The organism is Streptomyces albus subsp. chlorinus, from assembly GCF_013302895.1.
Classification (GTDB): domain Bacteria; phylum Actinomycetota; class Actinomycetes; order Streptomycetales; family Streptomycetaceae; genus Streptomyces; species Streptomyces chlorinus.
This window is the reverse complement of record NZ_VJOK01000001.1, coordinates 4,114,083-4,171,753: the sequence shown is the minus strand read 5'-3', so window position 1 is coordinate 4,171,753 and position 57,671 is coordinate 4,114,083. Positions and strand designations below refer to the sequence as shown.

The following is a 57,671-nucleotide window of genomic DNA, read 5'->3' as shown; positions in this document are numbered from 1 at the left end:
CCCTTCGGCCGCCTCGCCCGCCAGCAGGGAGGCACGGCTGACGCGGGTGACGGACGGCAGCATCGAGACGGCGGCGAGCCGTGCGGGGGACTGACCGGGCTCCGGGCGCGGCACGATCTCACGCCAGCCGTCGCGTTCCGCCTCCTCACCGAGCTGGGCGGCGACCGCGCTGCTCATGCCGTCGAGGACGAGGAGGAGCGGAGCGGTATGGCCGGCAAGCGGGCGTACGACGGTGTCCAGCACATTCTCGACGACGAGGCAGTCGTCGGGGTGCTGGGCGGTGGCGTGCGCGGCCCAGGCGGCGAGCCTCAGGGCGAACTCCTGATCCAGGCGCTGCCTGCGCTCACGTGCCTGCTCGAACAGGGCGCGCAGGTCCCGTCCGGTCTCCAGGTCGCCGTCGGGGTCGCCCGCCCACAGCATGGTGAGCGCCCGGTCGACCCAGCCCCAGTCGCAGACGTGCGCCCGCACGGCGGCGGCCACGCCGGTGACGGCGGGCTCGGGGCCGCTGAGCCAGCGCGCCACCCGTACGGCCGTCTCGGCGGCCTGGACGTGGTCCGGGCGGAGGCCGGCCAGGGCGTGGCCGAGCAGGTCGGCCAGCGCGGCCTCGCCGGCGGCCGGGGAGCGGCGGGCTTCGGCAACGGTCCGGCGCAGTTGCGCGGTGAAGCTGGAGGGGAGGAACCGGCTCGCGGTGAGGCCAGGGGTGAGGCCAGCCTTGGCGGCCAGCTCGTCGGCCCGGTCCAGTACGGCGACGACGCGCAGGCGGGCGTCGTGGCTGGTGCGGGCGTCGGCGATCCAGCGGGTGAGAGTTCCCTCCACGGCGTCGGTGAACACGGCGAGTTCCGACCGCCGGGGCATGACCTGCCCGAACAGTCCGCCGAGGGCGAGCACCGTGTCGGGCTGGGCGGCGGGGTCCCGCAGTGCGGCGCCGAGCAGTCCGAGCGGCAGGGCGTCGTGGCCGAGTCCGGCCTCGGCGAGGGACAGCAGGACGGGGACGGCCGGTCCGGCCACCTCTGCGAGCCACTTCTTCAGTTCCGCGCGTTCGGTGGCGTCCAGTTCGGCGAACCGCCGGGGACCGGCGGGTGTACGCGACCAGGCGAGCAGCGTGTCGGCGTCGAGGGTTACCTGCCCGTCCTGGCCGGAGGAACCCTGCACCGCGCGCAGGCCGAGCCGTTCGGCGGTCAGGGCGCGCAGGGCCGCGTCCCGGGTCAGCACTCCGCCGACGCGCGGCCAGCCGGCTTCGGCGGGCTCCGCTTCGACGAGGGCTTCCAGGAGCCACCGCTCGCGGTACATGCGCGGGTCCAGGCCGGTGGCGCCGAAGCGCTGGAGGACGACCTCGGCGTTCTCGACGGTGAGGGTCTTGCGCCGTACGGCCCTTCCGCGCACGTCCCAGCCGAGCTGCTCGTCGTCGACGCCCGTCGTCACCACGAGCACGTCGGAGGACGCGGCAGCGCTGCGGTGCTCGTGCAGGGCGGCGACGACGCCGAGGACGGAGGCTTCGTCGCGTACGTGGACGCGCCGCGCCTCGCCGTCCAGGGTGATCGTGAACTGCGGCGGGGCGCCGGGCGCGTACTGGCCGTGGACGAGCACGAGGCTGTGCTCGCCGAGGTCCTTGGCGTTCGCGGCGAGCAGGGCCTCGACGGTACGGCGGCCCACCCGGGGCAGGGCCGGGGCCATCAGCCGGCGGTCCCTTCGCCGCCCGGTTCCGCCTCGGCTCCGGCGGAACCGTCGGTCGCGGACCCGGTGTCGGTGACCGGCTGCCAGGTGACCTGGATGCGAGTGCCGGGGTGGGCGGCGAGGTAGGCGCGGATCTCCGCGTCGATCTCGGCGACCGCGGTGGCCAGCGACACCTCCAGCTGGGTGGGCTCGACGAGGTGGACGGCGCGCCGGCGACCGGCCTGCGCCGGGAACCCGGCCTGGGCGTCGCCCCCGCTGCGGGAGGCGTCGTCCGGCGTGGAGGGATGTTCCGGGGCGGGCGTCGAGGGAACGGGGGGCTTGCCGTGGCCGGTGAGGCTGACGTCCTCGGCGGTCGGCTCCGGCGTGACCGGTGCCGCGGGCGGAGTGGCCGGCTGGGTGGGCTGGGCGAGGCGGGTGGCCTCGCGCATCAGGGCCATGACGGTGTCCGGGAGCCGGTCCAGCACGGGCACGAGTGAGACGGTCTGCTCGTGCTCGCGGGCGGCGCGGTGCACCTCGTCCAGGAACCGGGCCGCCCGCTCGCCGAGGCCGTCCTGGCGTACGGCGAGGTCGCGGCGCACGTCTTCCAGCAGGGACCACTGGGTGCCGCGCAGCGCGGCGGCCACCTCGGGAGCGTGCCGCAGGGCGCCCGCGATCTCCTCGTCGGTCACGTCGTACGCGGCGGCGGCCAGCTCCCGCACGCATGCGGCCGGTTCCATGGTGCGCAGCAGCCGGGCGACGAGGTCGGCGGCGGCCTTGGTGGACTTCAGGCGGGGTGCGTCGGCGCCGGTCAGCCCGAGGTGGCGGGCGTGCTCCGTCAGCAGGGTGCGCACCTCGCCGAGGGCCACGCGGTGTTCCTCCGCGACCTCGCGCACGCCTTCGGCGAGCCGGGCGACGTTGCGGGCGAACAGGACACGCGAGACGGTCCGGCCGAAGATCGTCCCGGCACGGCCGAGCGCGGTGTGGAATTCCTCCTCGGTGGGCAGTTCCACGGCCCTCAGCCCGTATCCGGGGCCGATGCGCTCCAGGTCGGGGGCCTTGGGCAGCGGCGAGGTCTGGTAGACCCAGGTGCGGTCGTCGAGCAGGGCGTACGTGGCGATGATCAGGTTGCTGACATGGCGGTCGAGGCCGGTGTAGCCGAGTTCCTCGATCCAGTCGCGGATGTCCTCCACGGACAGGTCCGGGCCGGCGTCGGAGGTCTCGGCGGCCTTCTTGTTGATGCGCAGGCGCCAGTCGGTGGTGACGTTGAGCGGCCCGTCGTGGACCTCGCCGAGCTGGAGGGCGTGCACGATCCGGCGGACGACGGGCAGCTGGTGGCTGTCGACCACGACACGCCGGGAGCCGTCCTCCATCGCCTTCGTGATCCATTCGAGGGCGGTCTTCAGCTCGCGGGTGGTGACGGCCTTGCGGGTGAGCCGCGGGTCGAAGTCGGGGTGCTTGGGGTGGCGGGCGCTGAGGAGCCCGTCGGCGAGCAGGAAGAGGTTCTCCTCGAAGCCGACCGCCGGTTCAGGCCGGGTGCGGGTGAAGCCCGGCTGGAGCGAGATGAGGTGGTGGCCCTCGTGGACCTCGGCTCCCACGGTGCCCGGCTCGGCCTTGTTGATGCCGTACAGCTGCAGCAGCGCGTCGGTGAGCTGGGCGGTCAGGCTGTCGCGGGACGCCTTGAGCTGGTTGCGGATCTGGATGCGCTCCTCGGCGGGGCGGGTCGCCGTGTGGTCGTCCAGCCGGTCGCGCTCCAGCAGGTAGTTGGTCTTCAATAGGCGTCCGAGGCTGCGGGCCTTCTGCTCGGACAGGAAGTGCGGCAGCCAGACGATCGTCGGCGCTGTCTTCCCGGCACGCTTCAGCCGCTCCACCCGCTGTGCGTCGTCCATCGGCGAGTGGTCGTGGCCGTCGAAGGGGTAGTCGAAGACGAAGCGGATGTTGCCCTCGGTCTGCGGCGCGAACTCGGCGTCGGGCAGGTGGGGGTCGCGCACGTTGCCGAAGACGAACTCGACGGTGCGCTTGGTGCCGCGCCAGACGACGGTCCGCTCGCACACGAACGCCTGGGTGTCGGGGATGCCCAGTGCCGCCCACAGCTGGTCCTTGATCCACTGGCGGCGGTAGCCGTCCTGGTCGGCGACGCCTTGCACCTCCTCCAGCAGCGGCTCGACGTCCAGGTCGGACAGGTGCAGGTGGAAGACGGGGTCGGCGGCGTCGCCCTCGCTGCGCAGCTCGCCGTCGAAGCCCTCGGCCTGAAGCTCTTGCAGGCGCTTGACGGCGACGCCGCCCGCGTCGCCCACCCGGGTCCTGATGGTGCCGTGGTTGAGCGCGGCGAGCCGGCCGCCGGTGAGCCGGGTCAGGGCGGGCACGTTGGGGGCGAGGGAGGCCAGCAGCAGCGTCTTGACGAGCCGGTCGTCGGTCCGGAACCGCTTGTCGTCCTCGGAGCCGTACTTGGTCAGCAGGTGCTCGCGGACGCGGGCGTGGAAGCGGTGCGCGATCTCCGACTCCTTGCGGAGCTTGGCGGTGAACGCCTCACCGGTCCGCGCGGCGATGACGTCCCACAGGTCGCCGATCGGGATGAGCTGGCCGAGCCGCAGGTCGTCGCGGTGGCGCCGCAGCAGCTCCTGCACCAGTTTGAGACCGGTCCGCTCGCGCTGGAGCGCGCCGGAGAGATCCACCAGCACGTTCAGCAGCGCCGGGGACAGCGGGTACAGAGTGCGGAAGTCGTCCCAGCTCGCCTCGGTGCGCCCCTGCGCGTCGAGCAGCACCTGCCGCACCTCGTCCCGCGACGACTCCACGATCTTGAACGCGTCGTCGCGCGTCTGCTCCATGCCCGGACGCGGGGCGAGCACCCGGTGCTTGATGATCTCGACGAGGTTGCTGTCCTCCAGCTCGACGACGTCGATCCGGCCGGCGAGGTAGTCGACCTGCTGTTCCAGGTTCTGCACGTCGGCGCCGGCCACGTCGGAGCCGATGAGCTGGGACAGGTCACGCTGGCGGGAGATGAAGGACACGAGGGGCACGGGCCGGCCGCTGTCGGCGGACTCGATCAGCTTGACCAGCCGTTGCACCTGGTCGCGGACGAAGTCCTGATCGCCCATGTGCGCCTGGAGCCACAGGATCAGTTCGTCGAGGAAGAGGACGACACCGTCGTAGCCCAGCGACTGGGCGTGGCGGGAGATGACCTTCAGGCCGTTCTCCAGCGGGATGAAGGACTGCGCGTCGCCGCGCGCGGCCTGCGTGTACGCCGCCATCGGCCCGGTCAGCAGCGCCGACACGAGCCGCTCCCGCTCCTCGCTGCCGGGCGGCGCGGCGAAGGCCCGGTCCAGCTCGGCACTGCTCCAGCCGCCCGCGCCCGTCAGGTCGGTTCCGCCGTCGATGCCCGGCAGGTCGTCCTCGTCCTCCGCGCCCCCACTGCCGGAGGTGGCCGCCGCCCCGGCGCCGAGCCACTGCCGGAACTTGTCGTCGTCGCCGAGGAACTTCCGCTGCCGGTCCGCGTCGGCGAGCAGCGCGTCCGACCGGTAGACGGCGGGGGTCGCCGCCTCCGGGTGCAGCTCCCGCACGGTGTGGACGTAACCGCCGAGCAGCGCCGAGTCCAGGTCCGTCGACCCGACCAGGTGGTACGGGATCATCAGGAACCGGCTGCCGCCCAGCCAGTCCCGGTGCTCGGTGACGACCTCTTTCAGCCCCGGCTTGTTCCGCGCCCCCTCGTGGCCCTTGAGTACGGCGTGCAGCACGGTGAGGAAGTGGCTCTTACCGGCGCCGAACGAGCCGTGAAGGTACGCGGCGTGCGAGTCGCCCGTGCGGACGGCCTTCCCGACAACGCCGAGCGCCTGCCGGAACGCCCTCTGCAACTGCTCGGTGACGACGTACTCCGCCACCCGCTCGTCGGCCTCGTGGAAGCCCTGGGAGAGGTCGACCTTGAAATCGCCCGCGTGGACGTCCTCCCTGATGTCGATGACATCGCGGAGGAACAGCTCTGTGGTCGACATCAGGCGATCATTTCCTCACTGTGCTGGCGGCCTGCCCGGACAGCGCCCCCCTCTGGCGTTGGCGCGACGTCCATCTTGCCAGGTGGGTCCGACAGCGGGAGAGAGATCGTCACGCCTCCAGGGAGCGAGTATCACCGCGGGTGATCGTCCGGGCCCGGACGGCCGGGCACGCTCACGCGGGGTGTCCGGCGCGGGTTCCCGCCGCGAGGTCCAGCTCCGCCCAGACTGTCTTGCCCGGCCCGGTGCGCTCGCTTACGCCCCAGCGGGAGGCCAGGACGTCGACCAGAAGCAGGCCCCCGCCCCCGTCGGCGTCGGCGGGCGCCGGAGCCAGGCGCACGGGCAGCGCCGGATGCGTGTCGGAGACCTCAACGCGGACGACCGCGGCGGCGGGCCTGTGGACGAGCCGCAGCGCGAAGTCACGCCCCGGTACACGCCCGTGCCGGACGGCGTTGGCGGCCAGCTCGGCGACGATCAGGACGAGGGTGTCGGATGCGGTGGTGCCGTACGGCACGCGCCCCACGCGTCCAGTTGGTGCCCGGCGAGCCTGCGTGCGAGGCGTGCTCCACGGCGGGTCGAGGAGAAGCGCTGGGCGAACGTACGTACAGTGACGGTGACTTGGGTCTGCGGCGTCGGCATGCGGACCAAGGTTCCGCCGCCACGGCCCCGCCAACAGGACCGACGCCGATACAGATCCGACTGTACTGGTTCACTCGCTGGACTGGGTGGGTCACGGCCCGTGGCCATGGGGTGGGTTCGGTGTGCGCCGGTGCACGGGGAGGCTGCTGTATGGCGATGGACAACGGCGGGGCGATCGGCAGCGGGGGCGGTGGCGCCGGGGGCTCGAACGGGGAGCACGACCTGTCCGACAGCCTCAAGACCTTCGGCGCGGTACTGAAGGCGCTGCGGGAGGAGGCCCGGCTCACCCAGGAGGAGTTCGCCCAGCGGGTGCAGTACTCCACCGCCTACGTCGCCAAGATCGAGCAGGGGAAGCGGTTTCCGCCGAGCGACCTGCCGTCGCGGGCGGAACCGGCACTGGGGGCCGCCGCGGCCAAGGTGCTGGGAGCTGCGGCGCGGAGTCTTACGCGGAGGGCGGGGGCTGGCGTCGTGGTTCCGGCAGTGGGCGGGGATCGAGGAGGAGGCGGTGTCGCTTTATGCGTACGAGTGCCGTGCGATTCCTGGGCTGTTGCAGCCTGAGCCGTACATTCGGGCCATCTTCGACCAGAGGTTGCCGCCGCTGACCGAGGAACAGATCGAAACCCAGGTGAGCGCTCGTCTGGAGCGGCAGAGGCTGTTGGACGAGCGCCCGAACACCACGTTCAGCTTCGTGATCGAAGAGGCGCTGCTGGTACGGCGGATGGGGGGGTGCGGAGGTAACGAAGCAACTCATTGACCACCTTCTGGCCCAAGGTGCGCGTCGCAACGTCGAGCTTCAGGTGATGCCCTTACAACAGGAGGATCACGGCGGCATCGACGGCCTGATGTACCTCGCGGAGACACCCGCGCACGAGTGGGTGGGTTACTTGGAGGGCCAGCAGACCAGCATGCTCATCACCACTCCGAAGAACGTGAGCATCATGCTCCAGCGCTATGGCAAGCTGCGCTCGCAGGCACTCGACTGCCGAGGCACTGTACGCCTGCTGGAGAAGATGCGAGGAGCGCTATGAGCACCCCCGAGCTGGACTGGTTCAAGAGCAGCTACAGCGGCAGCTCTGGTGACAACTGCGTCGAGGTGGCCCTGACCCCGCAGGCTGTGCATGTACGCGACTCCAAGGACACCCGGATTTGGCCCCTGCGCATGTCCCCCACCGCCTGGTCGGCGTTCGCCGCGCACGCCTCCGGCACCGCCCGCTGAGTCGCCGGTCGGCAGCTCGGGGGAGAGCGCAGTGACTCTCCCGCTTCGCCACGCTCTACGCGTCGTCCGGCTCCGGCTCCGGCTGTTCGGTCGTCTCCCGGCGCTGTACGGCTTTCCGCCCCCGCGTCTTCCGCACGGGACGCCAGTCCTTCATCTGCGCCTCGCTCACGCCATGCATGCGCAGGTAGCGCTGGAACTCCGCTTCCAGGTCCTCGGCCGGGGAGCCCTCCCACTCGTCGTCGTACGCGCTGTACCACTGGCGTACCCACGGCATGACCTCATGCAGCCCGGCGAGCAGCGGCACGAGCCGTTCGGCGCCCCAGGCGTCGCTCTTGACGCGCGTCTCGATCAGCTGCGTGAGGGCCAGCGCCTGGTCCTTGTGGTCCCAGCCGGCCCAGCCGAGCATCAGTGTGGAGTCGCTGTCCGGGCCCGCCTCCGGGTAGGAGATGAACCGTTCCTTGGGGACGTCGAGCTTGCCACGGTGGGTCCAGTAAGACTGCTTGAGGAAGTCGGAGGACTTGTACTTGGTCGGCGGGTCGATGTCGAGCCGCGTGCCCGTACGGTCCTCCTCTCGCTGCTTCTCCCAGACCTTCTCCCACTCCCGGCGGGCACGCAGACCGGAGTCCTTGTAGCGCATCGCGGCGAGGTAGGGCACGTGCTCGTCGGCAAGGATCTCGTTCAGGACCTGCGCAAGGGGGAGATCCGGCTTCTTCAGGTGGTCGGCGGCGTACAGCGCGGCGACGGACCTGAAGTCGGGGTCGGAACCGAGCCGGTCGGCAAGGTTGTTGACGGTCAGCGTCCGGGGTCGGCGCAGCCCGTCACGCACCTCGAACCACAGGTCCTCGTCCTCGCAGCGGTCCAGCAGCCAATTCCGCAGCGCGGCGCGTTCCTTCTTCTCCCACGGGTCGGTGGCCCAACGACGCTTGCACTCCGGGCGCTCGATGAGGGCGATGTCCTTGCGGCTGGTGATCAGGTCGATACGGGCCTGGACGATCTCGCGGTACCAGTCCGGCCAGTGGGCAGGGATCTCGGTGATGGGGGTGGAGCCGTGGCGCGTGAACCAGGCGGTCTCCACCTCACCAGTCTCGGCCTTCCACGCGAGGACGATCTCGAAGGCGCGCTCGCCGAGCTTGACCTCGGGGATGGTCTCGGGGTCGGCTGAGGGGGTCACGGTCCGGGCGACCTCGCGGTCGCTGAGCAGCCCGTAGAGGCCGTACACCTGCCAGTCCAGCTCCTCCTGCAGGGCGATCATGCGGCGGCGGACCTTGGCGTGCTCGGCTTCCGCGGCATCCAGCGCTTGCCGCGTGGGTACGACAGCCGCGGCCACGGCCGAAGGCTCCAACTCGGCGAGCTTCTGCGCCTGAGCGTCGAGAACGCGGCCGAGGTGGAGCGGGAGCTTGGCCGGGAGGGGGAACTCTTGCAGCTTGGTGCCGGTGAACTCGTAGAAGCGTTCCCACTCCTGGGACTTGAAGCCCTCGTTGACACCCTGGCTGCCCTTGTCATGGCTGACCTGCTTCAGCCAGAAACAGGCCGCCGAAGAATTGAGCACCCCCAACAACTCCAGGTGCTCATCCTCCCCGGCCCCCTCGGGCAGCTTGATCACGGGAGCGGACTGCTTGAACACCTTCCCGCCCCGGTCCAGCACGAAGTGGTTGTGCGTCGCCACGAACGCGAAGGTGATGGACAGCGGGGTCGCATAGGCCGAGGACGTGTACTGCATGTAGTCCCACCACTCAAGGCCCGCGTCCTCCATCGTCCCCTGGAAGGTCCTGCGAGCTGCCAGCGTCGTCCGCCACGGCCACAACTCCTCGCCGAGCCCTTCCTCGTGAACGGCCTTCGAATCGGGGTTCCAGATCGCGACGTCGGGAGCGGCTCGCCAGTCCCGGACGATCTCCCCGACCATCAGTGGTCGCAGCGCACGCTTGGCGGCACGCGGCGTGTAGGTCGAACGCAGCGGACGCAGGTACGCCTCGTCGGCTCCCGCCCGGATGGCGCGGCCGATCGGCTTTGAGATGCGCCTCTCCATAGGAGTTCCATGAGCTGTCAGGAACTCCACAAGTGCCCCGGCCCCACCGCCACTCACAGACCAAGGATGCCCGGAGAACACGGCCGCCGCCGCATCCTCCACCGAAACCCACTCCGACTCGCTCCCCGGCCTGCCCACCTGCTCGACGATCGCCCGCCATACGGCCCCCTGCGACGCGTCCTCCGGCTGCGCAGGCTCCCCGCGCACTCCCAGCACCGCCCGCACCGTCCGCTCAGGACTGGGCACCCGGTTGCGCCCCACCAGAATTACCGTAGGCGTACCATGCCCCGGAATGAAGGCGCCCGAGGTGTCGATCACGTGCGACAGCTCGACCCGGTTCCGGAAGACGACCTCGATCAGCTTCTTGCCGAACTCCCGCTTCATGAACGAGTTCGCGGTGATCTGTCCCACGAACCCGCCCCCGCCCAACCGCCCGCCGGGCCCCTTCACTGCCAGCTCGAACATGCGCTGCGCGAACGGCACCGACAGCGCGTACGTCCCCGCGCACGCATCGTACGCCGCCCGGTAGTTCTCGTTCTCCTGCTTGTCCTTCACCGTGATGTACGGCGGGTTCCCCACCACCACGTGGTACGACCCGCGCCCCAGGAGGTCCACCCGTTTCGCGTACTCCCACACGTCCTCCGTGGCGTACGCGTACGTCTCCCCCTCCTCGCGTCCAACGACCGCCTCCGCGAACAGCGTGTCCAGGTCGGTCTGGATGCCCGCCGCGTCCCGGCCGTGCAAAAGCGAGTCACCCACGGCTACGTTAATGGGGAAGGGCGGCGCGTCCGCCAGCCTCCGCGTGCCCGCCGCGCGCATCGCCGCGACCAGGAGCCGGAAGCGGGCGATGCTCGCGGCGAAGGGGTTCTTGTCGCAGCCGTGGACCGACTCCAGGACCCGGCGGACCAGCGTCCAGTCGTCCGTACCGGGCTCGGCCTGGCGCCACTTGTCCAGCAGGCGGTGGAAGATGCCCAGCAGGAAGTGGCCCGAGCCGCACGCCGGATCGATGGTGCGCAGGCCGCGGCGTTCACGACCGTCGGGGCCGGTCCACACGGGGTTGAGGCCGAAGCCCTGCCCGTCGTCGGCGACCGCCGGTTCCAGGGTCAGGTCGAGGATGAACTCCTCGACGAATTCCGGGGTTTGCAGCAGCGCGTACGTCTTGCGGGCGTGCTCGCTGAGGTCCTGGTAGAGGTCGCCGAGGAATCGGGTGTCCCACTCGGGGTCGGTGAAGTCGTAGCGGATCTCACCGTCCGCGCCCCAGCGGCGCCAGAACATCAGCAGTTCCGTCGCCGTCTCGTAGCCGGGGGTCAGTCCCCACAGCGGGTTGTGCCGCTCGTCGAAGACGCCGGCGGCCGTCTCGTTGGTGCCCGCCAGGTGGCGGAACGCCTCCATCAGCCAGTCGCGGTTGTTGTGGTGCGGGTAGGTGCGGAAGTGGGCCTCGTGCCGGGCCTCCGCCTCGGCGAGGCGTTCGCCGGGGCCGGCGAGGTACGGCTCGTCGATCAGGCCGTTGTCCTCGCAGAAGCGGACGAAGACACAGCCGAGCACCCACGCCACGGCGGCCTGCGTGACGCGCTCGTCCCGCCAGGCCGGGTAGGACAGGGCGGTGCGCCGGGCCTCCTTGGCCTCGCGCCACTCGCGGTCCAGGCGGGTGCGGAACTCCTCCTCGGACTCGCTGCGGGCCCGCAGGTCGTCCTCCAGGTCGACGACCAGCTTCTTCAGGTCCTTGAGCAGGGCCGCCTTGTCCGTGCCCGTAGTCGTCACCGTCACTCTTCGCTTCCTTCTCCCTGCACCGCGTCAGCGCCCCACCGCGTCAGCCGCGGACCGGACCTCCCATCCTGCCGCACCCGTGCCCCCGTACGGCGGCCCAGGGTGGTCGCGATCTGGGAAAAGCCGCCGCGAGCCTCTTGATCGGCTCGCTAAAGTGATCGTCGTGACGGCCTCGACACCCTCCGCGACACAGCCACCCGCGTTCGCGACGGCGAGCAGGAACCACTATCGCGCCGCCGTACTGGCCGCGAAGGAGAACCTGCGGATATCCGCCGACCATCTGGCCGGGCTGGCGGCGGAATGCGGTATCAAAGCCATCCTGGCCGACTTCCTGGGTTCTCAGCTCAACACCCGCAACCGACTGGTGAACGACGAAGTCGCCACCTGGGTGAAGAAGAAAGGCGCCCCAGGCGTGCGGGAGTGGAGACCGCAGGAACACGGGCACCTCCCCGAGCTGTGGGAACACCTCACCGCCGTCGCCCACCGCCGCCGGGGAGGTGGAGCGGGCGCGCTCTTCACGCAGCTCATCTGGAAGAACCCGTTCGCCGGCTGGAACGTCGCGGGCCGCTACTGCGACGGCACCGCGATCACCGACGCGGAGGTCGACCGGCACCTCAAGGCCGCGTACGACCTCATCGCCGCCCATGAACAGGCCGGCATCCTGGGCACGAGGACCCACGCATGAGCCGTTCCCGCGCGCGTTTCGACACCGCCTGGCAAGCCGCCCTCGACCACGCCCGGCAGGCAGCGGCGCAGTTCGGCATGGACGTCGTCGTCACCCGGGACGTGCTCGGCCGGGCCTGTCTGCTCATCGACGACCGGGGGCGCGCCCTCGCTCACGACGCCCCGGACGTCGTCGCCCTCCGTGACGCGTTCGTGGCCGCCACGCGCCCCTTCACGGGCCTCGAACCCCTCCTCTTCGGCGAAAGGCTCTTCGCACCGGAGCTGTACTTCGACGCCGAGGACCGCGCACCGGTCAGCCCACGGCAAGGCTCCACCGGCAGCGTCCACGTGCTGGAGCGGACCGTCATCGGCACCGACTGGGCCCGGAGCGTCCGCACCCCTGCCGACGGGGCCCTCGGGCGCCGGGACCGAAGGGTGGCGCTGTACGGCTTCAAGGGCGGGGTGGGGCGCACCACCGCCACCGCCGTCCTCGCCCGGCACCTGGCCGGAACGGGCCGCTGCGTGCTCGTGGTGGACCTCGACCTGGAGTCCCCGGGCGTCTCCAACCTGCTGGAGGACCCCGCCGGCCTCCCCCGCCACGGCATCGTCGACCACCTGATAGAAGGCGGCGTCGGCAACGCCGACGGGCTGGAACTGGTGGCACGCAGCTCCGCACTGCCCGTCGACGGCAACGGCGAGGTGTGGCTCGCCCCTGCGGGCGGTCGGCCCCTGGAGCGGGGCGGCGAACCGTACGACTACCTCGCCAAGCTGAACCGCATCTACAGCGACCTCGCCGGACTCAACCCCGGTGACGGCGACCGGCCGTTCGCCGCGCGGCTGGAGGAGGCCATCGCCGCCTGCGAGGACCAGGTGACCGAGCTGTCGCGGCGCCCGGACGTCGTCCTGCTGGACAGCAGGGCCGGGATGCACGACATCGCAGCCGTCACGCTGACCCATCTCAGCGGGCTGGCGCTGCTGTTCGCCGTGGACAATCCCTCCACCTGGGAGGGTTACGAGATGCTGTTCAAGCAGTGGCAGCAGCGGCCGGCCCTGGCGCGGGAGCTGCGGGAGCGGCTGCGGATCGTGGCGGCCATGTTCCACTCCGCCGGGGACGCGAAGCGGCTGCCCGCCCTGCGGGACCGCGCCCAGCAGTTGTTCGCCGACACCCTCTACGACCAGCTCGACACGGACGACGAGGGCGACGAGCTGTACCACCCTCCCGTGGAGGACGACGACGCGCCACACGCCCCCATCCCGATCCTCTTCGGCAACGACCTGGTGGGGCTGGACCCCCTGCGCAGCCGGGACTGGCCCGAGCTGCCGTTCGTCGAGGCCGCGTACCGGACGTTCACGACTACGGTGGAGCGTCTGCTGCCGCCACCGCACCTCGCCCCGGAGTCCTCATGACCGCCCCACCGACCACCGACGAGTACCGCACCCTGATCTCCAGGGCCCTCGGTGCCGCACTCGACGCGGACACGGACGGCCCGGACCGGCAACGCCTGTTCACCCCGTCCAGCCACCGCCTCGCGCTCGACCCCGACGTGACCGTGGTCCGGGGCGCCCGCGGCACCGGCAAGACGTACTGGGCGAAGGCGCTGATCGATCCGGAGCTGAGGGAGGTGGCCGCGCGGTCGTACATGATGCCGCGGCTGCGGCGGGTCCGGGTCACCACCGCGTTCAGGACAGGCGGCAACAGTGAGACCCCTTACCCGGGCAAGCGGAAAATCGCCAGGCTGTTGCGGGACGTGATCGATCCCGAGAGCTATGACATCTTCTGGCGCGCGGTCGTGATGATGGCGCTCGAGGTACCGCAGATCGCGAGCATTCCCGACTGGCCCGACCGTATCCGCTGGACCGCGGCGAACGAGGACGCGTACGACGACGCGCTCGGCAAGGCCGACCGGGAGGCCCGGGACAGCGGCGAGACACGTGTGCTGCTCTTCGACGCCCTGGACCACCTCCACGCCGACCGCAGGACCGCCGACCGGCTGGTGTCGGCGCTGTTCCAGGTGGCGCTGGAACTGCGGCTGACCACAGGGGCGCTGCGCGCCAAGATCTTCGTACGCCCGGACATGTACGACAGCGCGCCCAAGACGTTCCCGGACGCCTCGAAACTGGGGGCCAACGCGGCCGATCTGACGTGGAGCCGAGAGAACCTCTACGGGCTGCTTTTCCACCGGCTGGGGAACCACCCGAGCAGCGAAGCGGAGAAGTTCCGGGCGCAGTACGGCACGTGGGAGGTGCAAGGTGAGGGGCGGTTCATCGCGCCGGTCGACCTGATCGCCGACGAGAAGTGCCAGGAGCAGGCTTTCATCACCTTGGCCGGGCCCTACATGGGCACCGACCGGCGCAAGGGCCACACCTTCACCTGGGTGCCGAACCACCTCCAGGACGGCAAGGGACGGGTGAGCCCGAGGACCTGGCTGCTCGCCCTGCGCACGGCCGCGGACCTGACGGCGGAGCGATATGCCACACAGCCGTACCCGCTGCACTACGAGGCGCTCCGGGAGAGCCTGCACGAGGCGTCGCGGGTCCGGGTGGACGAGCTGAAGGAGGACATCGGCTGGGCCGCCACCGCCATAGAGCAGCTGGAGGGCGGACAGGTACCCATGGAGCCGTCCCACGTCCGCCAGTACTGGGCGCAGGGCGGACTGGCGGAGATCCTGCGCCGCATGCGGGAGAACGACGACGAGAACAGCGGCCCCCGTGCCACCGACGATCCCTTCGCTCTGATAGAGGAACTGGTGGAACTCGGCGTCCTGACCAAACGCACCAGCGGCGCCCTGGACCTCCCCGACGTGTACCGGCTGGCGTTCAACATCGGCCGCAAGGGCGGGGTGGCCCGCAGGTCCTGAACCGGCGGTCCGGACCCGTCGCGTCAGCCGGCGGCAGTCGGCACCCGCAGCGAGTCCAGGAACTCCGCGTCCAGCTGCGCCCGTTCGCCGTCGCCGCCGATGACCTCCACCGTCCGGCCGTCCAGCTTCGGCTCCTGCGCGCGTGTCTCGACCGTGCACAGCAGCCACAGGCCGTGCGGCGGGTCGGCGGGGCGGCGGGCCGCGTTCTGGAGCCGGACGAGAAAGGCGTGGCCGCCCTCGTCCCAGTAGCGGGCGACCAGGCCGGCGTCGTGGACGAACAGCACGGTGCGCGGCGTGTCGGCGCGGGCGAGGACCGCCTCCTCCACGCGCTGCCAGACCACCCGGACGAAGGACGCCAGCCCCGGCTTGATGCTGCCGGGGGTGGAGAGGCTGTCGGCGCGCAGGACCTTCTGCCAGTCCTGGCCCTTCTCCGCGGCCAGGGCGCGGAAGGCGGTGAGGAACACGTCCGACAGATCGACCGCCTCGACCGGGAAGGCGGCTGCCACGGTCCGAGCCGCTCCTGCGAACGCGTTCGGCTTCACCGTGAGGGCGAGGAAACCGCCCCGCTCCGCCACGGCGGTGAGCCGCTCCCGCAGCGGGCCGTGCGGGTCCTCCCGGTCGGCCCGGGTGACCGGGGTGGGCGGCTGGTAGCTGGTGAGGGCGCCGGTGGAGCTCCAGGTGCCCGTCGACTCCGGCGCCCGGGGGACAAACTTCTCCGCCTCGTCGTCGTACACGAGGTCGAAACGCGCCCCGTCGAGGGCGTCCAGCAGCTCCACGTGGGTGGGTTCACGGGAGCCCGACACCAGCTGCAAGCCCGGGAAGCGGGTGCGCAGGCGGGCCACCAGCTCGGCGACGGTGATCCCCCGGTCGCGGCGGACGCCCGCGCCCGCCTGGGAGATGCGCAGCGCCCGCTCCAGGCTCAGGTCACGCGGGTACAGCTCGAGCCGGGGGGTGGCCGCGACGCCGGGGGCCGTCGCGGCGGCCAGGGACACCAGGCGGGTGTCGGCGAGTGGGGCCAGCCCGTCAGGGGCGGGCACGGCGCGCAGGACACGCAGGACCTCGCCGCTGCCGGGCAGCGGGTCCTGCCGTGCCAGTCGTTCGGCGGCCTGGCCGAGGAGCGCCGCGTAGTCCGCCAGCTCCCGCGGGCTGGGGTCGTCCGAGCCGGGCAGGGACTCGGCGGCGAGCAGGACCGTCTCGCCGCGCCGGTGCACGGCGAACCGGGGCTCGTGCTGCCCGGCGGGGTCGTCGTCGGGGCGTTCGGTGGTCTCCGCGTCGGCGGCGGCGCGGACGACGGCCAGGGACCTGGCGAGTGTCCGCTCGGGCGTGTCCGATCCGGCGCCGTGGCGAGCCCGGAGTTCGGCCGCGGCCTCGTCGGCGGTCATCACCCGGCCGACGGACTGGAGGATCTCGGTCAGCTCGGTGCGGACCGGCTCCAGCCAGTCCGCCTCAGCCCACCTCCTGATCTCGATGCGGTGATGCCGGGAGACGGAGGTCTGCTTGATGCCCAGGTGGTCGGCGATCCGGGCCTGCACGGGCCAGGCGCCGAGCGGGGAGAGTCCGCCGTCGTCCGGTGGCAGGCCGAGGGTGAGGCGTACGACGTCGGCACGGTGGGAGCCCCTGCGGCCAGGCTCGGGGGCGAGGAGCGCGGCCATGTCGTCTATCGACAGGATGCGGGGCTCGCCGTCGCCGGGGGCGGAGTGCTTGCGGTCGGTGTCGTCCGGCGCCTGCCTGCGGGGCGCGTACGGCGCCGCCGGGCGCAGCGCGGTGGCCCACTGCTTGCGGCGCCGGTTGAGTTCCTTGCGGACGAGGGCGCCCGCACCGCGTGCCTTGGAGATGGCGTACGGCTGGATGTCCAGCAGCTCCCCGACGGTCGTCGCGCCGAGTCCGCCGGCCACCGACACGGCACGCGGGGACAGGCCGGCGGCGTCCAGCGGCGTCGTCAGTTCGGCCGCCGCGGCGGCCCGGTCGCGGGCCTCCTCCGGGTCGTCGGACGAGGTGCCCACAGTGGAGGGGGTCGTGGCGGGCGCGGTGGCGTCGGCCGCCCGGAACACCGCCCGCCAGGCGTCCCACATCTGCCGCAGCGTGTCGAAGCGCTGCTCGCTGTCGCGATGCAGCGCGCGCTGGAAGAAAGCGGTGAGTCCATCGCGCAGCGCGGGCTCGAACAGCTCGGTGGCGACGTGGAGTTCGGCCGACTCGTTGGTCAGCGGGTCGAGCTGTCCCTCACCCCACAGCGGGCGCTCGCCGCTCGCCATCTCGTGGAGGGTGACGGCGGCGGCGTACCGCTCCGCGTGGTCGTCGTAGTGGGCGCGGCGCATCGAGCCGAGGAACGGGTCGAGGTAGCCGCGCGTGCCCGCCTTCACGTCCCGGTCGGAGGCGTCCGTCAGGGAGAAGTCGAACAGCTTGAGCTGCCAGGTGCGGTCCTTGCGGCGCTGGATGCCGAAGTTGTCCGGTTTGATGTCGCGGTGGCGCACGCCCTGCGCGGCGAGCTGGTCCAGGGCGTGGAACAGGTCGTCCGCGAAACGCTCCAGCTCGTGGTAGGTGAGCCGCCCCTTGCCGCGCAGTCGCTCGCCGAGCGACTGCTCACCGGCGTACTCCAGCTCCAGGACGGTCCGCCCGCCGAGCTCCCGCAGCCCCTCGCCGCGCAGCTGGACGACGGAGCCGCCGCCGACCTTGCGCAGGGCCCGTTCCTCGGCGCGCAGCCGCCCCGCCTTCTCCTCGTCGAGGGCGACCTTGAAGACGTGCTCGTCGAGCTGGGTGCGGCCGTCCTCGTCCTCGGTGGCCCGCTCCACGAGCAGGGCGCGGGCGGTGGCGCCGGTGCCGAGGACCCGGCGTACCGTCCACTCGGCGTCCAGCGATTGGCCGGGCGCCGCTTCGAGCGGGTCGACGCAGGCCGCCGCCGGTGAGTCGGGGAGGATGCTGGCGCGTTCCGCCTCGTCCAGCAGGTCCAGGAACGCCTCGGCCGAGCCGAGCCGCTCGTTGACGTCGGCGCGGGTGGCCCCGAAGACCAGGTCGTCGAGAACGTCGGGCAGGCCGTCGGTCACCGCGAACAGGCGCAGGCCGCCGTCACTACGGAGCCGTTCGGCCAGGTCGCTGCGCTGGGTGGCCGGCGGGCGGCCGGTGAGGATCAGGTAGGCGACCGCGCCGAGACCGAAGATGTCCAGGTCAGCAGGGTCGGCGTACGGCTGGTCCGACTCGGGGGCGAGATAGACGCGGGCCGCGTCCTCGATCAGGGCGGCGTCGAGGGCGGAGCCGCCGATGGAACGGAAGAAGGTGGCATTGCTGTCGAAGTCCCGCGCCGCGGTCTGCCAGTCGGTGATCCGCAGCTCGGGAGCCGCCCCGTCGGCCCGGAACGACACATAGACGGAGCGGGCCGCGAGCGCCCGGTGGTAGAGGGAGCGGTTGTGCGCGTAGCGGACCGCCTCGGCGAGCTGCCGGACGAGGTCCAGGCGGATCTCGGGCGTGAGCCTGCCGCCGTAGGTGTCCAGGTACTGGTCGAGGCGGAGATCGCCGTGCCGGTGACGGAAGAGGATCGCCGGTCCGCCCTGGTGCTCGCGGAAATCGAGGGCGTCGACGATGCCGCGGTGGGTGATGCCCTGCAGCACTTGGTACTCGCGGCGCGCGGCGCGCTCGGTGGCTCGGCGGGCCGCCTCCGTCGCCTTCTGGCTCACCAGGTAGATGCGGACCCGGCCCTCCTCCTGGACGAGGCCGTCGTCCCGGACGGCCAGCCGGTCCTCCCAGGAGGGTCCGGCATCCAGCGGATGCGGCTCCATCTTCCAGGCGTCACCGAAGCGGAGGTGGGCGGTGGACTGGCGGATCCCGATCGTCTTGAGCAGCTGCGGCAGGGTGTGCCGCGAGAACTCCGGCGTGATACGCCGGTCGGGACGGTCGGGGGGCAGGCCGAGGAAGTCCTGCCAGATCCGCTTCAGACCGCTGCCGCCGTCGTCCCGCCCGTAGACCTTGATCTGCTGGACCTCGTCCAGATGGCTTTCCAGGTCGGGCGACGACAGGAACACGGCGGGCTCGACGCGCGGGACCACCCGCTCGGACAGGCCCAGCTTGCGGGCCGCCCACTGGAGCTGGCTCTTCAGCTCCTTCGACTTCAGGTCGGTCAGGTGCAGCGGGTTGTTGATGGTCCGCATGCGGTCGGATCCCTGGAAGTTCCAGGTCGACCCGGTGTTGCGGAGCTGTCCCGGATGCCCCTTGATCTCGATGAGAAAGAGTCCGGCAGGAACGGCGACCAGCAGATCGCACTCGTTGACGCGGCCGGACATCGCGGTGAAGGAGAACGTGGCCCAGGCGCGGAACGGCTCGGCCTGCGGCATGAGCCCCCGCACATGGTCCAGCGCGTCCTGCTCCCACGGATACGGCGAGGGACGCTCCTGGAACCACTGCCGGGCCGGGCGCGGCGGGCCGGGCTTGGGTACGCCCGGCCTCGGTTCCGACGCACCTGACCGATCTGTCACCGTCCCGCCTCCCCAGGCTTTCCTCACGGACACGATGCAAAAGTGCCTGGTCGAGCCTATCGCGAGAGGGAGCGGCCGAAACCAGTTTGTGGACCGGAGTAGAGCCTTGGGCGGGGAGGGGGGAGCAGAGCCTCGGCCGGGCGAGAATCGGGACATTTTCAGCCACCCGCCGCTAGCAGGCGGACGCGCCGCGTAACCTCGCAGGCATGGAGCCACCCGCATCCGGGGCCGCGCGGGACGCCGTACCGCAGGATCAGGCTGCGCAAAACGCCCATAGCGAGGCGCGCCGCCGGCTGGACGCCTACACCTACCTCAGCACCTCCGAGCGGCTGGAGTACCTGGCGATCATGCGGGTGTTCTGCGGGACCCTGCTGGCGGACTTGGCTGCACCGGATGTCCTGGCGAAGCTGCGCCAGGCCGACGGCCCCGCCGCCGGGCTCGATGCCGACACCCTCACCGACCGACTGGAACGGCTGGTGAAGTGGGGCAACCTGCTGCGCAGCACCCACACGGTGAAGGCGTCCAGTATCAGCGAGTACCAGCGGTCCCGCGCGCGCTACCAGTTGTCGAAGCTGGGCGAACGCATCCAGCGGGACGCCGACGGTGTCCTGGCTGAGGCGGACGCCGCCCGGGAGGTGAGCAACGAGCTGCTCGCCCTGGTCGAGCGCGGGCTCAGGGAGCTGGCCGAACTCGTGACCGCGCCTGGCAGCATCGAACCGCAGGACGGGCTGGAGCGGGTCAGCACGCTGTTCGTGCAGTTCACCGAGTTCGCGGATTCCATCCGGGACTTCTACGCCTACCTTGGCCAGGTTCTGGCCCGGTACGACCTCGACAGCGCCGAGTACCAGGGCTTCAAGGAGCTGCTCCTCGACTACGTCGAGGCGATCACTGAAGACGTGGCGTTCCGCGCACCCCGGATCTCGGCGGCACTGGACACACTGTGGCCACATGTCCCGGGTCTGCTCGCCCGGCTGGACGCCCATGCCCAGGGCCTCACCGGGCTGTCCCCGCAGGGCGACGGCCGGCTGGAGACGCGGGTGCAGCGCAGCCGTGGGCGCGAGTTCGCGGACTGGGAGGGCCTGCGCGGCTGGTTCAGCGACACCGACGGGCAGGGCAGTCAGGTCGATCAGCTGCGGGATGCCACGCTGCGCGCGTTGCAGTCGCTGCTCGCCAATGCCAAGCGGATGCTGCGGTCGGCCACCGGGGAGATGTCCCGGCGCAAGGACCTGCTGCGGCTGGCCCGGTGGTTCGAGGAAGCGGCGCCGCAGGATGCGCACGACATCGCCGTCGCCGCCTTCGGGCTGTACGGCGCCCGTCATCTGGGCATACCCCCGGCCACCGACGAGGTGGTGCCCGCCTACACGAGCTGGTGGACCGGGCCGGTGGTCGAGGTGCCGGTGGCCCTGCGAGAAAGGGGCAGCCGCGCCCAGCGGGGCCGGACGTCCGCGGTGGAGGACCACTCCGCGCAGAAGCGGCGGCTGCGGGATGAAGCCCGTGAGCGGGCGGCGGCCAGGGCAGCGGCGGCGGACGAACTGCGCAGCGCCTCAGGCCGGTTCGCCGAGGTGCGCCTCACCTCGGCTGCGCTCGGTCTGCTTCTGGAGCTGCTGGCCACCGCACTCGGGAACGCGCAGCTGAGGCGTCGCGCCGGCACGGACGGGGCGGGCGCGACGGAATTCGACCTCGACCAGGCACACAGCCAGGACGCCGAGCTGGACATCCGGCTCACCGTGCGACGCACGGCAGGCGCCCGGTGCGTCTTGCACTCGGTCGACGGCGACCTGCTGCTGGACGACCTTGAGCTGGACGTCGGCCGCACCTCCTCCGACGCGGCCGACGGCGATGCGGAGGTGAGCGTGTCATGACCCTCCCTTCGACACACGACGTGGCCCTGGCCGCCGAGCGCCGCAGCGCCGCCCGGCTGCTGCTCGCACATCCGCTGGTCACCTCGGACGGCCCGCACGCAGACCTCTTCCCGCTGATCCGCAGGCACGCCGACTGGCTGGGCAAACGGTTCCAGCAGGTGCTCGGCTACCGCCTGCTGGTCGACAGCTCCTACGCCCGGCTCTTCAAGGCGGGGCTGGGAGCACGCGCGGGACACCGACTGGAACGCTCCACCGGCACCCCCTTCACCCCGCACACCTACGCCTGCCTCGCGCTGGCCCTGTCCGTGCTGGTGACCGCGCCCGAACAACTGCTGCTGTCACAGCTGGTGGCCGACATCAGGGCCGCCGCGGCCGACGCGGAGATCGAGCTGGACGAGACAGGTAGGGCTGCCGGGAAACGGACCTTGGTAGCAGCTCTGCGCCTGCTGGTCGGGTGGGGCGTCCTCATCGAGACCGAGGGCCATGTGGCCGCTCTCGCACAGGATGCGGGCGGAGAAGCTTTGATCACAGTGGACCGCGAGCTGGCCCGTGTCGTCGTCGCCGGCCCGCTCGCCCAGGCCCGTGATGGCGCCGACCTGGTCCGGCGGGCAGCGGACCCGGGGTTCGGCGGTCCTCGCACCTATGTGCGCCGGATGCTCGTCGAGACACCCGTCGTCTACCTGGACGAGCTGACCGACGCCGAACGCGACTGGTTGCGCACCCGGCAGCGCCGCGAAGCGCAGGCGTTCTCCGAACTTCTGGGCCTGGAGATGGAGATCCGCGCCGAGGGAGTGGCGCTGGTGGATCCAGAGGACGAGCTGACGGACCTGCATCTGCCCGGCACCGGGACGGTCGCGCAGGCCGCGCTGCTGCTGGTGGAACGGCTCGTGGAGCGCCTTCGGCCGCAGGAGCCCGGGCACCCGGCGACCGGAGGGACGCTCGTCATCGGCGTGGCTGTTCCGGACGGTCTGGTGGACGAGTTGCTGGCCGAACTGGTTGCCGAGTACGGACAGCGCAGCAACTGGCAGCGTGACTACCTGGAAGACATCCGCGCCCTGCGGGAGGCCGTGCTGGACCTGCTGGCCCGCATGCGGCTCATGGCCCGGACCGGCCGACTGCGTGCCGAGGGCTATGGCCTGCCGGAGGGGTACGCCGATGAAGCACCGGAGGGGCGCACCGTGACCGATGTCCGCGGGGTACGTCCCGGCGGTGACGGCTGGGTGCTGCTGGCCGCGGCGGCACGCTACGCCACCCACGTGACCGTGCGCCCGGCCACCGCAGCCGGCAAGGGCACAAATGTTCAAGAGGAGTTGCCGTTGTGACCACCGATGCGCGTGGCCTCGTCCCGCTGCCGCGTTCCGGCCCCACGACCACCGCCGGCACCCGCTTCCGGCTGCACCGGGCGGGCATCCAGAATGTGTGGCAGTACGACGAGCAGGAGTTCGCCTTCGGTGACGGACGGCTGCTCCTGCGCGGCAAGAACGGCGCGGGCAAGTCCAAGGCCCTGGAAATGCTGCTCCCGTATCTGCTGGACGGCGACTCACGGGCGCTGGACGCGACGGGCACCGGCCGGACCACTCTCGCCTGGCTGATGCTGGACGGGTTCGAGCAGACCAACCGTCTCGGCTACCTGTGGGTGGAGTTCCGGGGCACGCCCGACGGCGGCGACCATCGCCACCTCACCCTCGGCGCCGCCATCCGCGCCTCGAAGTCGACGCAGAAGGCGCTGCCGACGTTCTTCGTCACGCCGCTGCGCGTCGGTGAGGACCTGCACCTGGTCGAGAGCGGAAGGCCCCTGCCGGTCGACCGGCTCAAGGAGATCGTCGGCTCCGACAACGTCACCGACCGCGCGGTCGTTCACCGCTCGCGGGTGGCCCGGGAACTGTTCGGCATCACCGACGCGACCCGCTACCGCAACCTCACCCAGCTCCTCCACCGGCTGCGGCGGCCCACCGTCGGGGACCGCATCGAGCACGGAGGACTCGCCTCCCTGCTGAGCGAGACCCTGCCGGGACTCGACGAGGACGTGGTCGAGAAGGTCGCGCGCAACCTCCACGACCTCGACGCCGTACGCGACGAACTCGGCCGCCTGGAGCGCACCGATACGGCGCTGCGTACCTTCCTCATCAGTTACCGCGGATACCTGTCCGGAGTCCTGCGCACCCGCGCGCAGGCGGTGAGTGGGGAGCTGGAGGTCCTCGCGCAGCGACGCCGGGCGGCCGGAGACGCCGCACAACGGACCAGCGAGCTGAGGACGCAGGAGGAGGAGGCGGAAGCCCGGCTGGAGACCCTGCGCGACGAGGAAGAAGCCGCCCGGACCGACCTCGCCGCCCTGCACGCCAGCCACGCCTACCGCAGCCTGCGCGAACTGTCGGAACGCCGCACCACGGTCGAGGCACTGCACACCGCCGCAGTGGCCGCCTTCACCGCCCTCAGCAACGCACACAGCGCAGAGGACGGCGCGGCTGAGCGGCTGGCCGACGGTGCCGAACACCTCGGCGGCCGACTCGCCGAACTGAGCACCGAACGCAAGGAACTGCTGACGCAGGCGGAGAAGGCCGGGCTTCCCACCGGCCATCTCGGCGAGGCAGTCGCCCTGCCCCGCAGGGTCTGCTCCCAGGCCGACGAGACGGAGCTGACCGCTCCGGACGGGGAGACGCACATCGTGCAGCACCGGTCGGTCGTCCGTGTGGACACGGCGGCGGTGCACGACGGACTGGTCTCCTGGCAGGGGCAGTTGGAAAACGCCGAGACGGTCGTGAAGAACCGGACCCGGATGGTCCAGGAGGTGACGCGCCTCACAGCGCAGTCCGAGAAGGCCCGAAGCCGGGCGGAGCAGGCCGACACCGAGCGGGAACGGCTGGAGAGCGAGGCGGAAGAGGCCGCCGACCGTCTCGACGCCGGCCGCGAGAAGGTCGCCGAGGAGAGCGGTGCCTATGCCCGCCGGGTCGCCGAGTGGGTCACCCGCACGCGGGCCGCCGTCGGGTCCGGCTGCCCGCCGCTGGACGCCGTCCACGCAGTGGTCACCTGCGAGAGCTCCGCCGATGCCCAGTTCGCGGACCGGACGCTCCCGCCCGACATCGACGGCCAGGCGTGGCAGGCCGCCCATGCCGCACTGGAGCCGTACGGCGAGGAACTCACCGGACGCCGCGACGCCCTCGCCCTCACCGTCGGCCAGCTCGACGAGGAACTCGGTCGTCTGGCGAGTCAGAAGCGTGACTGGGAGCGACGTACTGATCCCGAGCCGCCGGTCCCCTACCACCGCGTTGCCGAAAGGACACCGGGCACCGGGGCGCCCTTCTACCGGCTGGTGGACTTCGTGGATGGGCTGAGCCCCGCGTACCGGGCCGGTCTGGAAGCAGCGCTGGAAGCCAGCGGAATCCTGGACGCGTGGGTCGGCGCGGACGGCGCCCTTGTCAATTCCGGCACCCGTGACACTCTGCTGCGTCCCGGTTCCGCGGCGCCGGACGGGCCGACCCTCGCCTCGGCCCTGCGCCCGGCACCACAACCGGGGTGCGGGGTCACGTCCGAGCAGGTGGAACACCTGCTGGCCACCATCGCGCTCGCACCGGCCGAGGAAACGACCGCTCATGACGCGGTGCACTATGACGGAAGCTGGCGTCTGGGCATCCTCAGCGGCCGGCACCACAAGAGCGACGCCGAGTACGTGGGAGCCGCCGTACGCGCCGAGACCCGGCGGCGCATCCTGGCCGAGCTGGAGGAGCAGCTCACGCAGACGGAGCAGCGGCTGACCGACGCCCGTCACGAACTCACCGAGGCCGACGCCCGGCGCCGGGCTCTCAGGTTCGCGGAACAGGACTTCCCCCGGGCACGCGGTCTCGCCGACGCCTGGAGTAGAGCCGAGTCGGACGAGAGGACGCTGCGTGACCTGACCGCCAAGGCCACCAGCGCGGCGCGGCTGGCCGAGGAGGCCCGCGCCCTCGCCGTAGCCGCACGCACCGAGGCGGACGCCACCGCCACCGCTAATGACCTGCCTAGCGTCCCCGCCGAGCTGGAACGCGTACGCACCGCGCTGGCCGCCCTTCTCACCGGCATCGGGCATCTTCGCCGAGCGATCGGCAGCACGGGCGAGCGGCTCGGCACCCATCACACCGATGCCGAGCGATACGAACACGCCCGTGAAGAACGCCTGGCCGCGGAGGAGAACTACCGGCTCCGCCTCACCGGGCTGCGTACCGCACAACAGGACTTGCGCACCCGCGAGGAGGCCATCGGGGCGACCGAAGAAGAGATCCTCGCCCGCGAGCAGGAAACGAGACAGCGCATCGCGCACGCCGCCCAGGCCGTCCCGGCGGCACAACGTATCCGGAACGATCTGCACGACCGGCGCGTACGCGCGGAAGAGGAGGAGAAGCGCCTGCGCGAGGCCCTGACCGCGCAGGAGACGGCGGTCATCGCGACCGGCGGCGCCCTTCGCGGCGCACTCGGCCGGCCGGAGGTGGTGCACGGCGCCGGGCTGGACCGGTCCGCAACGCCCGAGGACGTGGCGGACGACCCCGGCTCGGACGTCCGCAGCCGTCTGCGCGCGCTACAGGCGCTGGCCGACGCGGTACAGCAGGCCCTCGGCCGCCTGAAAGGCGAGGTGTCGGACAGCACCCTGCTCAACCGGCACACCGAACTGCGCGACCAACTGGCCGGCGGTTACGACGCACAACTGGAGGAACGCGACGGCATCAAGGTGTGCCGCCTGATCGACGACCACGGTTCCCACGACGTCGCGGCCGTGGGCGAGCGGATCGCCGTCCAGGCGGCAGAGGCCCGGGGACGGCTCACCGAACGCGAACGCGAGGTGTTCCAGCGATTCCTGACCGGCGAGCTCGGCGACCATCTCTCGGCCCAGGTCATCACCGCGGCGAACCTGGTCGCCGCACTCAACGACACCCTGCGGACCGTGCGCACCTCTCACGGTCTCGGCGTGGAGCTGTTGTGGAAGCTGGACGAGGACGTCGACGCGGACGTGCGGGCGGCCGTGGAGCTGCTGCGCAGTCCGTCGAGCCTACGCACCCGTGAACAGACCGAGCAGCTCCGCGAGGTGCTGCAACGCCGGATCGAGGACGCCCGGCGGGCCGATCCCTCAGCCGGTTACGCCGCCCACCTGCGGACTGCTCTCGACTACCGCGACTGGTTCCGCTTCCACACCTTCGTGGTCGAGGACGCCGCTCCGGGACGGCGGCGGAAACTGACCGGCCGCACCGGGCTCAGCCAGGGCGAGCAGCGAGTGCTCTCCTACCTCGTGCTCTTCGCCGCAGCCGCCGCCCACTTCACCAGCCTCGCCGAGTCGGCACCCCACGCCCCGCGGCTCATCCTGCTCGACGACGCCTTCGCCAAGGTCGACGAACCCACTCACGGAAGGCTGGGACGCATCCTCGTCGATCTCGATCTCGACTTCGTCCTCACCAGCGAACGGCTCATGGGCAACTGGCCGGAGGTGCCGTCCCTCCACATCTACGAGTGCCTCCGCGATCCCCATGTGCGCGGAGTGGCCACCCTGCACTACACCTGGAACGGCCGGCACCGGCGTCTGGTGTCCGTATGAGCAAGCTGCCCGCGGCGACACGGGACTGGCTGGCCGGTCCCGGGCTGACCAGGCTCTGGGAAGCCGTACGCAAGCGCCTGGAAAGCAACGGCGTGCAGGCGACCGGCTCCCTCCGGCTGACCTCGGTGAGCGCCCAGGAACGCAACGACCTGTCGCTCCTGCTGGGCAAACCCGTCACAGGTGCTGCCGTAACTGTGCGCCTCGACACCCTAGACACACGGCTACGCGCCTCGGCGGCCGGACTCGGTCTCAGAGAGGTGCTGGAGGAACTGGGCCCTCCGCTCACCGACCGCCGTGCCGTCCGCGCGGGTATCGCGGCACGGCGCGAGCACGTCTGGTCGTCGCTCGCCTCGGCGCTGGACGCCTCTCCGCTCGCCGGACAGGACTGGACCGGGCAGTGGTACGACCTGCTGCGCCGCACCGGCGTACCGAGGGGAGTGACACCCGAAACGGCGGTACGCACGCTTCAGCAAGCAGTGCAGGTCCTCACCGTACTGCTCGGCCCGGAACGGGGTGGCACCCGAGGCCGAGGAGAACTCGCCGTCCTGGCGACCGGGTCTGCACACGGCCTGGACGACGGCACCTGGCTCGCACGCCTCGTCCAACGCGGCATCGCCCTCGCCCACGGCACCGAGTTCCCCGGCGACGCGGCCGGCCGACGCGCACTGTGGCGTCTGGTTTCCGTCACACCGGACGAAGTCTCCAGCACCGTGCTGACGTACGGGCTGTGGCCCGTCGGTGGGGGCTGGCAGGAGCAGGCCCTGCGGGAGCGGACCGACCACCACGCCGAAGCCCACCTCACGCCGCGCGATCTTCACGACCTCCAGCTGCGACTAACTGCCGGAGAAGTGGTCCACATCTGTGAGAATCCGCGCGTGGTGGAAGCTGCGGCGGACGCTGCCTGCGTCCGGCCCTTGGTGTGTACGTCCGGCAGCGCCGCCACCGTGGTCCTCACTCTCCTCGACGCTCTCGCCACCACCGGCTGCCGCTTCGCGTACCACGGCGATTTCGACTGGCCGGGCATCGCTCTGGCGAACCGGATCATCCGCCGTTACGGAGCCCAGCCATGGCGCATGGGCGCCGAGGACTACGAGCGCCTGGCCGCTCGAAGCCAGGCGGAGGGGATCCCTCAGTTGCCGCTCGACGGCCAGCCCGTCAACGCGGTCTGGGACCCGGGTCTCGCCCCTGCCATGACCGCTCTCGGCGTCGCGCTCCATGAGGAGGTCACGCTCGATCTCTTGGTGGACGACCTGTCGCGCCAGGCATAGAGACGACATCCCCGACCGATCCACCCGGAGAGTTCCTGGGAGTTCTGTCGGGGCAGCGTGTCCGTAACCGCCCACGCTGTCAGTCCCTTTCGGCATGATTGACGTTCACACCTGGTACACCACCGTGCCCGGGTGGGTCCGACCGAAGGTGAGGGCACGGTGTTTGAGAATGGAGCCCGATGGCCTCGGCGGAACCATCTACATCCCTCCCTTTCGATTTCCTGCGTACCGTCGTCGCACAGGCATCCGGCGACTCCCCGCCCACGCGCATGGCTGTCGAGGCGATACGTACGGCCCCGGATGGCCAGGACCGTGACAGCCTGCTCATGGCACTGCTCACGGGACCACTCGCACCATCCGCACCCAAGTGGCTGTTGACCATGGCGGTTGACAGCGATCTGAAGCGCGAACCGCGACCGTATACGACGACCGATCACATGCAGTTGACCCGTGTGGCCCTGTCCCACGCGGCCTGCTCGGACGAGCACCGGGCGCAGTACTTGCAGGAGTGCACTGATGCGCAACTCGCTGTGCTCGGCAGGAGAGCGGGGGGTGCAGCGCTCATCCGCGCCGTAGTTGCCGAGCTCCACCGCCGCTCGCCAACAGGTGTGACCACCGGCCCCGAGCTGCTGACGGCTCCGACGCCCGCCCAGGTCGTTCTCGGTGAGAGCGACCTGCACGAGGACGTGTTCGTCGCAGCCCTCGACTGCCTACCCTGCGGGCCTGCCGTGCATGACGGCGAGGAGGACGTCGAGGTGTGGTTGGAGCGCCACCGTGCCGCATCCGACGCTTGGGACAGCATGTGGACCGGTGTCCTCCGTGCGCAGGCCAGGCATCACCGACGCCTGCTGGCCTGGTCCGCGCAGCGCCCCGCCGCCGATCGCGTGGTGCGAGAGCACCTTCTCGGCTCCTTGCCGTGGCTCGTAGAACCCGCCTTGTTGGAGGAAGTCGCCACGCGCGACCTGGAGTCCTTCGCGCGCGCGGTCCTCGTGACTCGGATTTCCCGGTCCTGCCGGGACGGGCTGACACCTGTGCAGGCGCGGGAGCGCTACGCCGACGACCTGTCGGCTTCGTCGCAGGAGGAACGGGATTACGTAGAGCGATTCCTCGACGAGGAAATGCAGTCGGGGTACCTCCAGTCCATGGCCTGCCGCTCCGCTGTCGCCTGGGTGGAGCGGGCAGGCAAGCAAACCTGGCGGTTTCTCCTCAACCCCGGCGAGGCTCAGCATTTCGGCCGCCCCCGGGAATGGCTGGCGCCCCAAGACCTCCTCGCCGCCCTTAGCACCCGGTTCGCCGCCATCTCCCTCACTGCCCTGCGCCTCTGGGAACCCGACACCGATTCGCGCTACCCGACCGTGCGCGACCTCTGCTGGCTGCAGGCAATGCTCCTGCACCTCCCCGAAATCCCTGATGACGCGCGGCAGAAAGCACGTCTCGTGGTGCAGGAGAGCAGGCGGGCCCTGTCGGCCTGGTCCCGCACGCACGGCTATTCCCCCAGCCATTCCGCATGGGAGCAGAGTCAGCGGACCAAGGAACAGATCAACACCATCATGCCGCTCGTCACCGATCCCGCCCCCGCCCTGCCTGGTCGACGCACGGCTTCCCTCGGCGCCCCGCAAGACCTCGGATTCAAGAAACTCGCAGACGCCGACGAGGACGTTCTCGTCGCCTACCTGGACCGGCACACGGGCAACGACACGCTCGTCGAGGAGGCCATGCTTTCCTTCGCCGCCCGCTCCTATCGAAAGTCCCTCACCTTCGACGACGTACTGACTCGCCACTCCGCCCCGCAGCAGGCACTGCTTGACCTCACGCTGCACCTGCGCAGGCGCCTTGGCGGAGGACCCGACCTGCGCCGAAGCTGGGTCGAGATCATGCTGGCCCGGCCAGAGTGCCCTACGGAGCTGCTCCGGCTGCTGCCCGCCTGGTCGGCACTAAAGGCCCGCGGCCAGCGCTACGACACCACTCATCCCGCAGTCGCCGCCTACGTAACCGAGATGCTCGGAGATAGCGACGCGGCGTGGCAACGGTTCGCAGCGAGCCCCATGTCCCACGCCGGCCCGGGCGCCTGGCATCGGCTCGGCGACCTCCTGGACGCGGCAGTGGAAGGGACCGCATGGCCGACGCCTCCGCCGGTACGATGACGGCGGCCATGTCGATCAGTCTCAGCCTCGTAGAGATGAATCCCGAGCGCCCCACCAAGTGGTGGGCATCAATGGTGGGGTCCGGGTGACTAACTCCTCGGGAGCCATCTGGGAGCCAATCCGCTCCCCAACCCTCTTCGAGGCCACCCGAGACCATCCCACCCCAACGCTCTGACCAGGCCAAACAGCAATCCGGCCGGTGGCAACCCCCACCGAACCTCATTCGGGACGAAGAGGTCGTGGGTTCAAATCCCGCCACCCCGACAGAGAAACACCAGGTCAGGGGCCTGATCCGCGTCGCGGGTCGGGCCCCTGAGTGGTTTCGTGGGTCCTTTGGGAAGGCGAGTTCGGGGCGGCTCCCGGGGGCCCAGTCCGGTGCTCCCACGACTGCCTCCGTCGTTCCCGCGCTCCGCAACAGCCGGGCCAGCCCCCGCTTGATCAGATCGATGCCACCGCCGGGTCCGTGTCCGGCGGCAGTGGGTATCGGTGAGGGGGTCGGTAAGGGTGTGCCGGCCGAGCAGCCGCCGTTGCAGTGTCGCGCCAGTCGGTGCTCCGGTCGAGGGGGAGGCCATTCGCCCATGGCGATGCCTCGTACTGGGTGCCGTCGGTGCCGTTCGCGTGGAGTAGCCCGGAGCGGCGCCCCAGGCACGGGAAGCAGACGCCCTCAGTTCGCAAGGGGAGGACCGCCGCTACGGCGGGCGGGCGGTTTGTCGCGTCAGGTCACGCACATCACACAGACCCCGGTTTTGGGCAGTTGGCCATTCAGGGCTCGGTCATCCGCATATGGGCTGTCCGGGACAGGGGTTGGACGGGGGTGGCGGGGGCGGGTGAGCTGGGTGGACGGGGTGGGGTGTCCGGGACAGGGGACAGGTGTTGCGGGGCGCCGGTGCGTGCCCGGACTCTTGGTGCCGGCCGAGGGGCGCAAGCCGCAGCCCGCTTCCGGTGGTCCCACGTTCGGTGGCCTCGCTCCCGTAGCCGGGCGCGTCACCGGGTGCCGACCTCGGCGGCCTTCCTCACTGCCGGCCCTCTGGGTCGGCCCGCCGGCGCCGAGCACGCGCGTCGGACACCCACTCATCACAGGGGAGACAGCCATCATGCGCATCAGATGTGTGCCCTCGCTCCTGGCCGCGCTCGTCGCGCTCGGAGCGGGCGGGGTGACGGCGCTGCCGGCCGCCGCCGCGTCGTCGGCCGCCGCGTCGCCCACCGCGGAGGCGAAGGCACCGTGCAAGACGGAGCACCTCAAGCGTTACCCCGGGGACTCGACGCCGCCCCGGTGGCGGTACGGCGCGCTGGACTACAGCGTCACCGCCTGCCCGTCCCAGGACCCGGCCGACTGGGCGTCGGGGGCGACATGGGAGACGAACAAGGTCGGTCTGTCCAACGGGATCTTCCTCGACTCCGCCAGGGTGCAGGTGTTGCAGACCGACGAGGACGCGCGGACCAAGTCGGCGACGTACGACGGCAGTTTCGTGGTGAAGTCCTGCATCCCGGTCGTGGAGTGGCCCTGCGGCAGGACGTACCGGGAGCACGTCTTCTTCACGGTGACGGTCGACAAGGCCACCGGTGCGGTGCGGACGGAGCGGGTCTCCCACTCGATGCTGCCGCCCGGGCTGTCCCTGTACACGACGCCGTAGCGCTGTCCCGCTGTTCCCAGCCATCGAAGGAGCACTCGTGAGAATTCTCCGCTTGTCCGCCCTGGGCGCTCTTTTGGGCGCGCTGCTCGCCGCCGGGGTCACCACCGGTCAGGCCTCCGCCGCACCATCGTCGGCTCCGCGCTGTGAGCGCGAGCAGGTCACCTGGTACCCGGGCACGCTCGTGGGGCGTTACCGGTACGGGCAGTGGGACATGAACGTCCTGGTCTGCCCGGACAAGGCGCCGGAGGACTGGAAGACCAGCTCCGACGTCGAACTGAACGCGACCGGGAGTAACCTGGGCATCGTCCTCCAGCAGAACTCGCTGACCACGACGGAGACCGGCGAGAACCAGTGGAACCGCTACGCCCGCTACGAGGGGCGCTTCCAGACCCGCACCTGTGTGCCGAAGGTGGGGTGGCCGTGCCGGGAGCCCAAGAACTGGAAGGCGTGGTTCACCGTCACCGTCGACAAGAGGACGGGTGAGATCAACACCCATGTGCAGGGTGCCCAGCCGCCCGGAGGCACCTGGGCACTCTTCCGCACCCCCTGACCACGCGGCCGCCCCAGTCCGGGAAGGCCGGGGCCGCACCCGGGAGGGCCGGAACCTGACCCGCGGTGGGCCGGGACCGCACCCGGAAAGGCCGGAACCTGGCCCGCCGAGCCCCGGGGCCTCCCCCGGAAAGGCCGGAACCCGGCTCGCGGAGGGCCGGGGCCGCACCGGGGAGAGCCGGGGTCCGGCCCGGGGAGGGCCGGGGCCGCACCAGGGGGGCCGAGGCGTGGGGTGAAAGCGGTGGGCGGGAATCGATCGGTCCCCGGGGCGCTGCTACCCTGCGTCACGGAACGGACAAAAAGGACCAGGTGGGCATTTCCCTTCTCCGGTGCCCTCCGCCGCCCCGGGAGGAAAGATGAAGATCACATGTGTGGGAGGCGGGCCCGCCGGGTTGTACTTCTCCGTCCTGATGAAGCTGCGGGACGCCTCCCACGACATCACCGTCCACGAGCGGAACCCGGAGGGCTCGACCTACGGATGGGGGGTCACCTACTGGGCCGGGCTGCTGGACTCCCTGCGCGGCGCGGACGAGGTCTCGGCGCGCGAGATCCTGCGGCAGTCGGCGCCCTGGAGCGACGGGGTCGCCCATGTGCACGGGCGGACCACCACGCACCGCGGTGACACGGGGTTCGGCATCGGGCGGCGGCAACTGCTGGGGATCCTGGCGGAGCGTGCCCGCTCCCTCGGGGTCCGGGTGGAGTTCGGCCGCGAGGTGGGGGCGGACACGCTGGGCGCGGCGGATCTCGTGGTGGCCGCGGACGGGGCGGGCAGCACACTGCGCACACGCCACGCCCAGCACTTCGGTACCGACGTCGTCCCCGGCCGCAACACGTACGTCTGGCTCGGCACCAGCAAGGTGTTCGACGCGTTCACCTTCGCCTTCGAGGAGACCGAGCACGGCTGGATCTGGTGCTACGGCTACAAGTTCAGCGAGGAGCGCTCCACGTTCGTGGTGGAGTGCTCCCCCCTCACCTGGGCCGGTCTCGGCCTGGACCGGCTGGGCGAGTCCGGGACGCTGGAGCTGCTGGAGCGGCTGTTCGCCAAGCCACTGGACGGGCACCCGCTCATCGGCAGGGCCCAGCCGGACCGTCCCGCCCAGTGGCAGCGCTTCCGCACCGTCACCAACCGGACCTGGCACCGGGGCAACACGGTGCTGCTGGGTGACGCCGCACACACCACCCACTATTCGATCGGCGCGGGCACCACCCTCGCGCTGGAGGACGCGCTCGCCCTGGCCGAGGCGCTGGACGGGACGGCGGGGCGCGCAGCGGAGTTGCCCGCCGCCTTCGCCCGCTACGAGCGCGCCCGCAAGTCGGCCCTCCTCCCCGCGCAGAGCGCGGCACGCTACAGCGCCCAGTGGTACGAGAACCTGTCGCGCTACGTCCAACTCCCCGCCGAGCAGATGTTCGCGCTCCTGGGGCAACGGCACTCGCCGCTGCTCCCCCATGTGCCGCCGCGGCTGTACTACCGCGTGGACCGGGCGATCGAGCGGTCAGGCACCCTGCGCCACCTCAAGCGCCACCTGGGCCCGCACCTGGCCCGCGTCCTCCAGGGGGCGCGGGCCAGAAGGTGAGCCGACGCGGGTCCTCCGGCGGGACCGCGGGCACGAAGGCGCCCGCGGAGCCGGCCGCCGGTCCGCGGGGCCTGCGGGCGGACAGGACTGCGGGCCGACAGGACTGTGGGTCTGCGGGTCTGCGGGCCCGATGGCACCCGCGGGCCGGTGGGACGGCCTCGCGGGCCCGGCTTTCCGGCCCAGTTTCCCGCTCCGGGCTCACCGGCCCAGTTTTCGGGCCCGGCTTTCCGGGCCGGCTCACCGGCCCGGTTTCCCGCTCACTCGTCCCGTTCCAGTTCGCCTTCCGTTTCCAGGTAGATCTCGCGGAGGGCGTCGAGGGCTGCGGGGTCGGGTTTGGACCACATGCCGCGGGACTCGGCTTCCAGGAGGCGTTCCGCGATGCCGTGGAGGGCCCAGGGGTTGGACTCCTGAAGGAAGGTGCGGGTGGTCTCGTCGAGGACGTAGGCCTCGGTGAGCTTGTCGTACATCCAGTCGGCGACGACGCCGGTGGTGGCGTCGTAGCCGAAGAGGTAGTCGACGGTGGCGGCGAGTTCGAAGGCGCCCTTGTAGCCGTGGCGGCGCATCGCCTCGATCCACTTGGGGTTGACGACGCGGGCCCGGAAGACGCGGGAGGTCTCCTCGACCAGGGTGCGGGTGCGGACCGTCTCGGGGCGGGTGGAGTCGCCGATGTACGCCTCGGGCGCGCTGCCGCGCAGGGCGCGGACGGTGGCGACCATGCCGCCGTGGTACTGGAAGTAGTCGTCGGAGTCCGCGATGTCGTGCTCGCGGGTGTCGGTGTTCTTGGCGGCGACGGCGATGCGCTTGTAGGCGGTCTCCATCTCCTCGCGGGCCGGGCGGCCGTCGAGGTCGCGGCCGTAGGCGTAGCCGCCCCAGACGGTGTAGACCTCGGCGAGGTCGGCGTCGGTGCGCCAGTCGCGGGAGTCGATCAGCTGGAGGAGGCCCGCGCCGTAGGTGCCGGGGCGGGAGCCGAAGATGCGGGTGGTGGCGCGGCGTTCGTCACCGTGCTCGGCCAGGTCGGCCCGGGTGTGGGCGCGTACGTGGTTGAGTTCGTCCGGCTCGTCCAGGGACGCGGCCAGCCGGACCGCGTCGTCCAGCAGGGCGACCGCGTGCGGGAAGGCGTCGCGGAAGAAGCCGGAGATACGCAGGGTGACATCGATGCGCGGGCGCTCCAGTTCGGTGAGCGGGACCGGCTCCAGGCCCGTGACGCGGCGCGACGCCTCGTCCCACACCGGGCGGACGCCCAGCAGTGCGAGGGCCTCCGCGATGTCGTCGCCGGCGGTGCGCATGGCACTGGTGCCCCACAGGGAGAGGCCGACCGAGGTGGGCCAGGTGCCGTTGTCGGCGCGGTACCGCTCCAGGAGGGAGTCGGCCAGGGCCTGTCCCGTCTCCCAGGCCAGGCGGGAGGGGACGGCCTTGGGGTCGACGGAGTAGAAGTTCCGGCCCGTCGGGAGGACGTTGACCAGGCCGCGGAGCGGGGACCCGGAGGGCCCGGCCGGGACGAACCCGCCCGCCAGCGCGTGCACGGTGTGGTCGAGTTCGGCGGTGGTGGCCGACAGCCGGGGGACGACCTCGCGGGCGGCGAAGTCGAGAACGCGGGCGACCTCGGACGGGTGGCCGGCCGCGATGCGGGACACCGCCTCCGGGTCCCAGTCCGCCTCCTCCATGGCCTCGACCAGGGCGCGGGCCCGCGCCTCCGCCTCGTCGGAGGCGGTGCGGGTGGCCGCCGACTCGTCCAGCCCCAGCGCTTCGCGGAGCCCGGGCAGGGTGTGGCTGCCGCCCCAGATCTGGCGGGCCCGCAGGATCGCCAGGACCAGGTTGACCCGGTCCTCACCGGCCGGTGCCGTGCCCAGGACGTGCAGTCCGTCGCGGATCTGCGCGTCCTTCACCTCGCACAGCCAGCCGTCCACGTGGAGCAGGAAGTCGTCGAAGCCCTCGTCGTCCGGGCGCTCCTGAAGCCCCAGGTCGTGGTCGAGCTTCGCGGCCTGGATGAGCGTCCAGATCTGGGCGCGGATGGCCGGGAGTTTGGCCGGGTCCATCGAGCTGATCTGCGCGTACTCGTCCAGGAGTTGTTCCAGGCGGGCGATGTCGCCGTAGGAGTCGGCGCGGGCCATCGGCGGCACCAGGTGGTCGACGAGGGTGGCGTGCACCCGGCGCTTGGCCTGGGTGCCCTCGCCCGGGTCGTTGACCAGGAACGGGTAGACCAGGGGCAGGTCCCCCAGCGCCGCGTCGGGCGCGCAGGCCGCCGACAGGCCCGCGTTCTTGCCCGGCAGCCACTCCAGGTTGCCGTGCTTGCCCAGGTGGATCATCGCGTCGGCGCCGAAGCCCCCCTCGTCCCGCGGCGCGGCGATCCAGCGGTAGGCCGCCAGGTAGTGGTGCGAGGGCGGCAGGTCCGGGTCGTGGTAGATGGCGATCGGGTTCTCGCCGAAGCCGCGCGGCGGCTGGATGAGGATCAGCAGGTTGCCGCGGCGCAGCGCCGCCAGGACGATGTCGCCCTCGGGGTTGTGGGTGCGGTCCACGAACATCTCGCCGGGCGGCGGGCCCCAGTGCTCCTCCACCGCGTCGCGGAGCTCCCGCGGGAGGGTGGCGAACCAACGGCGGTAGTCGGCCGCCGGGATGCGGACCGGGTTCTTGGCCAGCTGCTCCTCGGTGAGCCAGTCCTGGTCGTGACCGCCCGCCTCGATGAGCGCCCGGATGAGGGCGTCCCCGTCGTGGGAGTCGGGGGAGTCGGGGGAGTTGTGAGATTCGCGGGAGACCCGCGTTTTGTGGGAGCCGCCCGTCTCGTGGGAGCCGCCCATTTCGTGGGAGCCGTCGAGGGCCTGGGAGCCGCGGGGGGCCTGGGAGCCACCGGTGTCGTGCGAGCCGTGGGAGTCCGCGGCCGGACCGGTGAGGCCGGGGATGTCCGCGGCCGGGCCGAAGTCGTAGCCCTCCGCGACGAGGCGGCGCAGCAGCGCCATCGCGCTGGCCGGGGTGTCGAGGCCGACGGCGTTGCCGATCCGGGAGTGCTTGGTCGGATACGCGGACAGGACGAGGGCGATCCGCTTCTCGGCCGCCGGGATGTGCCGCAGCCGGGCGTGCCGTACGGCGATGCCCGCGACCCGCGCCGCACGCTCCGGGTCGGCGACGTAGGAGGGCAGCCCGTCCGCGTCGATCTCCTTGAAGGAGAAGGGGACGGTGATGAGGCGGCCGTCGAACTCGGGGACCGCGATCTGGCTGGCGGCGTCGAGGGGCGTGACGCCCTCGTCGTTGTTCTCCCACTCCGAGCGCGGCGCGGTCAGGCACAGCGCCTGGATGACCGGGACGTCGAGCCGGGTCAGAGCGCCCGCGTCCCACGCCTCGTCGTCGCCTCCCGCGCCCGCGGCGGCCGGTGCCGTGCCGCCCGCCCCGCCCGCCGCCAGGACGGTGGTCACCAGGACGTCCGCCGCGCGCAGTTCCTCGACGAGTTCCGGTTCGGGGGTGCGGAGGGAGGCCACGTAGAGCGGGAGCGGCCTGCCGCCCGCCGCCTCGATCGCCTCGCACAGCGACGCGGCGAAGGCGGTGTTGCCGCTCATGTGGTGCGCCCGGTAGTAGAGGACCGCGACGGTGGGCGCGTCCGGCGGGAGCGCGTCCGCGTGCGGGCCCGGGGTCCGCTCCAGGTGGCCCCAGGACGGGGCCGGGGCCGGGGGTTCGAAGCCGTGTCCCGTCAGCAGGACCGTGTCGGACAGGAACCGGGCCAGCTCGACGAGGTTGGCGGGGCCGCCGTGCGCGAGGTAGGCGTGCGCCTCGGCGGCCACCCCGATGGGAACCGTCGAGGCCGCCATCAGCTGGGCGTCCGGCGCCTGTTCGCCGGTCAGGACGACGAGCGGGAGGTTCGCGGCGCGCAGCAGGTCGATGCCCTGCTGCCAGGCCCGGATGCCGCCGAGCAGACGGACGACGACCAGGTCGACGCCCTCCAGCAGCGCGTCGAGTTCCTCGGCGAGGGTGTCCTCGGGAAGACGGCTCGGGTTGGCGTAACGGTAGGTGAGGGGCGCGGCTTCCCTGGCCGGGCCTTCCGCCGGCTCGGCCGGCACCGCTGAGGCCGTGGCCGCCGCTGAGCCCGTGGCCGCCGTTGTGGCGGTGGCCGCCGTTGTGGCGGTGGCCGTGGTCGCCGCTGGGGCCGTCAATGCCGCTGGGGCCGTGGACCCCGCTGACGCCGTCGATGCCGTGTTCGCCGCTCGGGCGCTGAGGAGGTCCGTGTCGGAGGTCGAGAGGAGCAGGATCACCCTGGGGGTGTCGTCTCCCGGGACTGCGTCGGCGCGTGACGAGTGCGGCATGCTGCGGTCGGCCCTTCCTCGGGGTGTCCACGCCCCGGGCGGTGTCGGAATGGGTCCCCGTGCCCGGCCGAAACCGGTGCTCGGGGAAGGGAGTTCCTGGCTCACCCGGCTCCGTGGCCGGGCTCACAGTGGCGGGACCGCGCCGGATTCGCACCGGGCTTCCTCCCCTGTCGCCGTCGCCGGCGATACGGGCGGACCGGGTGGTCCGCCCAGAGCATCGTAAGGGTGTACGGGGTGGAAGGGGTACCGCGCCCGGGGCGCCGGGGACGAGGGCGGTCGGGGGTGCGCCGGGCGCAGGGGTGCCCCAGGCGCGGGGTGCCCCGGGCGCGGTCGTCCGTCCGTCGGGGTCCGGGTCCGGGTTCCGCGTCCGGGTTCCGGGTTCCGGGTCCAGGAGGACGCCAGGGGGTCCCGCGGGGGGTGGGTATGCTCGCCGCCATGGTCACGCCCCCTTCCCGTCCGTCCGCGCCGGACGCCGCCACCGTTGCTGACGCAACGGGTTGTGCGGTGCCCCGGGTACGTGACGACGCCTGCCCTGGTGCACTGCGGCTGCACACGGCGGCGGACGGGGCGCTCGCCCGCGTCCGGATACCCGGCGGCGCGCTGGGGGCCGGACAGGCCGAGGTCTTCGCCGAGGCGGCGCTGCGGCTCGGGGACGGCGCTCTGCACCTGACCTCACGGGGAAATCTCCAGCTCCGCGGGCTGCGCGAGGAAAGGGGCGCGGAACTGGCCGGGATGCTCGGGGCCGCGGGCCTGCTGCCGTCCGCCGCGCACGAGCGGGTACGCAACATCGTGGCCTCGCCGCTGTCGGGACTGGACGGGCGCGGCCACCGCGATCTCCGGCTGTGGCGCGTCGAGTTGGACCGGCTGCTGTGCGAAAGCGAAGCAGTGCGGGAGCTGTCGGGACGGTTCCTGTTCGGGCTCGACGACGGGCGCGGGGACGTGGCCGCGCTCGGTGCGGATGTGACCTTGCTCGCGGTACGGGACGGGAACGCGCTCCTGGTGCCCGCGGGTGCGACGGAGGCCGTACGCGTACCGGGCGAGCACGCTCCCCTGGCCGCCCTCACCGCCGCCGAGACGTTTCTGGATCTGGCGCGGGAGCACGGCGTACGGGCGTGGCGGGTCACCGACCTCGCGGGCGCGGGCGGCACGTTGGTGCGCCGCATCGCCGAGCGGGCGCGTGCCGCCTGCGGGGACGGCACCCTCGTTCCCGTACCGGAGCACGGCACCGCTCACGGGCCGGGCCCCGCTCACGGCGCGGGCCCCGCTCACGGGCCGGGTTCCGCTGCCGGTCCCGGCCCAGGTACCGGTCCCGGCCCGGGTACCGGTGCGGCCGGGGGCGGGGGGCCCCTACCCGGCGTGGTCGCGCACCCGGGAACGGCGACCGCCGCGCTGTCCGTGCTGGCGCCCCTCGGGCGGCTGACCGTCGAGCAGTGGCGGCTGCTGATCCGCACCGCGCGCGAGGACGGTGCCGGTGAACTGCGGGTGACGCCGTGGCGCGGAGTCGTCGTCCCGGGACTCGCCGCCGGCCGGGCGCCGCGCGCCCTGGCCGCGCTCGCCGACGCCGGACTGGTGACGGAACCCGGCTCCCCGTGGCGGGGGGTGGGCGCCTGTGCCGGGCGGCCGGGCTGCGGCAAGGCCCTGACGGATGTGCGGGCGGACGCCGCCGCCACCCTCGGGGAGCGGAGGCCGGGACAGGAAGACGCGTGGGAGGGCTCGGGCCGGGACGGGGGCGGTGTGCTGCCCGTGTACTGGTCGGGCTGCGCGCGCCGGTGCGGGCATCCGCACGGCACCCATGTGGAGGTGGTCGCGGACGTGGACGGCTACCACGTGTCCGTCGTCGGCCCTCCGCACGCCGGAGCCTCCGGCGTCGAGGCCGCTGGTGCCGCAGCCTCCGGCGCCGGGACCGCTGGTGCCGGAACCCCCGGCACCGAGGCCGCCCATGCCGGAACCCCCGGTGCCGAACCCTCCGTCGGGCGGCGGGCGTCGGAATCCCGGCCGGGTCCCGTTCCGTTCGGGGACTCCGCCTCTCTCGCCGCCGCCGTGGCCGCGGCCCGGGCGGTCCGCCCGGGTGGTCGCCGCGGCTCCCCCCGCCGGCCCACCCCGCAGACCGACACCACCACCCGATGACGAGAGCCGAGAGCCGGAAGCAGGGCACAGTGTTCGAGTACGAGAAGGACGGGGCCGCCATCTACCGGCAGTCCTTTGCCACCATCCGCGCGGAGGCGGACCTGGCGGGGCTGCCGGAGGAGGTGAGCCAGGTCGCGGTGCGGATGATCCACGCCTGCGGCATGGTCGACCTCGTACGGGACCTGGCCTTCACCCGCCACGCGGTCACCCGCGCCCGCGCGGCGCTGCGTGCGGGGGCGCCGATCCTGTGCGACGTCGAGATGATCGCGAGCGGTGTCACCCGCAGGCGGCTCCCGGCCGGCAACGAGGTGGTCTGCACCCTGTCCGACCCGCGTGTGCCGGGCCTGGCGGCCGAGTTGGGGACGACGCGGACCGCCGCGGCCCTCGAACTGTGGCGGGACCGCCTGGAGGGTTCCGTCGTCGCGATCGGCAACGCGCCCACCGCGCTCTTCCGGCTGCTGGAGATGATGGAGGAGGGCGGTGCGGGCGCGCCCCGGCCGGCCGCCGTCATCGGGGTGCCCGTCGGGTTCGTCGGCGCCGTCGAGTCGAAGCAGGCGCTGGCCGCGCACCCCTCGGGGCTCGACCACCTGGTCGTCCACGGGCGCCGGGGCGGCAGCGCCCTGGCCGTGGCCGCGCTCAACGCCATCGCCAGCGAGGAGGAGTGAGCGCCGTGACCACTCAGACGGGCGACGAGGCGGGCGGTGGCATGGGCGACGGCGCGGACGGCGGCACGGGCAGCGAGGTGAGCGGTGCCGTGGGCGGCGAGATGAGCGGTGCCGCCTCCGGCATCACCGTGCGTGGTGCCGGAGGCGGCGGTCAGGGGGCGACCGGGCGGCTGCTCGGGGTCGGGCTCGGGCCCGGCGATCCGTCGCTGATGACGGTGCGTGCCGTGGAAGCCATCGCCGAGGCGGATGTCGTGGCGTACCACAGTGCCCGGCACGGGCGTTCGATCGCCCGCTCCATCGCCGCCCGGCACCTGCGGCCCGACCACATCGAGGAGGCGCTGGTCTACCCCGTCACCACGGAGGAGACCGACCACCCCGGCGGCTACCGGGGCGCGCTGGAGGAGTTCTACGCGCAGGCCGCGGCGCGGCTGGCCGCGCACCTGGACGCGGGGCGGACGGTGGCCGTCCTCGCCGAGGGCGACCCGCTCTTCTACGGCTCCTACATGCACATGCACAAGCGGCTGGCGCACCGGTACCCGACCGAGGTCGTCCCCGGCGTCACCTCCGTCAGCGCGGCGGCCGCCCGGCTGGGCACCCCCCTCTCGGAGGCCGAGGAGGCGCTGACCATCCTGCCGGGCACCCTGGACGAGGAGGAGCTGACCGCGCGGCTGGCCTCCAGCGACGCGGTCGCCGTGATGAAGCTGGGCCGTACGTTCCCCAAGGTGCGGCGCGCGCTGGAGCGTTCCGGACGGCTCGCCGAGGCCCGCTACGTGGAGCGGGCCACCATGGACGGCGAACGCACCGGGCTGGTCGCGGACGTGGACCCGGACTCCGTGCCGTACTTCTCGGTGGCGGTGCTGCCGAGCAGGGTCGGGGCGGGGGCGCCCGCGGGGCCGGGGGCGCGCGGCGAGGTCGTCGTCGTCGGCACCGGGCCGGCCGGACCGCTGTGGCTGACGCCCGAGACGCGCGGTGCGCTGGCCGCCGCCGACGACCTCGTCGGCTACACCACGTACCTGGAGCGGGTGCCGCGCCGCGACGGCCAGCGCCGGCACGGCTCGGACAACCGGGTGGAGGCCGAACGCGCCGAGTTCGCCCTGGAGTTGGCGCGGCAGGGGCGGCGGGTCGCCGTGGTCTCGGGCGGCGACCCCGGCGTCTTCGCGATGGCGACCGCCGTACTGGAGGCCGCGGCGCAGGAGCCGTACGACGAGGTGCCGGTGCGGGTGCTGCCCGGCGTCACGGCCGCGAACGCGGTGGCGGCCCGCGCGGGTGCGCCGCTCGGCCACGACTACGCCGTCCTCTCCCTCTCCGACCGCCTCAAGCCGTGGGAGGTCATCGCCGAGCGGCTGCGCGCCGCCGCCGCGGCCGACCTGGTCCTCGCCCTCTACAACCCGGGCTCCCGCAGCCGCACCTGGCAGGTCGGCAAGGCCCGCGAGGTGCTGCTGGAGCACCGGTCGCCGGACACCCCGGTCGTTGTCGCCCGGGACGTGGGCGGCGACGGGGAGCGCGTCGCGACCGTCCGGCTCGCGGAGCTGGACCCGGCGCGGGTGGACATGCGCACGCTGCTCCTCGTCGGCTCCTCGCAGACCCGGACCTCGCGGGGCCCGGACGGCAGGGAGTACGTGTGGACCCCGCGCCGGTACCCGGAGCCGGGCTCCGGCGGCTGAGGGCGCCCGCGGGGGCCCGGCGCGCGGCCGAGCCCCCACGCTCGCGACGCCCACCGCCTGCGTCACACAGCGCCACACGCACCCCACGCGCCACACAACGCCCACCCACGCGACCTCACACGCCCACCCACGTGGACCTCACGCGTCATGTGGCGCTTCACGCCTCATGTGGCGCTTCACGCGTCATGTGGCGCTTCACGCCTCATGTGGCGCCTCACGCGTCACGCGACGCCTCACTCGCGCTGCCGCACCAGGGCCTTGCCCGTCAGCCGGCCGTCGCCTCCTCACCGCCGCGCGGGGCGGCGGGGCCGGGTGCGGAGCCAGTAGGAGCGGGCCGCGACGGCCAGTGCCGACCCGTACACCGCGAAGGCGGCCACACCGATCCAGCCGGCGAGCAACGCGTCGCCCGCGGTGGGGAAGTCGCCGCGCCGCACCGGGACGGCGCCGGCGGTGGCCAGCGCCTGGTAGGCGAGGCCGAGGGCACCGTACGGCGCGAGGGTGGCGGCCCCCAGCAGCGCCGGGGCCAGGGGGAGCCGGCGCGGCACACGACGGCCGCGCAGCAGCGGTGTCCAGCGCGGGAAGCGCATGCCCCAGGGCCGCACCAGGCCCCACAGCAGGAACGTCCCGAGCCCGGCCAGCAGGACGGTCGCGTCCACGCCGTGCGCTTCCAGGGCGAGCCAGAGGCCGGACGCGCCGTTGCGCCGCGACGCGGCGCGCACCTCCGCGCCCGAGACCCCGGCGAAGGTGCCGCCGAGGACCCAGACGAGTTTCATGGCGGCGTACGGCACGAAGGCCGCCGTCCCCGCCCAGGCGGCCAGTTGGACCCGCCAAGAGGCGGCCGAGGGCTCAGGCGGCACGCCTGGCAGCGCGGCTCCGGTGCCGGCCCCGGCACGAACGGCACCACCGGCTCCGGTGCCGGCCCCAGCACGAACGGCACCACCGGCTCCGGTGCCGGCCCCGGCAGGAATGGAGTCGGCACCCCCGGCCCTGGTGCCGGGGGTTCCCGTGGTTCCCGTGGTGCCCGTGGTCGTGGCGACGGCGGCGAGCAGGACGGCTCCGGCACCCGCCAGCGCGTGCTGCACGGCCGACGCCCGGCTGTCCACGCCCTGGCCGAACAGCAGGGTGATGACGTCCATCAGCAGGCTGAAGGCGCCCGCCGCCGCCAGTCCGCAGGCCGTCCACACCGCGCTCCGCAGCACCGGGCGCGGCCCGTACGCGTGCACGGCCGTGCACGCCGACGCCGCCAGCGCGCCCACCGCCACGACGATCCAGCCCAGCCCGACGGGTCCCGGGTCCCCGGCGCGGCCGAACAGCGGCGTCCCGGTCAGCACGCACGCGAGGCCGAATCCGCCGTACAGGACGCCCCAGCCGGTCGCCGCCCGGACGGTGCGGCGCGGTCCGGTTCCCAGCGGGGCGGTACGGCGCCGTATCAGCACCGCACCGGAAACCGCCGGGCCGTGTAGCGCCGTCGACCCGGACACCACCGCACCGGAAACCGCCGGGTCCGAAACCGCCCCACCGGGAACCGCCGCACCCGGCGGCGCCGTCCCCTCCGTTCGGCCCGTCGCCCCTCCCGGCGGCTGCGCCGCCCCGGTCGCCCCCGTCGCTCCCGTCACGCCCGCCGCCCCCGTGTCCGGCATCCCCGCCGCACCACTGCCCCGCCCACCACTGCTCATGGCACGAACATCGCACCGGGCGGCGGGCGGGGCGTCCGTCGCCGGGGCGAACCGTCTCACCCGGCGGGATGAGCGGACGTACGCCCCGGGTCGGAAGCCCCCGAGGGCCCGGGACGGGCTTCCCCGACGGGCGCGGACGCCCGTCCTGACACCGAGCACCCGGCACCGAGCACCCGGCACCCGGCACGGCCGCAGCGCGGACGGTCAGGGAGCGGGGAGGACCGCCGCTGCCGCCTCCTCGGGGCTCGTCACCACCCGTACGCCCTCGGGGGCCGGCGGGCGGCGGACGACCACCACCGGGATGCCCCTCTCGCGGGCGGCCGTCAGTTTGGGTGCGGTCGCCTCGCCGCCGCTGTCCTTGGTGACCAGGACGTCGATACGGTGGGCCCGCAGCACCTCCCGCTCGCCCTCCAGGGTGAAGGGCCCACGCTCCAGCAGCAGTTCCATCCGTGCGGGGGCGGGCTGTCCCGCCTCGGGCGGGTCGACGGAGCGGACCAGGAACCACAGCGCCTCGGTCTCCGGCCGGGCGAAGGCGGCCAGTCCCAGGCGTCCGGTGGTCAGGAAGACGCGCCGGCCCAGTTCCGGCAGCAGTGCCGCGGCCTCGGCGAGGGAGTCGGCCGGGTGCCATACGTCGCCGTCCGCGGGGACCCAGCCGGGGCGGCGCACGGCGAGCAGGGGAACATGGGCTGCGGCCGCGGCCTCGGCGGCGTGGAAACTGATCGTCTCGGCGAAGGGATGGGTGGCGTCGATGAGTACGTCCACACGGTGTGCGCTCAGCCACTCCGTGAGCCCGGCGATACCGCCGAAGCCGCCGACGCGTACCTCGCCGACGGGCAGCCGGGGACCGGCGACGCGGCCCGCGAGGGAGCTGGTGACGCGCAGGCCGGGCGCGCCGTGCAGCAGTCGGGCGAGCCGCCTGCCCTCGCTGGTCCCGCCGAGAATCAGTACGTGCACGAGGCCGGGATCCTTCCATGGCTGAGACGGGCGGGGCGAGCGGCGGGCGCGAGGCGCAGCTCAAGCGCACCGGGCTGCGGCCCGGCTGGACGACCGGGGCGTGCGCGACGGCGGCGACGACGGCCGCCTATACCGCGCTGCTCACCGGGGACTTCCCCGACCCGGTGACGGTCACCCTGCCCAAGGGCGGGACCCCCGCCTTCGCGCTGGCCCGCGAGGAGCTGGGGCCGGACCGGGCCGTGGCCGCCGTCGTCAAGGACGCCGGGGACGATCCGGACGTCACGCATGGTGCCGTCGTCGAGGCGACCGTGCGGGAGCTGGCGCCCGGTTCCGGCGTCGTCTTCCGCGCGGGCCCCGGGGTGGGCACCGTGACCCGCGCCGGGCTCCCGCTGGAGGTGGGCGAGCCCGCCGTCAACCCGGTGCCGCGCCGGATGATGCGGGAGCACGTCGCCGAGGTGGCCCGGCGCTGCGGTGGCAGCGGCGATGTGGAGATCACGCTGGCGGTGGAGAACGGCGAGGAGATCGCGCGCTCCACCTGGAACCCGCGGCTGGGCATCGTCGGGGGACTGTCGATCCTGGGCACGACCGGCATCGTCGTCCCCTACTCGTGCTCGGCGTGGATCGACTCGATCCGGCGCGGGGTGGACGTGGCACGCGCGGCGGGCCGCACCCATGTGGCGGGCTGCACGGGTTCCACCTCGGAGCGGACCGTGGTCGCCGAGTACGGGCTGCCCGAGGACGCGCTGCTGGACATGGGCGACTTCGCGGGTGCCGTCCTCAAGTACGTGCGGCGGCACCCGGTGGACCGGCTGACCGTCTGCGGCGGTTTCGCGAAGCTGTCCAAGCTGGCCGCCGGGCATCTGGACCTGCACTCCAAGCGCTCCCAGGTCGACAAGGGGTTCCTGGCCCGGCTGGCCCGGCGCGGCGGGGCCGGCGAGGCATTGGCCGGGCGGGTGGCCGAGGCCAACACCGGGCTGGCCGCGCTCCAGTTGTGCGCGGCGGCCGGGGTGCCGCTCGGCGACCTGGTCGCCGAGGCCGCGCGGGACGAGGCCCTCGCCGTCCTGCGCGGCGCCCCGGTACGGGTGGACGTCCTGTGCATCGACCGCGCCGGAACCGTCGTGGGCCGCAGCACGGTGCGCTAGGGCGCGGAACTCGCGCATCCAGCACGGGGCCGCGCCCCGAAAGGGGCGCGGGGAACTGCGCGACAAGCCACCGGCATCCCCGCGGACCGCGGACAACAGCAAGGGGCACCCCCTCACCGGAACGACGCCGCCCTTCAGCACACGTGCCGCTCGCGCTCCGCGGAGTACAGGTGGCTGTCGCGGAAGTGCGAAGCCGCCAGCGCGCGGCCGACCAGGATGACGGCGGTCCTGCCGATGCCCGCGCCCCTCACCTGTCCGGCGATGTCCGCCAGGGTGCCCCGCAGGACCACCTCCTCCGGACGGCTGGCGAAGGCCACCACGGCGGCCGGGCAGTCGGTGCCGTAGTGCGGTTCCAGTTCCGCGACGACCTCGTCCACGTACCGCACCGCCAGGTGCAGCACGAGCAGCGCGCCGCTGCGCCCCAGCGTGGCCAGGTCCTCGCCCTCGGGCATGGGGGTGGCCTGCCGGGCGATACGGGTCAGCACCACGGTCTGCCCCACCGTGGGCACCGTCAGCTCCCGCTTCAGCGCGGCGGCGGCCGCCGCGAACGCGGGCACGCCCGGCACCACCTCGTACGGCACCCCGGCCGCGTCCAGCCGCCGCATCTGCTCGGCGACGGCGCTGAAGACCGACGGGTCGCCCGAGTGCAGCCGCGCCACGTCGTGCCCGTCGGTGTGCGCCCGCACCAGCTCGGCGGTGATCGCGTCCAGGTCGAGCCGCGCGGTGTCCACCAGGCGGGCGCCGGGCGGGCACTCGGCGAGCAGTTCGCGCGGCACCAGGCTGCCCGCGTACAGGCACACCTGGCAGGCGGCGAGCGTGCGGGCGCCGCGCACCGTGATGAGGTCGGCGGCGCCGGGGCCGGCGCCGATGAAGTACACGGTCATCTCTCGTCTCCCACAGCCTCGCTGGGGGCGGGCTTGCGCACCGCCCACTGGGTCACCGGCATCGCCTGCCGCCAGCCGGTGAAGCCGCCCACCGGCACCCCGTGTGCGACGGCCAGCCGCACCAGGTCGCCGCCGTGCCGCCGGTACCGGTCCACCAGCAGCGCCTCCGACTCCAGGGTCACGGTGTTGGCGACCAGCCGGCCCCCGGGCGGCAGCGCCTCCCAGCAGGCGTCCAGCAGTCCCGGCGCGGTCAGCCCGCCGCCGATGAACACCGCGTCGGGCGCGGGCAGTCCGGCCAGCGCCGCCGGCGCCGTGCCGGTGACGACGTGCAGGCCCGGCACCCCGAGCCGGCCGGCGTTGCGGACGATGCGCGCGGCACGCGCACCGTCGCGTTCGACGGTCACCGCGCGGCACGCCGGGTGCGTGCGCAGCCACTCCACCGCGACCGAACCGGCGCCGCCGCCCACATCCCACAGCAGTTCGCCGGGCGCGGGCGCCAGCGCGGCGAGCGTGGCGGCCCGCACATGGCGCTTGGTGAGCTGGCCGTCGTGCTCGTACGCCTCGTCGGGCAGCCCCGGTACGGCGCCGAGCCGCAGCCCGTCCGGGTCGGCGGCGCACTCGATAGCCACGACGTTGAGCGGATCGCCCGGCGGATGCGGCCAGTCGTCCGCGGTGCCCTCGTACGCCCGCTCGCCGTCCCCGCCCAGCTGCTCCAGCACCCGCATCCGGCTGGCGCCGAACCCGCGGTCCCGCAGCAGCGCGGCGACCTCGGCCGGGGTGTGCGCGCCCGCGCTGAGCACCAGCAGCCGCCGCCCGTGGTGCAGCACCGCCGCGATCCGCGCCGCCGGACGGCCGACGACGCTGACGACCTCGCACTCCTCCTGCGCCCAGCCCAGCCGCGCGCACGCGTACCCGGCCGACGAGGGGTGCGGCAGCGCCCGGGGCACCGCCCCCAGCGCCTCGACCAGGGTGCGCCCGATGCCGTGGAAGAACGGGTCCCCGCTGGCGAGCACCGCGACGCGGCGTCCGGCGTGCGCCGCCAGCAGGCCGGGCACCGCGGGCCGCAGCGGCGAGGGCCACGGCACCCGCGCGGCGGCGCACTCCTCGGGCAGCAGCGCCAGCTGGCGGCCACCGCCGACGATCACCTCGGCACGGCGCAGCTCTTCGCGGGACGACTCGGGGAGCCCCGCCCATCCGTCGGCCCCGATCCCCACGACCACCAGATCGCCGCTCTCCCCCGGTGCGACGGGGACAGTGGGGGACATCACAGCCTCACGACCAGACACTCGGGCTCTCCGGAACGCCTCGGGCCCCGGAGGAACCGCTCGAACAAGGACGGCTCGAACTGTACTGTTCGCCACCCGCGCCCCCGACCACCGGTCCCGGTCCACAATGGGGCGCATGGATCAGAACGCAACGCCCGACCAGCCCGCCGCGGCCCTGCCCGAAGCGGCCATGCCCGACTGGGAGAAGCGGTTCAGGGCGCCGCGCGTCTCGCTCCCGGAGTGGGCCGAGGACGCCCCCGACCGCTCGCTGTTCGTATCGAACGCGACGGGCACGTTCGAGCTGTACGCCTGGGACCGGGCCACGGGCGAGCAGCGGCAGGTCACCGACCGGCCGAACGGGACGACGGACGGCACGCTGACGCCGGACGGCGAGTGGATCTGGTGGTTCTCCGACACCGACGGCGACGAGTTCGGCGTCTGGATGCGCCAGCCCTTCACCGGCGGCCCCGACGCCCCGGCCGTCGAGGGACTGGAGCCCTCCTACCCGGCGGGGCTGGCCCTCGGCAGGGACGGCACGGTCGTCGTCGGACGCTCCACCGACGACGAGGGCTCCACGATCCACCTGAGGCGCCCCGGCTCCCCCGCCCCCGTCGAGATCTACCGGCACAGCGAGTCGGCCGGGGTGGGCGACCTCTCCCACGACGGCACGCTGCTGGTGATCGAGCACACCGAGCACGGGGACGCCATGCACTCCGCGCTGCGCGTGGTGCGGCCCGACGGCTCCACCGTCGCCGAACTCGACGACAGCGAGGGCGGCACCAAGGAACTCGGCCTCACGGTGCTCGGCTTCGCCCCCGTGGACGGAGACGCCCGGCTGCTGGTGGGGCACCAGCGGCGCGGCCGGTGGGAGCCGATGATCTGGGATCCGCTGGCCGGCACGGTGCGGGAACTCGACCTCGGCCTGCCCGGCGACCTGTCCGCCGAGTGGTACCCGGACGCCTCCGCGCTGCTGATCGCCCACAGCCACCAGGCCCGCGACGAACTGTTCCGCTACGACCTCGCGGACGGCACCCGCACCCGCATCGACACCCCCGCCGGCTCCGTCATGGGCGCCACGGCCCGGCCCGACGGCACCGTCGAGTTCCTGTGGTCGTCGGCCGCCCAGCCGCCGCGGGTCCGCTCCACCACCGGCGCCACCGTGCTCGACCCGCCCGGGATGACGGCGCCCGGCTCGGTGCCGGTCGAGGACGCCTGGGTGGAGGGCCCCGGCGGAACCGTCCACGCGCTGGTGCAGAAGCCCGCCGGTCAGGGCCCCTTCCCCACCGTCTTCGAGGTGCACGGCGGACCCACCCACCACGACACCGACTCCTTCGCCGGCCAGCCCGCCGCCTGGGTCGACCACGGTTTCGCCGTGGTCCGCGTCAACTACCGGGGCTCCACCGGCTACGGCCGCGCCTGGACGGACGCGCTCAAGCACCGTGTCGGCCTGATCGAGCTGGAGGACATCGACGCCGTCCGCGCCTGGGCCGTCGACTCCGGGCTCGCCGACCCCGACCGGCTGGTGCTGGCCGGCGGCTCCTGGGGCGGCTATCTGACGCTCCTCGGCCTGGGCACCCAGCCCGAGGTGTGGGCCTGCGGCCTGGCCGCCGTACCGGTCGCCGACTACGTGACCGCGTACCACGACGAGATGGAGGCCCTCAAGTCCATGGACCGCACCCTGCTGGGCGGCACCCCCGAGGAGGTGCCGGAGCGGTTCGAGGCGTCCTCGCCCCTGACGTACGTCGAGAAGGTGCGCGCCCCCGTCTACATCTCCGCGGGCGTCAACGACCCGCGCTGCCCCATCCGGCAGGTCGAGAACTACGTGTCCAAGCTGGCCGAGCGCGGCCATCCGCACGAGGTCTACCGGTACGACGCGGGGCACGGCTCGCTCGTCGTCGAGGAGCGGATCAAGCAGGTCCGACTGGAGATCGACTTCGCCCTGCGGCATCTTCCGCGGACGAGCCGGGACGGCCGCCGTCCCCTTCCGGAAGCCCCGCTGCGGAGCCCGTCGGACTCCGCGGACTCCCCGGCTCCGGACTCCCCGGCTCCGGGCTCTCCTCGGGAATGAGGCCGAGCGCGGCGTCCTTGGCCAGCTCCGCCTCCCTGCGGAAGAAGCGGAACCACATGAAGACGACGAACCCGGCGAAGACGAACCACTGCGCCGTGTAGCCCAGGTTCTGGAAGGCCTTCATGTCGAGGCCGGTACCGTCGGGCGCGACCGGCGGTACCGGCCTCAGCGGCTTCTCGGTCCGCTGCTCGGTCAGCCACGCGTCCTCCACGCCGTACGGCACGACGTTGACGAGCGCCGCGGCACTGATGAAACCGAGCTGCCCCTTCGGCAGCGCGCCCACGGCGTGCGGCCCCGCGTCGTTCTGCGACTCGGCGGCCTGGACCACCCCGCGGACGGTGACCTCGCCCTTCGGCGGCGCCGGCACCCGCGCGGGGTCCGCGCCGCCCGGCAGCCAGCCCCGCACCACGGGCACGGCCTTGCCGTCCTTCGTCTCGTCGGTGCGCAGCAGGGACAGCACGTAGAAGCCCCGCTCGTCCTTGAGGGAGCGGTCCGGGACGAGGAGGGGGTGCCCCGCATCGAAGCGCCCGGTCACCTTCGCGGTGCGGCCCACCGTGTCCTCGGTGAGCGGCAGCAGCGAGGAGAGCGGCTCCGCCTCGGCGTGCGCGGCGTCCCTCGAGTGCTCCTGCTGCGCCTGGTGCCGTTCCACCCGGTCGTCGAACCTGCTCAGCTGCCAGCTGCCCATCAGCAGGCAGACCGGAATCGCCAGCACGGCGAAGATGTTGATTCCCCACCACCGCGGGGTCAGCAGGAACCGGTACACGCCCCCAACGGTACGCCCCCGCGGACGCACCACCCGGAAGAGGGCACCTCTTCCCGAGGGGCTCCCCGGGGGCGGCGGGGCCTCAGCCCTGCGGGATGACGCCGGTGCGGTAGATCGTCCCGCCGGCGCAGGCGTCGGGAAGGCGGGTGTCGGCCACCGGGGCGCCGCCCTCGGGGGTGTGGGAGACGACGACATCGGCGCCGCCCCCGCCACCGGGACCAGCGCCGCCGTCGGCCTGGCCCGGCGTCCCCGTACCGCCGCCCGCGTCACCGCCGCCGCTGGCCGAACCGCTGTCGCCGGAGCCCGCGTCGGGGGTGCCGCTGGTCTCGCCGTCGTTCCGCCCGCCCTGCGGCGAGGGCGAACCGCCGTCGCAGCTGTCGTTCGGCACCCAGGCGAACTTGACCACATACGCCTGGCCGGGCTGGAGCACCACCTCGTCGCGGGCGACGGCCGGATCGCCCAGACCCGGTGCGGCGTCCCCGGTGGTGTGGTCGACGACGGCCACCTGCCCCCGCGCCCCGTCGCCCTGGACGGAGGCGGCGACGAAACCCTCCCCCTCGACGGTGCAGGCGTCGCTGGAGACGTTGGCCACCCGGAAGCTGCCGTAGATGGTACCCGCGCTGTCCGGGGCCCCCGACTGCGCCGAGCCCTGGCCGAGCTGGTCGCTGCCGCAGGCCGGCGCGCTGGCGGCCAGCGTCTCGTCGGCCCCCGGGCCGCCGTTCCCGGGGCCGCCGGAGGGCGAGGGGCCGGTGCGGCCGTCCCCCTTGCCGCCCTTGTCCTTGTCCCTGTCCTTGCCGCCGTCGTGCTCGTCGCCGCCCTTGCCGCTCTTGCCGCCGGAACCGGCGTCGGGACCCCGGGTCTGGCCGTGGGTGCTGGCGGCGGTCACCGGGTGGTCGCCGTCGTCGGCGCCGGGGACGACACCGCCGTAGAAGAGGGCGGGGATGCCGACGGCGGCGACCAGCGCGGCCGCCACCCCGCCGACCATCGCCTGCCGGCGGTGGGCGCGGCGGGCGGGCACGGCGCGGCGCAGATGGTCGAGCGTCCGCTCCATGCTCGCCTCGGACGGCTCGACCTCCCGCACGGTGTCGCGGAGCAGCCGGCGCAGCGCGTCCTCGGGACCGAGCGCCGAGGCCGCACCGCCCATCGGTGCCCCGGCCCCCTCCCCCTCATCGGAGGACGCCCGGTCCTCCTGGGGCGCTTGCTCCTCCTGGGGCGCCTGCTCTTCCTGGGGCGCTTGCTCTTCCTGAGGCGCCTGCTCTTCCTGGGGCGCCTGCTCCTCCTGAGACGCCCGCTCCTGAGACGCCCGCTCTTCCCGGGGCGCCCGTTCCTCGCCCTCCTCGCTGGGCCGCTCCTCGCGAGGCGCTCTCTCCTCGCGGGGCTCCCTCTCCTCGGGGGGCTCCTTGCGCTCACTCATGACGTCGTCTCCATGGCGGTGCGCAGCGCGGCGATGCCACGCGAGCCGTACGCCTTCACAGAGCCGAGCGAGAGTCCGAGGACCTCAGCCACCTGAGCCTCGGTCATGTCGGCGAAATACCGCAGCACCAGCACTTCCCGCTGACGCCGCTGCAGACCGCGCATCGCCTGTATCAACTGATCCCGTTCGAGCTGTTCGTACGCCCCCTCCTCGGCGCTCGCCATGTCGGGCATCGGCTTGGACAGCAGTTTCAGCCCGAGGATGCGGCGACGCAGCGCGGAGCGGGAGAGGTTCACGACCGTCTGCCTGAGGTAGGCGAGGGTCTTCTCGGGGTCGCGCACGCGCTTGCGCGCCGAGTGGACGCGGATGAACGCCTCCTGGACGACATCCTCGCAGGAGGCGGTGTCGTCGAGCAGGAGCGCCGCGAGCCCGAGCAGGGACTTGTAGTGGGCGCGGTAGGTCTCGGTCAGGTGGTCGACTGTGGTGCCCGGTGCCATCGCCTCGTCAGCGTCCCCATGCTGCGTGAGCGGACGCGCGGGGCGCGCGGCGGGCCAGGGCGCGATCACAGGCATGCCTCCCGCCACCGGGAGCCGTGCGGTGCGCGCGCTGATGCCGGGGCGGCCAGGGGCCGTTGCGATTCCGAGTACCTCTGCCACGCCTGTTTGACACGTTTCCCCCCGTCAGGGTTGTACGCGACAGGCACTGTGCCCAAAAACACACCACATGCCGTCATACACACATCTCTCAGTCATCAGGAATGCCCCGTCTTCTCCGGACCGTCCACCGCGCTCCCCCCGCACGTCAGGCCTGGAGCGGACAAAGACGCTCCCCGCCGCCTGTCGGTTGCAGGGGCGGGGAGCGTCATTGTCCGTCAGTGGGTACCGCCGTGGCCAGTGGCCCGGGAATACCGCCGTACGGTCAACCGCTGCTCATATACGCTCAGTCGCCGCAGCGGCACGGTCAGCCGTTGTGCCGACTCGATCAGCCACTGTGCCGGTCCGGTCAGCCACTGTGCGGGGCCGATCGGTCGTTGTGCCGGTCCGATCGCCGCGGCTCCCGGCGTCAGCGGCCGGTGCCGCCGTAGACCACGGCCTCGTCGGTGTCGCTGTCGAGCCCGAACGCGGTGTGGACGGCGCGGACCGCGTCGCCCACCGCCTCCTCCCGGGTCACCACGGAGATCCGGATCTCCGAGGTCGAGATCAGCTCGATGTTGACCCCGGCGTTCGACAGCGCCTCGAAGAAGGTCGCCGTCACCCCCGGGTTGGTCTTCATCCCGGCACCGACCAGGGAGATCTTCGCGATCTGGTCGTCGTAGCGCAGCGAGTCGAAGCCGACGGTGCCCTGCACCTTCTCCAGCGCCGCGATCGCCTTCTTGCCCTCGGTCTTGGGCAGCGTGAAGGAGATGTCGGTCAGCCCGGTGGAGGCGGCCGACACGTTCTGGACGACCATGTCGAGGTTGATCTCGGCCTCCGCGACGGCACGGAAGAGCGCCGCGGCCTCGCCCGGCTTGTCGGGCACCCCGACGACCGTGACCTTCGCCTCGGACGTGTCGTGCGCCACACCCGAGATGATCGCCTGCTCCATCGACTCTTCCCCTTGCCCGTCCGGCTGCTCGTTCGTGACCCACGTGCCCTTCAGGCCGGAGAAGGAGGAGCGCACATGGATCGGGATGTTGTAGCGGCGCGCGTACTCGACACAGCGGTGCAGCAGCACCTTGGAGCCGGACGACGCCAGCTCCAGCATGTCCTCGAAGGAGATCCGGTCGATCTTCCGCGCCTTCTTCACCACCCGCGGGTCGGCGGTGAAGACGCCGTCGACGTCCGTGTAGATCTCGCAGACCTCGGCGCCCAGCGCCGCCGCCAGCGCCACGGCCGTGGTGTCCGAACCACCGCGGCCCAGCGTGGTGATGTCCTTGCTGTCCTGGGAGACGCCCTGGAAGCCGGCGACGATGGCGATGTTGCCCTCGTCCACCGAGCTTTGGATCCGGCCCGGGGTGACGTCGATGATCCGCGCCTTGTTGTGGGCGGAGTCGGTGATCAGACCCGCCTGGCTGCCGGTGAACGACTGCGCCTCGTGGCCGAGGGATTTGATCGCCATCGCCAGCAGCGCCATGGAGATCCGCTCTCCGGCGGTCAGCAGCATGTCGAACTCGCGCCCGGAGGCGACCGGAGACACCTCTGAGGCGAGGTCGATCAGCTCGTCCGTCGTGTCACCCATCGCCGAGACCACGACGACAACCTGGTTGCCGTTCTTCTTGGCTTCGACGACCCGCTTGGCAACGCGCTTGATGCCCTCGGCATCGGCAACGGAGGAGCCGCCGTACTTCTGCACGACAAGGCCCACGTGTGCTCGCTCCTCGAATCATTTCCCGGGACCCCGGCGCTCCGCGCGACACTGCCCGGAATGATGGGATCCACTGATCGGCTCAGTGTAACGACCGGACGAGCTGCGCACCCGTCCGGCGAAACCCCTGCCCACCGCGCCACGGATGACACGGAAACGTGACGCTGTTCACGCGTGGTTCACGCGTGTTTGAGCCCCAGCGGCACACCGATCTCCGCGGCCATCACGGCACCCGCCTCGGCCTCCAGGGAGCCGTCGCCGTCCTCGTCGGCGGCGTTGCTGTCGGTGTCGAGACCGTCCAGCTCCGCCAGGGGCTTGTCCAGACGGACATGGGCCACCAGGGACTGGAGGGCGCGCAGGGCCGCGGAGGCGGTCGGGCCCCAGTTCGAGAGGTAGGAGAACTGCCACCACCACAGGGCCTCGCTCACGCGGCCGGCGCGGTAGTGGGCCATGCCGTGCCGCAGATCGGTGACGACATCGGCGAGGTCGTCCGAGATCCGGCAGGCGACGGGCGCCGTGCGCGGCACGTACGGGTCGAAGACCTCCGAGTAGACGTCGACCGGGTCCAGCAGCGCCGCCAGCCGCTCCCGCAGCTCGTCCACGTCCGGCTCCGGGCCCACGTCCGGCTCGTACCGCTCGTCCGGGACGATGTCCTCGTGCGCGCCCAGCCGGCCGCCCGCGAGGAGCAGCTGCGAGACCTCCAGCAGGAGATAGGGCACGGCGCTGTCCGGGTCGTCGCCCCTGGCGACCTCGGCGACCGAGACGAGGAAGCTCTCGATCTGGTCGCAGATCTGGACGGCGAAGTCGTCGGGATCCTGGGTGATGGCGTTCAGCGTCGCATCCGACATCAGGCAACCTCTCCCCTGCGCTCACACATGACGAAGCCCCCGCCCCGGGTCACGGAACTCACACATCGAGCAGGCGCCTTCCCTCGAAGGCCCGCCCCAGGGTGACCTCGTCGGCGTACTCCAGGTCGCCCCCGACCGGCAGCCCGCTCGCCAGCCGCGTCACCCTCAGCCCCATCGCGGAGACCATCCTCGCCAGGTACGTGGCCGTCGCCTCGCCCTCCAGGTTGGGGTCCGTGGCGAGGATCAGCTCGGTCACCGTCCCGTCGGCGAGCCGGGACAGCAGCTCCCGTATCCGCAGATCGTCGGGGCCCACACCCTCGATGGGGCTGATCGCCCCGCCCAGCACGTGGTACCGGCCGCGGAACTCGCGGGTCCGCTCGATCGCGACGACGTCCTTGGGCTCCTCGACCACACAGATGACCGACGGATCCCGGCGCGGATCGAGACAGACCCGGCACTGCTCCTCCTGCGCGACGTTGCCGCACACCGCGCAGAACCTGACCTTCTCCTTGACCTCGGTCAGCGCACTGGCCAGCCGACGCACGTCCGCGGGCTCGGCCTGCAGGATGTGGAAGGCGATCCGCTGCGCGCTCTTGGGACCGACGCCGGGCAGCCTGCCCAACTCGTCGATGAGGTCCTGGACCACGCCTTCATACACGGATGGCTCCCGCCTGCGCTCTCTCTGCGTTCTCTGAGTACGTTAGTGGCCCGTACGGGCCACCACTAGCCGCTGCCGCCGACTCCCAGCCCCACGGGGGAGAGCCTCCGGGGCACCGGAGCCCGGCGGCGAGGCGCACCGGCTCACCCGGCCCCGGCCCCCCAGGGGCCCCGCTCGCTGCCGCGCCCCCGGCCCAGGGGCCGGGGGGCGCGTGGCCCGTCCCCGGTCCGGGTCAGAAGGGGAGACCGGCTCCGCCCATGCCCTGCGCGAGGGGGCCGAGCTTCTGCTGCTGCAGCTCGGTGGCGGCGCTGTTCGCGTCGCGGACGGCCGCGAGCACCAGATCGGCGAGGGTCTCGGTGTCGTCCGGGTCCACCGCCTTCGGGTCGATGACCAGACCCTGGAGCTCACCGGAGCCCCTGACGGTCGCCCTCACCAGGCCACCACCCGCCGTCCCCTCGACAGTCGCCTCGGCCAGCTCCTGCTGCGCCGCGGCCAGATCCTGCTGCATCTTCTGCGCCTGCTGCAGCAACTGCTGCATGTCGGGCTGCCCACCACCGGGAATCACAATCGCTCCTGGCTCACTAGACGCCGTAACCGAACGCCCCCGAGCCTACGTGCTCCACTCCCCCACCGAACGTCCACCGGCCCCACCGCAAGAGCCCGCCCCGTGACCGCCCCCTCACGAGGCGACCTGACGCACACGGAAGAGCCGCCCCTCGATGCGCCTCCGGACGCGCCCGGCGAGGGCTTGCGCAAGAGGCCGGCGAAGGCATGCGGAAAAGGCGGCGAGGGCTGGTGGAAGAGGCCGGCGCCTGGCGTCCGCGGTCGGCGGACGTAGCCGACACCGGCCGGCCGCGGGACCGCGGGACGCCCTGCCCTCCACACCCGCCGTCGGACGCCGTGTGCGGGTCCGACGGGGCGTGCGGGTCACTCGTGGTGGGACTCCTCGATGACCGTCGCGTCACTCGTGGTGGAACTCCTCGATGACCGTCGCGCCGAGTTCGCGGACGATGAGGTCGTGGCCGGTAAGGGCCGAGTCGTCGAGGTCGGGGTCG

The 57,671-nt window shown here is 72.6% G+C and carries 31 protein-coding genes, 4 pseudogenes and 1 riboswitch (1 of these 36 only partly in view); of the genes and pseudogenes, 18 read left to right on the top strand and 17 right to left on the bottom strand.

Going from position 1 to position 57,671, the window contains the following annotated elements:
* The 3 genes and pseudogenes from pglZ to FM076_RS18160 form a co-directional block, all read right to left on the bottom strand.
* A protein-coding gene (gene pglZ, locus FM076_RS18170) for a BREX-2 system phosphatase PglZ (protein ID WP_173872028.1) crosses the window boundary here: on the bottom strand, window positions 1–1,674 show its 5' portion. Its footprint begins 1,137 nt before the window's first position; only the first 1,674 of its 2,811 coding nucleotides appear in the window; it begins with the start codon at window positions 1,672–1,674; its stop codon lies off the left edge, out of view.
* Window positions 1,674–5,639, bottom strand: a complete 3,966-nt coding sequence (locus FM076_RS18165) for a PglY protein (protein WP_173872026.1) — start codon at window positions 5,637–5,639, stop codon at window positions 1,674–1,676. The genes pglZ and FM076_RS18165 overlap by 1 nt, the downstream gene beginning before the upstream one ends.
* Window positions 5,640–5,811: 172 nt before the next feature.
* A pseudogene (locus tag FM076_RS18160) lies at window positions 5,812–6,275 on the bottom strand (ATP-binding protein).
* A gap of 156 nt (window positions 6,276–6,431) precedes the next feature.
* On the opposite strand from FM076_RS18160, the pseudogene FM076_RS18155 reads away from it, so the two are divergent.
* Both FM076_RS18155 and FM076_RS18150 read left to right on the top strand, forming a co-directional pair.
* Window positions 6,432–7,303: pseudogene (locus FM076_RS18155) on the top strand (helix-turn-helix domain-containing protein).
* A complete protein-coding gene (locus FM076_RS18150; protein ID WP_173872024.1) occupies window positions 7,300–7,491 on the top strand; it encodes a DUF397 domain-containing protein in 192 nt (63 codons plus the stop codon). The pseudogene FM076_RS18155 and the gene FM076_RS18150 overlap by 4 nt, the downstream one beginning before the upstream one ends.
* 55 nt (window positions 7,492–7,546) lie before the next feature.
* On the opposite strand, the gene pglX is transcribed toward FM076_RS18150, so the two are convergent.
* Complete coding sequence (gene pglX, locus FM076_RS18145; RefSeq protein WP_173872022.1) at window positions 7,547–11,284, bottom strand: BREX-2 system adenine-specific DNA-methyltransferase PglX; 3,738 nt, start codon at window positions 11,282–11,284, stop codon at window positions 7,547–7,549.
* 163 nt (window positions 11,285–11,447) lie between these two features.
* On the opposite strand from pglX, the gene FM076_RS18140 reads away from it, so the two are divergent.
* Genes FM076_RS18140 through FM076_RS18130 form a run of 3 tightly spaced genes read left to right on the top strand, consistent with a single transcriptional unit; the run spans window position 11,448 to window position 14,805 of the window.
* Complete coding sequence (locus FM076_RS18140; RefSeq protein WP_173872020.1) at window positions 11,448–11,969, top strand: hypothetical protein; 522 nt, start codon at window positions 11,448–11,450, stop codon at window positions 11,967–11,969.
* Window positions 11,966–13,354, top strand: coding sequence for a KGGVGR-motif variant AAA ATPase (locus FM076_RS18135; RefSeq protein ID WP_173872018.1), 1,389 nt, complete (start codon window positions 11,966–11,968; stop codon window positions 13,352–13,354). The genes FM076_RS18140 and FM076_RS18135 overlap by 4 nt, the downstream gene beginning before the upstream one ends.
* The gene (locus FM076_RS18130) at window positions 13,351–14,805 is read left to right on the top strand and encodes a hypothetical protein (RefSeq protein ID WP_173872016.1); all 1,455 of its coding nucleotides are present in this window, start codon (window positions 13,351–13,353) and stop codon (window positions 14,803–14,805) included. The genes FM076_RS18135 and FM076_RS18130 overlap by 4 nt, the downstream gene beginning before the upstream one ends.
* A gap of 23 nt (window positions 14,806–14,828) precedes the next feature.
* Here FM076_RS18130 and pglW read toward each other — a convergent pair whose 3' ends face one another.
* On the bottom strand, window positions 14,829–19,268 hold the full coding sequence (gene pglW, locus FM076_RS18125; protein WP_345945076.1) for a BREX system serine/threonine kinase PglW: 4,440 nt from the start codon (window positions 19,266–19,268) through the stop codon (window positions 14,829–14,831).
* Between the two features lie 206 nt (window positions 19,269–19,474).
* On the opposite strand from pglW, the gene FM076_RS18120 reads away from it, so the two are divergent.
* From FM076_RS18120 to FM076_RS18085, 8 genes are all read left to right on the top strand, one after another.
* Entirely contained in the window at window positions 19,475–21,130 is a 1,656-nt protein-coding gene (locus FM076_RS18120; protein ID WP_173872012.1) for a TIGR02677 family protein, read from the top strand.
* Window positions 21,127–22,452, top strand: a complete 1,326-nt coding sequence (locus FM076_RS18115) for a TIGR02678 family protein (protein WP_173872010.1) — start codon at window positions 21,127–21,129, stop codon at window positions 22,450–22,452. Before FM076_RS18120 ends, FM076_RS18115 begins: the two co-directional genes overlap by 4 nt.
* Window positions 22,449–26,687 carry a TIGR02680 family protein gene (locus FM076_RS18110; RefSeq protein WP_173872008.1) on the top strand — a complete coding sequence of 1,413 codons (4,239 nt, stop codon included), beginning with the start codon at window positions 22,449–22,451 and terminating at the stop codon, window positions 26,685–26,687. Before FM076_RS18115 ends, FM076_RS18110 begins: the two co-directional genes overlap by 4 nt.
* Window positions 26,684–27,955, top strand: coding sequence for a TIGR02679 family protein (locus FM076_RS18105; protein WP_173872006.1), 1,272 nt, complete (start codon window positions 26,684–26,686; stop codon window positions 27,953–27,955). Before FM076_RS18110 ends, FM076_RS18105 begins: the two co-directional genes overlap by 4 nt.
* 326 nt (window positions 27,956–28,281) lie before the next feature.
* Entirely contained in the window at window positions 28,282–30,099 is a 1,818-nt protein-coding gene (locus FM076_RS18100; RefSeq protein ID WP_173872004.1) for a hypothetical protein, read from the top strand.
* Window positions 30,100–31,193: 1,094 nt separating this feature from the next.
* A complete protein-coding gene (locus FM076_RS18095; RefSeq protein WP_173872002.1) occupies window positions 31,194–31,733 on the top strand; it encodes a hypothetical protein in 540 nt (179 codons plus the stop codon).
* A 37-nt stretch (window positions 31,734–31,770) separates the two neighbouring features.
* Window positions 31,771–32,283: a hypothetical protein gene (locus FM076_RS18090; protein ID WP_173872000.1), complete on the top strand. Its 513-nt coding sequence runs from the start codon at window positions 31,771–31,773 to the stop codon at window positions 32,281–32,283.
* A 355-nt stretch (window positions 32,284–32,638) separates the two neighbouring features.
* Entirely contained in the window at window positions 32,639–33,856 is a 1,218-nt protein-coding gene (locus tag FM076_RS18085; RefSeq protein ID WP_173871998.1) for an FAD-dependent monooxygenase, read from the top strand.
* Window positions 33,857–34,113: 257 nt separating this feature from the next.
* Here the strand turns inward: FM076_RS18085 and cobN are convergent.
* Window positions 34,114–37,851: pseudogene (gene cobN / locus FM076_RS18080) on the bottom strand (cobaltochelatase subunit CobN); the annotation flags it as partial.
* Window positions 37,852–38,235: 384 nt separating this feature from the next.
* A riboswitch (cobalamin riboswitch) is annotated at window positions 38,236–38,310 on the bottom strand.
* 339 nt (window positions 38,311–38,649) lie between these two features.
* On the opposite strand from cobN, the gene cobG reads away from it, so the two are divergent.
* The 3 genes from cobG to FM076_RS18065 all read left to right on the top strand — a co-directional run bounded on the left by cobG (window position 38,650) and on the right by FM076_RS18065 (window position 42,601).
* Window positions 38,650–40,272, top strand: a complete 1,623-nt coding sequence (cobG, locus tag FM076_RS18075; protein ID WP_345945073.1) for a precorrin-3B synthase — start codon at window positions 38,650–38,652, stop codon at window positions 40,270–40,272.
* A gap of 29 nt (window positions 40,273–40,301) precedes the next feature.
* A complete protein-coding gene (locus FM076_RS18070) occupies window positions 40,302–40,937 on the top strand; it encodes a precorrin-8X methylmutase (protein WP_173874834.1) in 636 nt (211 codons plus the stop codon).
* Between the two features lie 101 nt (window positions 40,938–41,038).
* The gene (locus FM076_RS18065) at window positions 41,039–42,601 is read left to right on the top strand and encodes a precorrin-2 C(20)-methyltransferase (protein ID WP_173874833.1); all 1,563 of its coding nucleotides are present in this window, start codon (window positions 41,039–41,041) and stop codon (window positions 42,599–42,601) included.
* Between the two features lie 284 nt (window positions 42,602–42,885).
* On the opposite strand, the gene FM076_RS33975 is transcribed toward FM076_RS18065, so the two are convergent.
* Together FM076_RS33975 and FM076_RS18055 are read right to left on the bottom strand one after the other, a co-directional pair.
* Complete coding sequence (locus FM076_RS33975) at window positions 42,886–44,037, bottom strand: hypothetical protein (protein WP_345945072.1); 1,152 nt, start codon at window positions 44,035–44,037, stop codon at window positions 42,886–42,888.
* A 444-nt stretch (window positions 44,038–44,481) separates the two neighbouring features.
* Window positions 44,482–45,231 (bottom strand): cobalt-precorrin-6A reductase, encoded by a 750-nt coding sequence (locus FM076_RS18055; RefSeq protein ID WP_173871992.1) that lies wholly within the window; start codon window positions 45,229–45,231, stop codon window positions 44,482–44,484.
* 17 nt (window positions 45,232–45,248) lie between these two features.
* Here FM076_RS18055 and FM076_RS18050 point away from each other — a divergent pair, with 17 nt between their 5' ends.
* On the top strand, window positions 45,249–46,373 hold the full coding sequence (locus tag FM076_RS18050) for a cobalt-precorrin-5B (C(1))-methyltransferase (protein ID WP_173871990.1): 1,125 nt from the start codon (window positions 45,249–45,251) through the stop codon (window positions 46,371–46,373).
* A gap of 134 nt (window positions 46,374–46,507) precedes the next feature.
* On the opposite strand, the gene cobM is transcribed toward FM076_RS18050, so the two are convergent.
* Window positions 46,508–47,257 carry a precorrin-4 C(11)-methyltransferase gene (gene cobM / locus FM076_RS18045; RefSeq protein WP_173871988.1) on the bottom strand — a complete coding sequence of 250 codons (750 nt, stop codon included), beginning with the start codon at window positions 47,255–47,257 and terminating at the stop codon, window positions 46,508–46,510.
* Complete coding sequence (gene cbiE / locus FM076_RS18040; RefSeq protein ID WP_173871986.1) at window positions 47,254–48,522, bottom strand: precorrin-6y C5,15-methyltransferase (decarboxylating) subunit CbiE; 1,269 nt, start codon at window positions 48,520–48,522, stop codon at window positions 47,254–47,256. Before cbiE ends, cobM begins: the two co-directional genes overlap by 4 nt.
* 136 nt (window positions 48,523–48,658) lie before the next feature.
* On the opposite strand from cbiE, the gene FM076_RS18035 reads away from it, so the two are divergent.
* Window positions 48,659–50,590: a S9 family peptidase gene (locus tag FM076_RS18035; RefSeq protein ID WP_243274555.1), complete on the top strand. Its 1,932-nt coding sequence runs from the start codon at window positions 48,659–48,661 to the stop codon at window positions 50,588–50,590.
* 85 nt (window positions 50,591–50,675) lie between these two features.
* On the opposite strand, the pseudogene FM076_RS33970 reads toward FM076_RS18035, so the two are convergent.
* From FM076_RS33970 to FM076_RS18000, 7 genes and pseudogenes are all read right to left on the bottom strand, one after another.
* Window positions 50,676–51,548 (bottom strand): annotated as a pseudogene (locus FM076_RS33970) (SURF1 family protein); the annotation flags it as partial.
* Entirely contained in the window at window positions 51,436–52,767 is a 1,332-nt protein-coding gene (locus tag FM076_RS18025) for a DUF4232 domain-containing protein (protein ID WP_243274554.1), read from the bottom strand. The gene FM076_RS18025 and the pseudogene FM076_RS33970, both read right to left, overlap by 113 nt.
* A complete protein-coding gene (locus FM076_RS18020) occupies window positions 52,764–53,333 on the bottom strand; it encodes a SigE family RNA polymerase sigma factor (protein WP_173874830.1) in 570 nt (189 codons plus the stop codon). The genes FM076_RS18025 and FM076_RS18020 overlap by 4 nt, the downstream gene beginning before the upstream one ends.
* A 496-nt stretch (window positions 53,334–53,829) precedes the next feature.
* A complete protein-coding gene (locus FM076_RS18015) occupies window positions 53,830–55,110 on the bottom strand; it encodes an aspartate kinase (protein WP_173871982.1) in 1,281 nt (426 codons plus the stop codon).
* Between the two features lie 179 nt (window positions 55,111–55,289).
* Entirely contained in the window at window positions 55,290–55,958 is a 669-nt protein-coding gene (locus FM076_RS18010; protein WP_173871980.1) for a DUF5063 domain-containing protein, read from the bottom strand.
* 58 nt (window positions 55,959–56,016) lie between these two features.
* Window positions 56,017–56,616 (bottom strand): recombination mediator RecR, encoded by a 600-nt coding sequence (gene recR / locus FM076_RS18005; RefSeq protein WP_173871978.1) that lies wholly within the window; start codon window positions 56,614–56,616, stop codon window positions 56,017–56,019.
* A 232-nt stretch (window positions 56,617–56,848) separates the two neighbouring features.
* On the bottom strand, window positions 56,849–57,181 hold the full coding sequence (locus tag FM076_RS18000) for a YbaB/EbfC family nucleoid-associated protein (protein ID WP_173871976.1): 333 nt from the start codon (window positions 57,179–57,181) through the stop codon (window positions 56,849–56,851).
* Between the last annotated feature and the right edge of the window lie 490 nt (window positions 57,182–57,671).

Bases quoted from the DNA above. Each gene is read 5' to 3' on its own strand.
- FM076_RS18115 (WP_173872010.1), top strand. From the start codon at position 21,127: ATGACCCTCCCTTCGACACACGACGTGGCCCTGGCCGCCGAGCGCCGC.
- cobM (WP_173871988.1), bottom strand. From the start codon at position 47,257: ATGACCGTGTACTTCATCGGCGCCGGCCCCGGCGCCGCCGACCTCATC.
- FM076_RS18010 (WP_173871980.1), bottom strand. From the start codon at position 55,958: ATGTCGGATGCGACGCTGAACGCCATCACCCAGGATCCCGACGACTTC.
- FM076_RS18135 (WP_173872018.1), top strand. From the start codon at position 11,966: ATGAGCCGTTCCCGCGCGCGTTTCGACACCGCCTGGCAAGCCGCCCTC.
- FM076_RS18150 (WP_173872024.1), top strand. From the start codon at position 7,300: ATGAGCACCCCCGAGCTGGACTGGTTCAAGAGCAGCTACAGCGGCAGC.
- FM076_RS18095 (WP_173872002.1), top strand. From the start codon at position 31,194: ATGCGCATCAGATGTGTGCCCTCGCTCCTGGCCGCGCTCGTCGCGCTC.
- FM076_RS18130 (WP_173872016.1), top strand. From the start codon at position 13,351: ATGACCGCCCCACCGACCACCGACGAGTACCGCACCCTGATCTCCAGG.
- FM076_RS18165 (WP_173872026.1), bottom strand. From the start codon at position 5,639: ATGTCGACCACAGAGCTGTTCCTCCGCGATGTCATCGACATCAGGGAG.
- FM076_RS18120 (WP_173872012.1), top strand. From the start codon at position 19,475: ATGGAGCCACCCGCATCCGGGGCCGCGCGGGACGCCGTACCGCAGGAT.
- FM076_RS18065 (WP_173874833.1), top strand. From the start codon at position 41,039: ATGAGCGGTGCCGCCTCCGGCATCACCGTGCGTGGTGCCGGAGGCGGC.
- FM076_RS18025 (WP_243274554.1), bottom strand. From the start codon at position 52,767: ATGAGTGAGCGCAAGGAGCCCCCCGAGGAGAGGGAGCCCCGCGAGGAG.
- cbiE (WP_173871986.1), bottom strand. From the start codon at position 48,522: ATGTCCCCCACTGTCCCCGTCGCACCGGGGGAGAGCGGCGATCTGGTG.
- FM076_RS18085 (WP_173871998.1), top strand. From the start codon at position 32,639: ATGAAGATCACATGTGTGGGAGGCGGGCCCGCCGGGTTGTACTTCTCC.
- FM076_RS18050 (WP_173871990.1), top strand. From the start codon at position 45,249: ATGGCTGAGACGGGCGGGGCGAGCGGCGGGCGCGAGGCGCAGCTCAAG.
- FM076_RS18100 (WP_173872004.1), top strand. From the start codon at position 28,282: ATGGCACTGCTCACGGGACCACTCGCACCATCCGCACCCAAGTGGCTG.
- FM076_RS18035 (WP_243274555.1), top strand. From the start codon at position 48,659: ATGGATCAGAACGCAACGCCCGACCAGCCCGCCGCGGCCCTGCCCGAA.
- FM076_RS18105 (WP_173872006.1), top strand. From the start codon at position 26,684: ATGAGCAAGCTGCCCGCGGCGACACGGGACTGGCTGGCCGGTCCCGGG.